General features: G+C 64.3%; 52 protein-coding genes, 2 tRNA genes and 1 pseudogene (1 of these 55 running past the window's edge). 35 read left to right on the forward strand and 20 right to left on the reverse strand.

Translation table 11 applies throughout. The annotated features are described in order from the left end of the window. Positions 1-221: 221 nt before the first annotated feature. Together ABQJ48_RS04440 and ABQJ48_RS04445 are read left to right on the forward strand one after the other, a co-directional pair. Positions 222-1,616 carry a sigma-54 dependent transcriptional regulator gene (locus ABQJ48_RS04440; protein ID WP_367836236.1) on the forward strand — a complete coding sequence of 465 codons (1,395 nt, stop codon included), beginning with the start codon at positions 222-224 and terminating at the stop codon, positions 1,614-1,616. Between the two features lie 330 nt (positions 1,617-1,946). Continuing rightward, positions 1,947-2,918, forward strand: a complete 972-nt coding sequence (locus ABQJ48_RS04445; RefSeq protein WP_367836238.1) for a thymidylate synthase — start codon at positions 1,947-1,949, stop codon at positions 2,916-2,918. Positions 2,919-3,046: 128 nt separating this feature from the next. On the opposite strand, the gene ABQJ48_RS04450 is transcribed toward ABQJ48_RS04445, so the two are convergent. After that, the gene (locus ABQJ48_RS04450; protein WP_367836239.1) at positions 3,047-5,695 is read right to left on the reverse strand and encodes a DUF6600 domain-containing protein; all 2,649 of its coding nucleotides are present in this window, start codon (positions 5,693-5,695) and stop codon (positions 3,047-3,049) included. A 192-nt stretch (positions 5,696-5,887) separates the two neighbouring features. Then, entirely contained in the window at positions 5,888-6,601 is a 714-nt protein-coding gene (locus ABQJ48_RS04455; RefSeq protein WP_367836240.1) for an ArsR/SmtB family transcription factor, read from the reverse strand. Positions 6,602-6,832: 231 nt separating this feature from the next. Between ABQJ48_RS04455 and ABQJ48_RS04460 the strand changes: the two genes are divergently transcribed. Further along, on the forward strand, positions 6,833-6,976 hold the full coding sequence (locus ABQJ48_RS04460) for a hypothetical protein (protein WP_367836241.1): 144 nt from the start codon (positions 6,833-6,835) through the stop codon (positions 6,974-6,976). Between the two features lie 180 nt (positions 6,977-7,156). After that, the gene (locus tag ABQJ48_RS04465) at positions 7,157-7,663 is read left to right on the forward strand and encodes an acyl-CoA thioesterase (RefSeq protein ID WP_367836243.1); all 507 of its coding nucleotides are present in this window, start codon (positions 7,157-7,159) and stop codon (positions 7,661-7,663) included. Between the two features lie 166 nt (positions 7,664-7,829). On the opposite strand, the gene fumC is transcribed toward ABQJ48_RS04465, so the two are convergent. The 4 genes from fumC to ABQJ48_RS04485 form a co-directional block, all read right to left on the reverse strand. Next, positions 7,830-9,230, reverse strand: a complete 1,401-nt coding sequence (gene fumC, locus ABQJ48_RS04470) for a class II fumarate hydratase (protein ID WP_367836244.1) — start codon at positions 9,228-9,230, stop codon at positions 7,830-7,832. A gap of 15 nt (positions 9,231-9,245) precedes the next feature. Further along, positions 9,246-10,856, reverse strand: coding sequence for a phospholipase D family protein (locus tag ABQJ48_RS04475; protein WP_473094098.1), 1,611 nt, complete (start codon positions 10,854-10,856; stop codon positions 9,246-9,248). A gap of 296 nt (positions 10,857-11,152) precedes the next feature. Further along, positions 11,153-12,565 carry an MATE family efflux transporter gene (locus ABQJ48_RS04480; protein WP_367836530.1) on the reverse strand — a complete coding sequence of 471 codons (1,413 nt, stop codon included), beginning with the start codon at positions 12,563-12,565 and terminating at the stop codon, positions 11,153-11,155. A gap of 301 nt (positions 12,566-12,866) precedes the next feature. Beyond that, positions 12,867-13,088: an RNA-binding S4 domain-containing protein gene (locus tag ABQJ48_RS04485; protein ID WP_042321998.1), complete on the reverse strand. Its 222-nt coding sequence runs from the start codon at positions 13,086-13,088 to the stop codon at positions 12,867-12,869. 312 nt (positions 13,089-13,400) lie between these two features. Between ABQJ48_RS04485 and ABQJ48_RS04490 the strand changes: the two genes are divergently transcribed. Together ABQJ48_RS04490 and ABQJ48_RS04495 are read left to right on the forward strand one after the other, a co-directional pair. Continuing rightward, complete coding sequence (locus ABQJ48_RS04490) at positions 13,401-13,856, forward strand: hypothetical protein (protein WP_367836245.1); 456 nt, start codon at positions 13,401-13,403, stop codon at positions 13,854-13,856. A gap of 116 nt (positions 13,857-13,972) precedes the next feature. Next, entirely contained in the window at positions 13,973-16,156 is a 2,184-nt protein-coding gene (locus ABQJ48_RS04495; protein WP_367836246.1) for an ATP-dependent helicase, read from the forward strand. Positions 16,157-16,250: 94 nt separating this feature from the next. Here ABQJ48_RS04495 and ABQJ48_RS04500 read toward each other — a convergent pair whose 3' ends face one another. Further along, positions 16,251-17,018, reverse strand: a complete 768-nt coding sequence (locus tag ABQJ48_RS04500; RefSeq protein ID WP_367836247.1) for a DUF4088 family protein — start codon at positions 17,016-17,018, stop codon at positions 16,251-16,253. Between the two features lie 277 nt (positions 17,019-17,295). Here ABQJ48_RS04500 and ABQJ48_RS04505 point away from each other — a divergent pair, with 277 nt between their 5' ends. Then, on the forward strand, positions 17,296-17,424 hold the full coding sequence (locus tag ABQJ48_RS04505) for a hypothetical protein (protein WP_367836248.1): 129 nt from the start codon (positions 17,296-17,298) through the stop codon (positions 17,422-17,424). Between the two features lie 8 nt (positions 17,425-17,432). Here ABQJ48_RS04505 and ABQJ48_RS04510 read toward each other — a convergent pair whose 3' ends face one another. From ABQJ48_RS04510 to fdxA, 6 genes are all read right to left on the reverse strand, one after another. Further along, positions 17,433-17,756, reverse strand: a complete 324-nt coding sequence (locus tag ABQJ48_RS04510; RefSeq protein ID WP_367836250.1) for an AzlD domain-containing protein — start codon at positions 17,754-17,756, stop codon at positions 17,433-17,435. Continuing rightward, complete coding sequence (locus ABQJ48_RS04515; protein ID WP_367836252.1) at positions 17,753-18,487, reverse strand: AzlC family ABC transporter permease; 735 nt, start codon at positions 18,485-18,487, stop codon at positions 17,753-17,755. Before ABQJ48_RS04515 ends, ABQJ48_RS04510 begins: the two co-directional genes overlap by 4 nt. 114 nt (positions 18,488-18,601) lie before the next feature. Continuing rightward, positions 18,602-19,078 carry a CreA family protein gene (locus tag ABQJ48_RS04520; protein ID WP_367836253.1) on the reverse strand — a complete coding sequence of 159 codons (477 nt, stop codon included), beginning with the start codon at positions 19,076-19,078 and terminating at the stop codon, positions 18,602-18,604. 266 nt (positions 19,079-19,344) lie between these two features. Continuing rightward, positions 19,345-19,420 (reverse strand) — tRNA-Asn (locus ABQJ48_RS04525). 62 nt (positions 19,421-19,482) lie between these two features. Next, positions 19,483-19,558 (reverse strand) — tRNA-Asn (locus tag ABQJ48_RS04530). Between the two features lie 114 nt (positions 19,559-19,672). Continuing rightward, complete coding sequence (gene fdxA / locus ABQJ48_RS04535; RefSeq protein WP_367836254.1) at positions 19,673-19,996, reverse strand: ferredoxin FdxA; 324 nt, start codon at positions 19,994-19,996, stop codon at positions 19,673-19,675. Positions 19,997-20,297: 301 nt separating this feature from the next. Here fdxA and pncB point away from each other — a divergent pair, with 301 nt between their 5' ends. The 5 genes from pncB to ABQJ48_RS04560 all read left to right on the forward strand — a co-directional run bounded on the left by pncB (position 20,298) and on the right by ABQJ48_RS04560 (position 26,314). Then, complete coding sequence (pncB, locus tag ABQJ48_RS04540) at positions 20,298-21,494, forward strand: nicotinate phosphoribosyltransferase (RefSeq protein ID WP_367836255.1); 1,197 nt, start codon at positions 20,298-20,300, stop codon at positions 21,492-21,494. Between the two features lie 165 nt (positions 21,495-21,659). Further along, on the forward strand, positions 21,660-22,322 hold the full coding sequence (locus ABQJ48_RS04545; protein WP_367836257.1) for a LutC/YkgG family protein: 663 nt from the start codon (positions 21,660-21,662) through the stop codon (positions 22,320-22,322). 72 nt (positions 22,323-22,394) lie between these two features. Then, on the forward strand, positions 22,395-23,825 hold the full coding sequence (locus tag ABQJ48_RS04550; RefSeq protein WP_367836258.1) for a sodium:proton antiporter: 1,431 nt from the start codon (positions 22,395-22,397) through the stop codon (positions 23,823-23,825). Positions 23,826-23,879: 54 nt separating this feature from the next. After that, entirely contained in the window at positions 23,880-24,869 is a 990-nt protein-coding gene (locus ABQJ48_RS04555; RefSeq protein ID WP_367836260.1) for a 2-hydroxyacid dehydrogenase, read from the forward strand. Further along, on the forward strand, positions 24,866-26,314 hold the full coding sequence (locus tag ABQJ48_RS04560) for a DNA recombination protein RmuC (RefSeq protein ID WP_367836261.1): 1,449 nt from the start codon (positions 24,866-24,868) through the stop codon (positions 26,312-26,314). The genes ABQJ48_RS04555 and ABQJ48_RS04560 overlap by 4 nt, the downstream gene beginning before the upstream one ends. 191 nt (positions 26,315-26,505) lie before the next feature. Here the strand turns inward: ABQJ48_RS04560 and ABQJ48_RS04565 are convergent, their stop codons facing one another. The 5 genes from ABQJ48_RS04565 to ABQJ48_RS04585 form a co-directional block, all read right to left on the reverse strand. Next, positions 26,506-26,781 (reverse strand): hypothetical protein, encoded by a 276-nt coding sequence (locus ABQJ48_RS04565; protein WP_074764961.1) that lies wholly within the window; start codon positions 26,779-26,781, stop codon positions 26,506-26,508. A 68-nt stretch (positions 26,782-26,849) separates the two neighbouring features. After that, positions 26,850-28,151 carry a molybdopterin molybdotransferase MoeA gene (gene moeA / locus ABQJ48_RS04570; RefSeq protein ID WP_367836262.1) on the reverse strand — a complete coding sequence of 434 codons (1,302 nt, stop codon included), beginning with the start codon at positions 28,149-28,151 and terminating at the stop codon, positions 26,850-26,852. Between the two features lie 60 nt (positions 28,152-28,211). Continuing rightward, the gene (gene mobA, locus ABQJ48_RS04575) at positions 28,212-28,838 is read right to left on the reverse strand and encodes a molybdenum cofactor guanylyltransferase MobA (protein ID WP_367836264.1); all 627 of its coding nucleotides are present in this window, start codon (positions 28,836-28,838) and stop codon (positions 28,212-28,214) included. Positions 28,839-28,849: 11 nt separating this feature from the next. Next, positions 28,850-29,959, reverse strand: a complete 1,110-nt coding sequence (moaA, locus tag ABQJ48_RS04580; RefSeq protein ID WP_367836265.1) for a GTP 3',8-cyclase MoaA — start codon at positions 29,957-29,959, stop codon at positions 28,850-28,852. Positions 29,960-30,153: 194 nt separating this feature from the next. Further along, positions 30,154-33,564, reverse strand: a complete 3,411-nt coding sequence (locus ABQJ48_RS04585) for an Rne/Rng family ribonuclease (protein ID WP_367836267.1) — start codon at positions 33,562-33,564, stop codon at positions 30,154-30,156. 728 nt (positions 33,565-34,292) lie between these two features. Here ABQJ48_RS04585 and ABQJ48_RS04590 point away from each other — a divergent pair. The 4 genes and pseudogenes from ABQJ48_RS04590 to ABQJ48_RS04605 all read left to right on the forward strand — a co-directional run bounded on the left by ABQJ48_RS04590 (position 34,293) and on the right by ABQJ48_RS04605 (position 37,351). Beyond that, positions 34,293-35,318 (forward strand): RluA family pseudouridine synthase, encoded by a 1,026-nt coding sequence (locus ABQJ48_RS04590; RefSeq protein WP_367836531.1) that lies wholly within the window; start codon positions 34,293-34,295, stop codon positions 35,316-35,318. After that, a complete protein-coding gene (locus ABQJ48_RS04595) occupies positions 35,311-35,970 on the forward strand; it encodes an HAD-IA family hydrolase (protein WP_367836269.1) in 660 nt (219 codons plus the stop codon). The genes ABQJ48_RS04590 and ABQJ48_RS04595 overlap by 8 nt, the downstream gene beginning before the upstream one ends. A 16-nt stretch (positions 35,971-35,986) precedes the next feature. After that, a pseudogene (locus ABQJ48_RS04600) lies at positions 35,987-36,319 on the forward strand (Rieske (2Fe-2S) protein); the annotation flags it as partial. A 27-nt stretch (positions 36,320-36,346) separates the two neighbouring features. Then, entirely contained in the window at positions 36,347-37,351 is a 1,005-nt protein-coding gene (locus ABQJ48_RS04605) for a S49 family peptidase (protein ID WP_367836270.1), read from the forward strand. 41 nt (positions 37,352-37,392) lie between these two features. Here ABQJ48_RS04605 and ABQJ48_RS04610 read toward each other — a convergent pair whose 3' ends face one another. Together ABQJ48_RS04610 and ABQJ48_RS04615 are read right to left on the reverse strand one after the other, a co-directional pair. Next, on the reverse strand, positions 37,393-38,112 hold the full coding sequence (locus ABQJ48_RS04610; RefSeq protein WP_367836272.1) for an SAM-dependent methyltransferase: 720 nt from the start codon (positions 38,110-38,112) through the stop codon (positions 37,393-37,395). Further along, positions 38,109-38,723, reverse strand: coding sequence for a Maf-like protein (locus ABQJ48_RS04615; protein WP_367836273.1), 615 nt, complete (start codon positions 38,721-38,723; stop codon positions 38,109-38,111). The genes ABQJ48_RS04610 and ABQJ48_RS04615 overlap by 4 nt, the downstream gene beginning before the upstream one ends. Positions 38,724-38,989: 266 nt before the next feature. On the opposite strand from ABQJ48_RS04615, the gene ABQJ48_RS04620 reads away from it, so the two are divergent. The 19 genes from ABQJ48_RS04620 to recO all read left to right on the forward strand — a co-directional run. Continuing rightward, positions 38,990-39,634 (forward strand): YceD family protein, encoded by a 645-nt coding sequence (locus ABQJ48_RS04620; RefSeq protein ID WP_367836274.1) that lies wholly within the window; start codon positions 38,990-38,992, stop codon positions 39,632-39,634. A 101-nt stretch (positions 39,635-39,735) separates the two neighbouring features. Beyond that, positions 39,736-39,915, forward strand: a complete 180-nt coding sequence (gene rpmF, locus ABQJ48_RS04625; RefSeq protein WP_006051932.1) for a 50S ribosomal protein L32 — start codon at positions 39,736-39,738, stop codon at positions 39,913-39,915. Positions 39,916-40,087: 172 nt separating this feature from the next. Beyond that, on the forward strand, positions 40,088-41,194 hold the full coding sequence (gene plsX, locus ABQJ48_RS04630) for a phosphate acyltransferase PlsX (protein WP_367836279.1): 1,107 nt from the start codon (positions 40,088-40,090) through the stop codon (positions 41,192-41,194). Further along, positions 41,194-42,183: a beta-ketoacyl-ACP synthase III gene (locus ABQJ48_RS04635; RefSeq protein WP_367836280.1), complete on the forward strand. Its 990-nt coding sequence runs from the start codon at positions 41,194-41,196 to the stop codon at positions 42,181-42,183. Before plsX ends, ABQJ48_RS04635 begins: the two co-directional genes overlap by 1 nt. A gap of 102 nt (positions 42,184-42,285) precedes the next feature. Continuing rightward, positions 42,286-43,221: an ACP S-malonyltransferase gene (gene fabD, locus ABQJ48_RS04640; RefSeq protein WP_367836282.1), complete on the forward strand. Its 936-nt coding sequence runs from the start codon at positions 42,286-42,288 to the stop codon at positions 43,219-43,221. 101 nt (positions 43,222-43,322) lie between these two features. Next, positions 43,323-44,069: a 3-oxoacyl-ACP reductase FabG gene (gene fabG, locus ABQJ48_RS04645; RefSeq protein WP_367836283.1), complete on the forward strand. Its 747-nt coding sequence runs from the start codon at positions 43,323-43,325 to the stop codon at positions 44,067-44,069. 153 nt (positions 44,070-44,222) lie between these two features. Beyond that, positions 44,223-44,462 carry an acyl carrier protein gene (acpP, locus tag ABQJ48_RS04650; RefSeq protein WP_004197638.1) on the forward strand — a complete coding sequence of 80 codons (240 nt, stop codon included), beginning with the start codon at positions 44,223-44,225 and terminating at the stop codon, positions 44,460-44,462. Positions 44,463-44,682: 220 nt separating this feature from the next. Further along, positions 44,683-45,921, forward strand: coding sequence for a beta-ketoacyl-ACP synthase II (gene fabF, locus ABQJ48_RS04655; RefSeq protein WP_367836309.1), 1,239 nt, complete (start codon positions 44,683-44,685; stop codon positions 45,919-45,921). A gap of 116 nt (positions 45,922-46,037) precedes the next feature. After that, positions 46,038-46,421, forward strand: a complete 384-nt coding sequence (locus ABQJ48_RS04660; RefSeq protein ID WP_367836310.1) for a protein YgfX — start codon at positions 46,038-46,040, stop codon at positions 46,419-46,421. Positions 46,422-46,522: 101 nt separating this feature from the next. Continuing rightward, positions 46,523-47,122: an RNA polymerase sigma factor RpoE gene (gene rpoE, locus ABQJ48_RS04665; protein ID WP_006051939.1), complete on the forward strand. Its 600-nt coding sequence runs from the start codon at positions 46,523-46,525 to the stop codon at positions 47,120-47,122. Between the two features lie 83 nt (positions 47,123-47,205). Further along, positions 47,206-47,835 carry a sigma-E factor negative regulatory protein gene (locus ABQJ48_RS04670; protein ID WP_367836311.1) on the forward strand — a complete coding sequence of 210 codons (630 nt, stop codon included), beginning with the start codon at positions 47,206-47,208 and terminating at the stop codon, positions 47,833-47,835. A gap of 4 nt (positions 47,836-47,839) precedes the next feature. After that, complete coding sequence (locus tag ABQJ48_RS04675; RefSeq protein ID WP_367836533.1) at positions 47,840-48,883, forward strand: MucB/RseB C-terminal domain-containing protein; 1,044 nt, start codon at positions 47,840-47,842, stop codon at positions 48,881-48,883. Between the two features lie 35 nt (positions 48,884-48,918). Further along, the gene (locus tag ABQJ48_RS04680) at positions 48,919-50,427 is read left to right on the forward strand and encodes a DegQ family serine endoprotease (RefSeq protein ID WP_367836312.1); all 1,509 of its coding nucleotides are present in this window, start codon (positions 48,919-48,921) and stop codon (positions 50,425-50,427) included. Further along, a complete protein-coding gene (locus tag ABQJ48_RS04685) occupies positions 50,424-50,693 on the forward strand; it encodes a glutaredoxin family protein (RefSeq protein ID WP_367836314.1) in 270 nt (89 codons plus the stop codon). The genes ABQJ48_RS04680 and ABQJ48_RS04685 overlap by 4 nt, the downstream gene beginning before the upstream one ends. 198 nt (positions 50,694-50,891) lie before the next feature. After that, the gene (gene lepA, locus ABQJ48_RS04690) at positions 50,892-52,685 is read left to right on the forward strand and encodes a translation elongation factor 4 (RefSeq protein WP_367836315.1); all 1,794 of its coding nucleotides are present in this window, start codon (positions 50,892-50,894) and stop codon (positions 52,683-52,685) included. An 18-nt stretch (positions 52,686-52,703) separates the two neighbouring features. Continuing rightward, positions 52,704-53,597 (forward strand): signal peptidase I, encoded by an 894-nt coding sequence (gene lepB / locus ABQJ48_RS04695; protein ID WP_367836316.1) that lies wholly within the window; start codon positions 52,704-52,706, stop codon positions 53,595-53,597. A 173-nt stretch (positions 53,598-53,770) separates the two neighbouring features. After that, positions 53,771-54,991 (forward strand): ribonuclease III, encoded by a 1,221-nt coding sequence (rnc, locus tag ABQJ48_RS04700; protein ID WP_367836317.1) that lies wholly within the window; start codon positions 53,771-53,773, stop codon positions 54,989-54,991. Between the two features lie 55 nt (positions 54,992-55,046). Then, positions 55,047-55,946, forward strand: coding sequence for a GTPase Era (gene era, locus ABQJ48_RS04705; protein WP_367836318.1), 900 nt, complete (start codon positions 55,047-55,049; stop codon positions 55,944-55,946). Further along, positions 55,933-56,049 carry the beginning of a DNA repair protein RecO gene (gene recO / locus ABQJ48_RS04710; protein WP_367836319.1) on the forward strand. 780 nt of this gene lie beyond the right edge of the window, so the window shows 117 of its 897 coding nt (coding positions 1-117); it begins with the start codon at positions 55,933-55,935; its stop codon lies off the right edge, out of view. Before era ends, recO begins: the two co-directional genes overlap by 14 nt.

Here is a 56,049-nt window from a genome sequence, read left to right on the forward strand (position 1 = left end):
GGCGGACGTATAGTAAGCTCTCGAAAAGAGCCTTAGCCTTAAAAGGCCGCCACAGGCCCGTTTCAAACACACACGCCGCTTTGTTGGGGATCAGCTGTCCGCACGGAATGGAATGGCCGTTCGGGTTTGCTATTCGCGAATCCCGAATGGGCCAGCGTGTCTGAATTGCAGCTCAGGTGCGTGCGTTATCCTAAACGTTCGTTGACGAGAGGATCTGAATAATGGAACCCGCCACGCGGCAACTGATTTACGTTTCACGCGACCCGAGCGCGGACTTGAATACACGATTTCATCAGCGCGGCTGGCACGTCGAAGTCGTGGGCTCGGCGCGCGACGTGCGCCGAGCCGTTCGCGCCGGAGCGGCCGCAGGCGGCCTGCTCGATCTTTCCAGCGATTTCCAGCCGCACGAGATTGCGGCTTTCGAGTCATGCCTGACCATGCCGAATGTCGGCTGGGTGGCAGCCACGATGGCCGGCCAGTTGCGCGACGCGGCGTTGCGTCGGCTCGTGCGCGACTATTGTTTCGACTATGTGACGGTGCCGTATTCGGGCGACCGCATCGTCGATTCCGTCGGGCACGCGTACGGCATGATCTCGCTGGGCGAGCCGGCTTCAAACGATGGCTCGCAAGGCGCCGAAGGCGAAATGGTCGGCTCGTGTGACGCGATGCTCGCGCTGTTCCGTTCTATCCGCAAGGTGGCGATGACCGACGCGCCGGTGTTTATCTCGGGCGAATCGGGCACCGGCAAGGAACTGACGGCAGTCGCAATCCACGAGCGTTCGGCGCGGCGCAATGCGCCTTTCGTGCCGATCAACTGCGGCGCGATCCCGCCGCATCTGCTGCAATCGGAACTGTTCGGGTATGAGCGGGGCGCGTTCACCGGTGCCAATCAGCGCAAGATCGGCCGGGTGGAAGCAGCCAACGGCGGCACGTTGTTTCTCGACGAAATCGGCGATCTGCCGCTCGAGAGCCAGGCGAGCCTGTTGCGTTTTTTGCAGGAGCGCAAGGTCGAGCGCCTCGGCGGTCACGGCGCGATCGACGTGGACGTGCGGATCATTTCTGCAACGCACGTCGACATGACGGCCGCGATGATCGAAGGACGCTTTCGTTCCGACCTGTATCACCGGCTGTGCGTGCTGCAGATCGACGAGCCGCCGCTGCGCGCGCGCGGCAAGGACATTGAGTTGCTTGCGCGCCACATGCTGGAACGTTTCAAGAAGGACGCTAGCCGCCGCTTGCGCGGCTTTGCGCCCGATGCGATCGCGGCGTTGCACAACTACGGCTGGCCGGGCAATGTGCGCGAGCTCATCAACCGCGTGCGGCGCGCCATCGTCATGTCCGAGGGCCGCGCCATCACGGCGCGTGATCTGGAACTCGCCGAGTATGTCGAGATCGTACCCGTGTCCCTTGCGCAGGCGCGCGAGGCGGCCGAGCGTCAAGCGATCGAACTGGCGCTCTTGCGCCATCGCGGGCGGCTCGGCGACGCGGCGCAGGAACTCGGTATCTCTCGCGTGACCTTGTATCGGCTGTTGTGCTCGCATGGGATGCGGCATATGGAAAACGAGCCGTTGTCGACGCCGCATGGCGGTTTGCCGGCATCGGTACCGCATCTTTGAGTGCGCTGCCGGTGCCCGATGAGGCGCCTGCCGCCGGCGCTTGCCGGACTCCTCGTTAGCTCTTCGAGACGGGTCCGTGCTGCGGATGCCCACGCCGTGTGGGCGCTCGCTTACGCTTGACACGAGTCTCTGCTGCACGGCCGCTGTCGCCACGCTTGGCCGTCTGTCAGTCACGATGCCGCCCCGGTTCGGGGCGGCTTTCCCACCGATAGCCTCTTCGCAACTGACCCGACCGGACGTCGGCCGGCTGCGCTTGCTAAAATCGCGATTTCCGCTCAATCCCCGTGGCGCGCATCGAGAGTCTGTGTGTGCTGCGTCGAAGGAACCCGCATGAAACAATACCTGGACCTCGTTCGCACGATTCTCGATACCGGCACCTGGCAGGAGAACCGCACCGGCATCCGCACCATCAGCATGCCGGGCGCGATGTTGCGCTTCGATCTCCAGCAGGGCTTTCCCGCTGTCACGACAAAAAAGCTCGCGTTCAAATCGGCCGTGGGCGAACTGGTCGGATTCCTGCGCGCGTCGCGCAGTGCCGCGGATTTCCGCGACCTCGGCTGCAAAGTGTGGGACGCGAACGCCAATCAGAATCCGCAATGGCTGGCCAATCCGTACCGACAGGGCCCCGACGATCTCGGCGACGTGTACGGCGTGCAGTGGCGTCAGTGGCCGGCGTACAAGGTGCTCGACGCCGACGCGAGCGCGCAGCTTGCCGACGCCAGCGCGCGCGGCTTCCGGGTGGTGACCGGATTCGAAGAGCAGGGCCGCCCCAAAGTGCTGCTCTACAAGGCCATCGATCAGTTGCGCCAGTGCCTGGATACGATCATGCAGAACCCCGCCGACCGGCGCATTCTGTTCCATGCCTGGAACCCGGCGTTGCTGGACCAGATCGCGCTGCCGGCTTGCCATCTGCTGTATCAGTTTCTGCCGAACGTCGCGCGCCGCGAAATCTCGCTGTGTCTCTACATACGCAGCAACGACGTCGGGCTCGGCACGCCGTTCAACCTGACCGAAGGGGCGGCATTGCTGCATCTGGTTGGACGCCTGACGGGCTACACGCCGCGCTGGTTCACGTATTTCATCGGCGATGCGCACATCTACGAGAACCAGCTCGGCATGTTGCAGCAGCAGCTCACGCGGGAGCCTTATGAGAGCCCGACTCTGGCGATTTCGGATCGGGTGCCGGAGTACGCTAAAACTGGCGTCTATGAACCCGAGTGGCTCGAGAAGATCGAGCCGACGGATTTCACGCTGGTCGGTTATCGGCACCACGAGCCGTTGACCGCACCTATGGCGATTTGACTGGCGCGTCGGCGGCCGGCTTCGGTCGTCCAATGGAAAACCGCGGTGCGAGTCGCGGTTTTTTTTGCGGTGCGTTTAGCGTGCAGCGTCAGGTGCGGCGAGCGGGAGGACCTGACGGGCGGCCGCGCTCAACCTTTATGACGTTCGTCGCGGTTGCCACTGCCAGAATGTTGCTCGGCGTGTTGCTGCTGCGGTTGCGCACGCGGCTGTTGCACCGGCTGCGGCCGCGGTTCGGGGCGCGGTTGCTGGATCGGCTGCGGCCGGGGTTCGGGGCGCGGCTGCTGGATCGGCTGTGGCCGGGGTTCGGGGCGCGGCTGCTGGATCGGCTGCGGACGCGGTTCGGGGCGCGGTTGCTGGATCGGCTGTAGCCGGGGTTCGGGGCGCGGTTGCTGGATCGGCTGCGTCCGCGGTTCCAGTCGCGGTTGCGGGATCTGCGCAGCATTTGGTTCGGGTCGGAACTGCGGCACCTGCTGCACCTGCTGCGGCCGCGACTCAGGACGAGGCGGCGGCTGCTGCATCTGCATCTGCTGCGGATGTCCGTCCGGACGTGCCATCTGCATCGGCTGCGGATGAAACTCCTGACGCGGCTCGCGAACCTGCGCTTCAGCCTGCCGCTGCGGCTGAAACGCCTGGCCACGCGCCTGCGGCTGCGGCGCCGGGCTTTCCACCGGACGCGGCACTGCCTGATGTTGCAGCAGCGCATTTGCCTGCCCGCTCGGGCCAGGCTGCTGGGCGAAACCCGGTCGTCCCGACTGCGCTATCGGAGCGCCACGCTGCTGCGCCATCGGCGTATGCGGCTGCGTCCACACCGGCTCGTGGCCGCCGCCGGCACCGGGCTGCCGAGCCGCTTGCTCGGGCATTCCCATCCCACGCTGTTGCGCATTTGCCTCCACATTGCCGCCACCCGCCTGTGGCGGCCGCGGCACACGGTTGGTCGGAGGCGCTATTGCGCCGGGCTGCTGCGGGCGCTGCTGGTTGACCATCTGCGACGGCATTCCCGGTCGACCTTGGGGCTCCCGTGGATGCGGCACGCGCGCGGCGCCGGCAACTTCGCCGGGCCGCAGCCCCGTCGGTTGCGCACCGTTGGGCGCGCCCTGGATCGGCGCACCGGCCGCCATGCCCGGCGGCCGCCCAGCGATATGCGACTGCACGACCCGCACGTTCGGCGTCGGCAGCGCGCCTGGTGCGCCCGCCACCCGCGCGGGCACCGACGTCCGCACGACCGGCTCGCCGCCGCCCGGCACCCGTCCCCCCGTCTGTGCGAAACGCTGTGCGAGGTTGTCGTGATAAGCGGCCGGCGTGGCGGGACTGCGCGTGGCCACGACCGGACGCGCGATCACGCCCGCAGGCGGCCGATAGTTCGCATTACGAAGACCCGGGCCGAAGCTTTCCCGCACCGGCGCGATGCCCAGCCCGCCCGGGTTGAACCGGGCGTTATGCCATTGGCGCGGATCGACCTTTTGTGCGAAGCGTGCGACCGGCTGTCCATGCACGAACGCCGTCGCCGGCACCGCGGTCAGGGCGCCGTGCGCGCGATAGTTGACGTACGTGTTATGGATGTTGACGTTGCGCTCATGCTGGTTCCGGTTGACGCGCTCGTAGTAGCGCTCACTCCAGCGATCGCGGCCGCGCCAATGCGGATGCCACGGCTCGCCGGGGCCGAGCGGGAACCATACGACGCCGGCCGCCACGATGCCGCCGACCGCCAGATTCACGCCCCAATCGGGCGCGCCAACGCCTTCGTCGTCGCCGACGAAGGCGACGAGAGCCGGCGCATAGACGGGCGGCGCGTCGTCTGCCATGGGTCCCGGGACCCACGCCCAGGTGTCGTCCAACTGCACCCAGCGGCCGTAGTGATACGGCGCGAAGCCCCATGGCTGGTCGTCGACCCAGGTCCAGCCCCAGGGGGCCTGCCAGATCCAATGGCCGTCATGGTAGGGCGCCCAGTCGGCGGGCGCGGCGCGCGGCACCCATACCTCGCCGTATTGCGGGCTGGTGCGCCACGTGCCGTTGGCGTCGAGATCCTGATAGCCGGGTACGTCGCGCGACACGTACTGTGCCGACACCGAGCGGTCCTCCGCGGCATCGCGGCTGACGGCCCATTGATCGAGGCTGTCGAGGCCGGGTACCTGGCTGTCGGCGAGTCGTTGCAGATTGGTGCCGCCGAAGCGGATCTGTCGGCCCGCCGCGACCGGCACCTGGCCGCTTTCGCCGTATGCGGTCGCGCTGCCGCTGCGCACGGTGACAGTGGTGCTGCTGCCGTCCGGCGCGACATCGACACGGTAGTCGCCGGGTCCGTTCACGCCGAGCGCGACGTTCGGCGTGTCCATCTCGTATGAGGTGCCCGGCGGCAATTCGCGCACGCGAGTCGACAAGGTGCCCTGCGCGACTTTGAGCTGGACGATGTTGTCATCCAGGTTGAGCACGTCGAGACTGGTGGACGGCCCGAGCCGCACCGCTGTCGAGCCAATGTGCAGTTCGGAGCGCGCGTCCTGGTCGTTCCAAAGCTGGTCGCCGGTGGTGAGCGGGCGGTTGATCTGCGCGTAGGACCAGTCGGGGGCGCCGGCGGGCTCCGTGGTCACGGTGCCGGCGGTGTAGTTGAGCCGGGCGATGCGCCCCGGCGGATCGAGGTTCGGGCTGGTCGCGGCGCTATCAGGCGTGGCCGGCATGTCCTGCGCCAACGTCGCTTGCGCGCCACCCAGCAGGACGGCTGCGGCGATCAAAGTGCAGCCGGCCAAGCGGCGCGTCGCAAGGCTGCGGGCGGTGACGGTACTCATGACTTATCTCCAGCGGATGCAGCGCTGTGCTCGGTCCGTAAGTCACTCTACCCGCGGCGTTTGTTTCAAGGCCCCCAGTTTTGTAAGGCCTTCGCATCGGCGTGTAACAAAAAATCTCGCGTCGGGCCAGCTGCCGTTTTTGACCCGCTGAATACCCAGTCTTGCTGGCCGAGGCCAGCCTCGGCACACCACTCAAGCGGTCAGAAACGCCTCGAAATGACGGCGGCCCGCCGGCGTGACGCGCAAGACGCGCGGCCGCGCGGCCCGTTCGACCCAGCCGTGCGCCGACCACGCATCGAGCAACGCCGCGCCGAGCGCGCCGCCAAGATGCGGACGCCGCTCGCTCCAGTCGGGACACGTGCAGGCAAAGCGGCGGCGGCGGCTTTTTTCCGCGGACAGGTCGATGCCCCATTCGGCGAAGCGCGCGGCGCCGTCGACGGTCGTCTCGACCGTAGTGCCGTCCAGGGTCAGCAGACCGCGGTCGACCAGCCGCTCGAACACCTGCACCGACAACTCGCCCGCCATGTGGTCATAACAGGTGCGGGCGTAGCGCATGTCGAGCGGCACGGTGCGCGCCGGACGCGGTGTCGCGCGCTGCGGCGCGCTGACCTGCGCGACGTTGGCGAGCGCTTCGATCGACGCGGCAATGTCGGCGGATGCAATCCGGAAGTAGCGGTGCCGGCCGCGCGCTTCGAGCGCGAGCAGGCCGCCGTCGGTGAGGCGCGCCAGATGCGCGCTGGCGGCCGACGGCGAAAGTCCGGCGATCATCGTCAGTTCGCCGGCGGGGCGGGCGCTGCCGTCCATCAGCGCCCACAGCATCGCGGCGCGGCCGGGATCGGCGAGCAGCGCGCCGATCCGGCTGAGCCCTGGGAAATGGTTCGGTTCGTCGGTGAAGGTGGCAGGCATCGGCGTCTCCGGGGCGGCGCGTAAAGCGCCATAGGGTCCACTGTAACGGGCTGAGCGATTCGATGTTTCAGCGTCGCGTGAACAATCGGATGCTGCGGCCAGGAAGTTCGGGGGGCGCGGCAGCGTGAGGCAAGCGTCGGCCTGACTGCCGCGCGGCGCCAGCCGGGGTCGCGGCCTCGCGACGGGCCGCCAGGCTAGAATTGAAGCCTGTCTTCGCAGGAACACGGTGTCATGAAAACTTTTCTTGCCGTCCTCGCCACGGCGCTGCTGTTCTCCGCGTGCGCGCAAGGCGGCGCCGGGGCCGGATCCAGCGCGGGCACCGGCAGCATCGACATGTACGGGACCATCGACGAAGGAATCACCTTTCACAAGTAAGCGCACGGTCCGCGCGAGTGCGGCATGGCCCACGCGGAAGCTTCATCGAAAGCTGGTCGGCGAAAGCACTCGCCCGCGGGTCATAACGGAGCGCTGCAAGCCGCCCGAAGCTGTCGCGCCTTCAATTTTGCGCTCGGTATAATCGCCTCCTTTCGATCCATCCGATTGACCGGAGTCAAGATGAGCACCCCTCCCGTAGCGCCGCTGGACCGTTCGGAAACCACTTTCCGCTTTCTTGCCGAGCCGAGCTCGGTCAATTTCGGCGGCAAGGTGCACGGCGGTGCGCTGATGAAGTGGATCGACGAGACCGCTTATGCGTGTTCGGCGGTTTGGTCGGGACGCTATTGCGTGACGGTCAGCGTGGGCAATATCCGCTTTCGCCGGCCGATCCTGGTCGGCAACCTGGTCGAGTTGCGCGCGCGGATCGTGGCGACGGGCCGCACCAGCATGCACATTCACGTATCGGTGCACGCGGGCGATCCGAAGGGCGGAGAGCTGTTGCAAACCACCGATTGCCTCGTCGTGATGGTTGCCGTCAACGAGAACGGCCATCCGGTGCCGGTGCCTGCTTTCGTGCCGCAGACCGATGAGCAGAACCGCCTCGCCAGGTATGCGATGGACGTGAAGGAAGCGCTCGACGCTATCGTCGAACTGAAGCCGGACGAAGTGGCGCAGGGCAAAATTTAAGCGGCGTGCCCGGGGGCCGTTAGGAGCCCAAACAAGAAGCCGCAAGGGCTGCGCGAACCGTAGCGTTCGCGCAGCCGATGGCTAACAACAGCGGTTGTAGCGAGCGCCCGGCACGGCGCGTCAGAAATCGGGCCGTTGCGCTAGCAGCGCGACGACTCACCCATGATCATCCCGCCGAATTCCCAACCATATTTTCCGGCCGTACCCATTCGTCGAACTGCTGTTCGGTGACGAAGCCGAGCGCGAGTGCCGACGCCTTGAGCGTGGTGCCTTCCTTATGGGCCTTCTTCGCGATCTGCGCGGCCTTGTCGTAGCCGATGTGCGGATTGAGCGCCGTCACCAGCATCAACGATTCGTTCAGCAAAGTATCGATGCGTTCGCGATTGGGCTCGATGCCCACCGCGCAGTTGTCGTTGAAACTGCGCGCGCCGTCGGCGAGCAGCCGAACCGATTGCAGCACGTTGTGCGCGATCATCGGCCGGAACACGTTCAACTCGAAGTTGCCGCTCGCGCCGCCGATATTCACCGCGACGTCGTTGCCGAACACCTGCGAGCACAGCATCGTCAGCGCTTCGGACTGGGTCGGGTTGACCTTGCCCGGCATGATGGAGCTGCCTGGCTCATTCTCCGGAATCGACAGTTCGCCCAGGCCGCAACGCGGGCCGCTTGCAAGCCAGCGAATGTCGTTGGCGATCTTGTTCAGGCTCGCCGCGACCGTCTTCAACGCGCCGTGCGCGAACACCAGCGCATCGGCCGCGGCCATCACCTCGAATTTGTTGGGCGCCGACACGAACGGCAGGCCAGTCAGCTTGCCGATGGCGGCCGCGACCTTGTCCGCGAACTGCGGATGCGCATTCAGACCCGTGCCGACCGCAGTGCCGCCTTGCGCGAGTTCGTACAGATGCGGCAGCGCCGATTCGACATGACGAATGCCGTGCTCGAGCTGCGCGACGTAGCCCGAAAACTCCTGCCCGAGCGTAAGCGGCGTGGCATCCTGCAAGTGCGTGCGGCCAATCTTCACGATGTCGGCAAACGCTCTCGCCTTGCCGTCGAGCGTGTCGCGCAGGGTCGCGAGCGCCGGCAACAAATGCTTCACGATCGCGTAGGCGGCGGCCACGTGCATCGCGGTCGGGAACACATCGTTGGACGACTGGCCGCGATTCACGTCGTCGTTCGGATGGACCTTGCGCGCTTCGCCGCGCTCGCCGCCGAGCAGCTCGCTCGCGCGATTCGCGATCACCTCGTTCAGGTTCATGTTGGTCTGCGTGCCGGAGCCGGTCTGCCAGACGGCGAGCGGAAACTCCTGCGGATGCTTGCCGTCGATGATCTCGTCGGCGGCCTGCATGATCGCGCGGGCCTTGTTTTCGTCGAGCACGCCCAGGCCCTGGTTGACCTCGGCGGCGGCGCGCTTGATGACGGCCAGCGCGGTGATCAGCTCGGGCGACTGTTTCTCGGTCGAAATACGGAAGTTCTGCAGCGAGCGCTGCGTTTGCGCGCCCCATAGACGCGCGTTCGGCACGGCGATTTCACCGAACGTGTCACGCTCCATTCGTACGTCTTCGGTCATGTTTCGCTCCGCTTCTCAAAGTTCTGCGTTGACTGGCAATAAGGAGAATAGTCCCGTTAGCAGGTTCCGGTATAACCCTGCTTGTGGATCGAAAATGTAGGTGCGGGGCACGCCGTCCTCCACGTCGCGCCACACGAGCGGCGAGAGCGGCGCGCCGATCGAGCGCAGATAGGCGAGCTGGCCGTCGTCGGCGAGCGTGATGCGATAGCTTTGCTCGGGCGACGTGCCGTGCTCGAAGATTCGCGCGACCTGGTCCGCGAGTTCGGGGCTGTGGATGACCAGCGCGAGTTCGGTGTTCAGATTGGCCGAGCGCGGGTCGAGGTTCATCGAGCCGATCACGAGGATCTGGTGGTCGATCACATAGGTTTTCGCATGCAGGCTCGCGCGCGAACGCGAGCCTGCGATCCCCACGGGCGGCGTTTCCTGGTGCGGCTTGAACTCGTACAGCTCGACGCCTTCTCGCAGCAGCGGCACCCGATACGGACTGTAGCCCGCCTGCACCGCAACCGCGTCGGTCGCGGCGAGCGAGTTGGTCAGCACGGCGATGCGCACGCCTCGCCTCGTCAGCTCGCCGGCCGCTTTCACACCGGCATCGTGCGGGACGAAGTACGGCGACACGATCAGAAAGTCGTGGCGCGCGTCATGCATCAATTCGCGCAGTCGCTGCAACGGTGGACTGACGTAGTCCGGCGACGGATGCTCGATCTTCTCGGGCCCGTCTGCCTTGAATTCCGCGGGCGCCCAGACGAGACCGAGTTGCTCGCTGGCGATCTGCGAGGCGAGCGGCGTCGCGTTCAGCGGTTTTGCGTTGTATGGCTCCGCGTTGGCGCGCCAATGAGCGCGCAAGTCCTCGCGCGTTTGGTCGAGTTCCCTCGCGTCGAACTTCTGTTTGTTCAGCACCCGCAGCGGGTATGCGAGGCTGCTGTTCCAGTAGTCGTCGAAACTGGCCGAGACGTCGGCGGTGATCGGACCGGCCGCCAGCACGTCGATGTCGCGGAACTGCAGTGTTTCGCTCGCGCTGAAATACTCGTCGCCGAGATTGCGGCCGCCGACGATCGCCAGCTGGTTGTCCGCGATCATCGCCTTGTTGTGCATGCGGCGCGCAAAGTGGCCGATCTGCGTGAACAGGTTGGCCGTGCGTTCGAACATGCCTTCCTGCGCGCTGCCGAACGGATTGAACACGCGGATCTCGATGTTGTCGTGCGAGTTCAGGCCCGCCATGATGCGGTCGATGTCCTTGAAGTTCAGGTCGTCGACCAGCATGCGCACCCGCACGCCGTGATCGGCTGCGTACAGCGCGGCGCCTAGCAGTAGCTTGCCGGTGGTGTCCTCGTTGGCAATGTAGTACTGCATGTCGAGGGTTTGAGTCGCCGCGCGCGCGAGCGCGATGCGCATCTGCAATGCATCTGTGCCGTTCGCCAGCACACGGAAACCCGACTGCCCCGGATGCGCCGCTTCGAGCGGCGCGAGCGCGGTGCGCAACGGGGTGCTCGCGCTGGCGGGCAGCGCATGCGTGACCGAACGGTCGAACGCGGTGGCGGGCGGCTTGCTCGCGCAGGCGCTCAGCAGTGCCGCCGCGCAGCACAGCAGGAAAACCTGTCTGGTCGTCCCCCAGGGGGACTTCATGTCAACTGTGCTGAATGCGCGCTTACGTTGCAGTGATTCTGGTTTTTGTTCGTGATGCCCCGGCACCATGTCATCCCCTTTTTGTTTGCAAGCTTTTCATGACGGCAACGCAGATGCCTGCTCACGCTGTCGAGAAAAACCATTCTAAGGGGAATCGTGATGTGCGGTTTTCGGGCTGCCGCGAGGGCCTGCTTTTCCTTTCCTGGACCGAGGCCGCAGTCGATGCAATGCGCTGATGTGAAGCGTTGCCACGAGCAACCGGCAACGCACGAGCCTAACCGGCAACCCGCCCTCGCTTACCCCGAACCAACAGGCGGCGTCACGGCTGCCGTTGGCACGCGCCGCAAGCTCAGCTTATGGAACCGCAGCGTCATCAGAAGCGCGACGCTTGCGAGGCCCGCCGCGAGACCCCACCACAAACCGCGCGCGCCGAGGCCAAAGTGAAACGCGAGCGTATAGCCGGTCGGAAAACCGATCACCCAATAACCGAACGCCGCCGCGATCATCGGCACGCGCGTGTCCTTCAGGCCGCGCAGGCAGCCCGAACCGACCGTCTGCATGCCGTCGACGATCTGGAAAATCGCCGCCACGCCCAGCAGCGAACTCGCCAGCGCGACGGTCGGCGCATTGGCCGGGTCGCCGAGATGCAGATAGAGGCCGACGATCCAGCGAGGCGCGGCGATCAGCACGAGCCCCGACAGCGTCATGAAGCCGACGCCCAGCGCGAGCGCGACGAAGCCCGCATGACGCGCGGCAAGCGGCTGACCTGCGCCGGCCCAGAAGCCGACCCGGACGTTGGCCGCCTGGCCGATCGCGAGCGGCACCATGAAGGCCACCGACGCGACGTTCAGCGCGATCTGATGCGCGGCCAGCTGCGACTCGCCGAGCAGGCCGACCATCAGGCCGGTGGCGAGAAACAGCGTCGACTCGACGCCATAGGTGATCGCCACCGGCCAGCCGATGCCGAACAGCTCGCCCATCAACGGCACATTGGGCCGCGTCGCGACGACGAAATGCCGAAAGCGCGGGCGCAGATGCAGCAGCGCCATCAGCACGAGCGCGGTTAGCCAGACGGTGATCGAGGTCGCGGCAGCCGAGCCCAGAAAGCCAAGCCGGGGCAGCCCATAAGCGCCGTGAATGAGCCCGTAGTTCAGGAACGCGTTCACGCCGACGCTTGCGATCGACACCCACAGCAGGCGTTTCGCCGCACCGATCGCCGGCAGGAACGAGCGCATCAGGCCGACGCCGATCAGGCTGGCGGGCGCGCCCCAGCGCAGTACCGCCGCATATTCGCCGACGTTGTGTGCGAGCAGCCCGGGCTCGCCGAAAGCGAGCAGGATCCGCGATGCAAACGACAGCAGGATGAACGCCGGCACCGACAGTAGCACCGCCATCACGAGGCCGCTCCAGTAGATATGCGGCACGCGGCCATCGTCCTGGGCGCCGCGCGCGTGCGACACGCTGACGCTGACAGAGGTCAGCACGCCTTGCAGCAGCGTCACCACGACGAAGAACAGGTTGGCGCCGAGCCCGCCGGCGGCGAGCGCATCGGGGCCGAGGGAGCCGAGCAGGATGGTGTCGGTGACGCTCATCGCCATTTGGGAGAGCTGGGCGATCGCGAGCGGCGCGGCGAGCCGGGCGGTGTCGGCCGCGTGGCGGGAGAAGGTTGGCGGCCGGGTGGCCACCCGGGTGAAGCCCGATTGGGTCATGAAGCGCTTGCGGCGGAAGGTGGCGGAAGTGGCGGCAGTGTCACGAGGCAGGCGTGCGGCGCGCGTTCCTCGCTTCATACGCTCGCGGCCGCGCGTCCAGGAGCCCAGATGGAAAGGGCGGGGCGTTCGCGAGTCGTTCTTGCTGGCCAATGGATTCCAACGGGTTCGTCTGTCAAAACCGACAGCTTATTGCGTCGTCCCGGCAATGTCGATCAGAGACGCACGATTTTGGTGCGCGCAGTGACGCGAATGTTCGGACTCACCGCGCTGCGGCCCCCCGGCGGATGCCCAGAACACGGCGTCAGTGCGCCTCGTGGACCGCAATGCGCGTATCGCCGAGCAGTACGACCTGGCCCGCGCGGATCTTGCAGGTCTTGCGCGTTTCGACTCGGCCGTCGACGGTCACCGCTCCGTCCGCGACCATCATTTTTGCCGAGCCGCCGCTGTCCGCGAGCCCCGTGATCTTCAACAGGTTGTGCAGTTCGACGTAGTCGCCCGTGAGCGTGAAATCGAGGTTGGGCATCGCGTTTGGACCTTCAGGCAAAGGGTTCGCATCATAAGCCACAAGCTTGCACTGGATGAAGAGCGGCGTGTGCACGACGCCCGCGCAAGCAAATGCAAGCAGTTGTTAGCCGATCATCGGAAAGTGAAACGTTGCGTAACGTGGGTCGTACAACGCGAAGTTCGCTCGTAGAGTCAAAAAACGTAGCACGACCTGCTGGTTCCCGAGCAAGGCGTCAGGAGCCGCAAATCGCGCGAGGTACTCGGGACGTCCCTGCCGAAAGAACAACCGGACACGACACCCATCTCACAACAACTTTCCAGAGGATTAACCATGACCCAGATTCGTTCGCTTCTGAGCGGTACCGCTCTCACGGCTTTTGCCGCTACCGCGGCAGTCGCGCAGACTGCGCAACCGGCCACCGGAGTCGCTGGCCACGCTCAGATACAGGCGCCGGGGGCCGATGTCGCCCCGGCGGCTCAGGGCGTGCAGCCGGTGACACCGGTGACGCCGGCGCCGACCCGCCTGACGGCGTCAGGTTCGACCGATCCGCTGGTGCAAAAGCGTGACGCCAACGCGAAGGCGAATGCCGAATATCGTGCGGCGAAGAAGGCGTCGAAGGCGGAATTGAACGAGCAGCAAAAGGCCGCCAAGGGGCAGTACAAGGAGCAGGTGCGCGACGCGAAGATCAATCAGAAGGCCGATAAGCAGGCCGCCAACAACGAAATGAAGATGAACATGGAAGGGCAGGCTGCGGCTCAGGCCGATGGCGCAGATGTCAAGCATTGAGCCAGCGCAGGCGCGAAGCACGGCGCGGCGGTGAAGGTTCGCTGTCGCGTCGTGCTTTGGGATGGTCTGAATGCAGGAGCCGGCATTAAAAAGGGTCGCTTGTCGCCGATGGTTGTATGGATATACAGTATGCGTCGCCATCCTCCGTCCACTCAAACGTCCAGGCCACCGTGCTCTCCGTCGCCGAATCTCCGCCGCCGTCCGATACCGCCGCCTGGCTGGCGAAACTCAATGTCGCCCAGCGGGAAGCCGTCGAACACGGCGCCAATACCCCCAATGCACCCCCCGGCGCACTGCTCGTGATCGCGGGCGCCGGCTCCGGTAAGACCAGCACGCTCGCGCATCGGGTCGCCAATCTCGTCGTGAAGGGCGTCGACCCGCGCCGCATCCTGCTGCTCACTTTCTCGCGCCGCGCGGCCCTCGAAATGACCCGCCGCGTCACGCGCATCGCCGGCGCGGCGCTTGGCGCGCGCGCTTCGCTTGCGCAAGGACTGACGTGGTCAGGCACGTTTCACAGCGTCGGCGCGCGGCTCTTGCGGGAGTACGCCGATCTGATCGGGCTCGCGCCGTCGTTCACGATCAACGACCGCGAAGACTCCGCGGACCTGATGAATCTGATGCGGCACGAGCTCGGGCTTTCCGCGAAGGAACGGCGCTTTCCGGCCAAGGGCACCTGCTTTGCGATCTATTCGCGCGTCGTGAACACGGGCGCCTCGCTCGGGCAGGTGCTCGACGACGCTTTCCCGTGGTGCCGCGAATGGGAAGCCGACCTGCGCATGCTGTTCGCCGCGTATGTGGACGCAAAGCAGAAGCAGAGCGTGCTCGACTACGACGATCTGCTGCTCTACTGGTCGCACATGGCCGCCGAGCCTGCGATCGCGGCCGACCTTTCGGCGCGCTTCGACCACGTGATGGTCGACGAGTATCAGGACACCAATCGCCTGCAGGCGTCGATCCTGCTCGCGCTGAAGCCGGACGGGCGCGGCCTCACCGTGGTCGGCGACGACGCGCAGTCCATCTACTCGTTTCGCGGCGCGACCGTGCGCAATATTCTCGATTTTCCCGCGCAGTTCGACCCGGCCGCGCGGCAGGTCACGCTGGAGCGCAACTACCGGTCCACTGCGCCGATCCTGGCCGCGTCGAACGCGGTCATCGAATTGGCCAGCGAGCGCTACACGAAGAACCTGTGGACCGACAAGGCGTCGGCGCAACGCCCGCGTCTCGTCACGGTCGCCGACGAAGCCGATCAGGCTCGCTACATCGTCGAACAGGTGCTCGAAGCACGGGAGCAGGGGATGAAGCTCAAGTCGCAAGCGGTGCTGTTTCGCGCCGCGCACCACAGCGCCGCGCTGGAGATCGAATTGACCCGGCGCAACATTCCGTTCGTCAAGTTCGGCGGGTTGAAGTTTCTCGATTCGGTGCACGTGAAGGACGTACTCGCGGTGCTGCGCTGGGCGGAGAATCCGCGCGACCGGGTCGCCGGTTTTCGGGTCGTGCAGTTGCTGCCGGGCGTGGGGCCGGCCACCGCGGCGAAGGTGCTCGACGACATCGTCGCGCGCGCAGGCAGCGGCAATCCCGTCGACACGGCGGCGCGCGCACTTGCCGCGTTTGCCGCGCCCGCGCGCACGCAGGAAGACTGGCATCCGTTCGTCAAGCTGATGTCGAGCGTGTACGGTCGGCAGACGCCGTGGCCCGCCGAGTTCGAGACGGTGCGGCGCTGGTACGAGCCGCATCTCGAACGCAATCACGAGGACGCCGCGATCCGTCATGCGGACCTGTTGCAAATGGAAAGCATCGCGGGCACGTATGCGTCGCGCGAGCGCTTTCTGACCGAGTTGACGCTCGATCCGCCCGATGCCACCAGCGACCAGTCCGGCGTGCCGCTGATCGACGAAGACTACCTGATCCTGTCGACGATCCATTCGGCAAAGGGGCAGGAGTGGCGCAACGTGTTCGTGCTGAACGGGGTCGACGGCTGCATCCCATCCGATCTCGGCACCGGCAGCGAAGATGAAATCGACGAGGAGCGGCGCCTGTTGTACGTGGCGATGACGCGGGCGAAAGAGGACCTGCACATCGTCGTGCCGCAGCGCTTTTACGTGCACAACCAGACGCATCTGGGCGATCGTCATGTGTGGGCATCGCGCACGCGCTTCATTCCCGCGCATTTGATGCCGCTGTTCGACGCGTATGCGTGGCCGCGCGTGCCGGCGCCGAGCGCGCCGACGACAGCCGGGCTGGCGGCGGCCGCGAAGGCTAAGGTCGAGATTGGTGCAAAGCTTCGGAAGATGTGGGATTGACGGGCGGCGTGCGTTGGCTGGGAGCGGGCGGAAGTGCGCAACCGCAACACCGCGGTTCTGCCGATGTTGGGTACCTAAGCCTCAAGCTGTGCAATCAGCGTGACTGTCGTTGCTGTTGCTGCGGCGCCGGACGGGGCGGCACGAAGAAGTTGCGCAGCCATGCCGCAAGGCGTGAGAACACGTCATCGGGCTCTTCGACGAATATCTCCGGTTTGAGCAGGCGCAGATACTCCATGATCTGCTGCGCTTCCTGTTTCTGGAATGAGCCATGCGAGATGCCGAGCCGCAGCAGCCCGCGCAGTTCGCCGAGCTTCTCGCGCGCGGTGCTGCCCACGCTGGTTTCGCACGCGACCTTGGCTTCGTAGACCCGCTGGCGCAACGATTCCACCAGCCGCCATGCCGGCGTCTGCATGACTTCCTCCAGCGCCTGGATGTCTTGCGCCGCGCTCCTGATCTGCGCGGCCAGCGGGTCGACCAACGCGGCGTCGCCTTCGGCTTCCTTGACGATCGCCGCCGCCCAGTCGCGGCATTGCTTGGTCAACTCTTCCGGCGTCCATTCCGAGCGCGCCGCGAAGCCGAAACCGAACTCGCCCGCCTGCCGCATCAGGATCGCGACGACATCCGGAAATTCCTTGTCGAGCGTGCGCTTGGCCCATGCGTACTGGCCGCCCTGCAGCATCCGTTGGACCGCGTGTTCGGTCAGCGGCACCATGTTGTCGAGCAGCTTGGCGCGCAAGAAGTCCTCGAACGACGGCGTCGCGAACTGCGGGTCCAGCTTCAGCGAAACCCGCAAAAACGCGTCGAAATCCTTGCGCAGCGACGCAATGGTCTCGTCCTTGAGCGTGAGGGTGATTTGACCCATGTCTTATCCCGTTTGGTGCTGCCGCACGGCCTTGTCGCGTCGCCCGGCCGCACGCGGACGTTGGGCGGCGCGAGCTCGGATGCCGACGCGGTTGATTCCTGCCTGTTGCCGCCTCATCCACGGGATGAATCCCGATGCGCGGACCTCGACTTGTTATCGGCGGATTGCAGGGCAAACTTGAGAGCGTGCGGGTCGCGGGGGATGCATCTGGAGGCGGCTGTCGTGCGCGGTGCGTCGAAGGTGACGGGGACGGACGGCGTCGAGCTCGAGGGCAACGTTGCGCGAACAGATCGTGGATTTCGGGCACAGCCAGAGCCAGAGCAGTTTCCGCCAGGCGCTACCGGTGGCGCGCAGTATCGGCCTCGGCGCGGGGCCTGTGGCCGACAGTCTGATCGATCCGTGCTGATCGCGTGCCTACTTCAACACGACGCATTGCCAGACCAAAAACACCGTCAGGCCAACCGCGATCGTCACTAACGGCCGCCGCGTCAGCGCACTGACGACGATGGCGGCGAGCGCGCCGACCAGCTGCGGGTTGCGCCAGGTTAGTTCGGCGCCGGCGCCGTGCGGCGAAACCGCCATTGGCACGATGATCGCCGTCAGCACGGTAACCGGCACGAAACCGAGCGCGGTGCGCACGAGCGGCGGGAATACGAGCCGCTCCCCCAGCACGAACACGGCCGCGCGGATCAGCCACGTGATGAGCGCCATACCGAGGATGAGAACGACGTAGTTCATCGGGTGGCCTCCGGGGTTTCGCGCGAATCGCGCTGAGTGAGGCGCGAGATCGACAGCAGCACGCCGATCGCCACGCCCGCGAACACCGCGGCGAGCAGGCCTAGCTTGTACGGCCAGGCCTGCCAGAGAAAGGCGAGCGTCCCGGCGGTCGCGGCGGCCGCAATGTAGCGCAGCGCGACGAGTTGCGGCACGACGATGGCGATGAAGGTGGCGACCATCGCGAAATCGAGTCCGAGCGATTGCAGGCCGGGGAACGCCGCACCGAACAGCAGGCCGGCGATCGTCCAGAGCTGCCAGTTCAGGTACATCGCGAGGCCGGCACCGAAAAAATAGTGCGGACCGACCGTGCCCGGTTCGCGACGCCTGTAGTGTTCCCACGCGACCGCGAAGACTTCGTCGGTGAGCAGCGCGCCGAGTGCGCAGCGCCAGCGGGCCGACAGATGCGCGACGTGCGGCGCGAGCGTCGCGCTGTACAGCACGTGACGCAGATTGACGACGAGCGTCGTCGCCCAGATCACGGCGAAACTCGCATGGCCGGCGATCAGGCCCAGCGCGATGAATTGCGCGGAGCCGGCGAACACGACGAGCGACATCAACTGGCCGTGCCACAGATGCAGCGGGCCGGATGCGACGAGCGTGCCGAAAATGACGCCGAACGGTGCAGCGCCGACCATCATCGGGATGATGTCGCGTGCGCCGGCGGCGAATTCCTTGATGTGGCCTGGGCTCATGGTCTGGCTTGAGGTGAGTGGATCAATCCAGCCTCCTTGATTCGGCAAGCTTAGCGGGGATTGGGGGGGGCGCCGGCGCACTCCTGGAGCGAAGCGTCTCGCCGTAGCCGGCGACTACTTGACCGGGATGATCGTGCCGGCCGGCATCGGCACGGCGCTGACGCTGTTTTTCGCGCTGCCGCTCACGACCCGGTCGCTATAAGTCAGATACACGAGCGCGTTGCGCTTGGCGTCGACCACGCGCACCACGTGCAGCGACTTGAAAATCAGCGACATGCTGACGGAGAACACATCGGCCTGCTGCTTCACCGGGCCCGTGAAGTGAACCGCGCCGACCTGGCGACAGGCGATCGACGCTTCGGTAGGGTCCTCGGCGATGCCCAGCGTGCCCTTGATGCCGCCGGTGCGCGCGCGCGACACATAGCAGGTCACGCCTTGAACGATCGGATCGTCATAGGCCTCGACGACCACGCGGTCCGAACCCGTGACGTGAAAATTGGTGTTGACGCTGGCGATTTCTTCGCCGTGCACGGACGGCAGTAGCACAGTGGTGGCGACTGCAAGCGCGATGCGCAATGAGGTTGATTTCATGGATTGCCGCGAAGAGCGTCTGGATTGGGCGCGAGACGCGCTGGGAAATCGCCATCGTATAACGGCATGCCCGGCAGAGGGTGGCGCTGCTCGTATGAGCCAGAGACGCGCGTTGGCGCGCAGCGCGTTCGATAATACCTACCGAGCGCAGAAACGTCTGCGTTGAGCCAACCACGCCACGATCGGCCATCGCGAAGAATGCGGCGCGCGGAACTGCTGGCGCAAAAAGAAAAAGGCCCGCACGAATGCGGGCCTTCCGAATTTTTTGGCTCCTCGACCTGGGCTCGAACCAGGGACCTACGGATTAACAGTCCGGCGCTCTACCGACTGAGCTATCGAGGAACAGCAGTACAACTTGATCTACATAAAAAAACCCGTCTTGGTTAACGGGCTTTTGCAATTCTTGGCTCCTCGACCTGGGCTCGAACCAGGGACCTACGGATTAACAGTCCGGCGCTCTACCGACTGAGCTATCGAGGAACAGAACAACAACAGCAGAGAAGCGAAATTGTAGGGGCAGCTTTTATGCCTGTCAATACCCTGCGTTTATCCCAATTTTGTCCGATTGCGACGACGTTTGACAGGCGCAAGCGCTCAGCGCGCGAGCAGCGCGAGCTTTTCCTTCACGTCCTTGAATTCTTCGGCTTCCGGCAGCGGCGCCTTGGTCTTGGTGATGCTCGGCCAGTTCTTGGCCAGATCGGCATTCAGTTCGATGAAGTCCTGCTGGTCGCCCGGCACGTCTTCTTCGGCGTAAATGGCGTTCACCGGGCACTCGGCTACGCACACGGCGCAGTCGATGCATTCGTCGGGGTCGATCGCGAGGAAGTTGGGACCTTCGCGAAAGCAATCTACCGGGCACACATCCACGCAGTCGGTATAGCGGCACTTGATGCAGCTTTCGGTCACAACGTGAGTCATTCAGGCAGCTCCTGCATGCGGAATCAGGGAAGGCGCAATCGCCAAAAGCGTTATTGTAACGTAACGTCAAGTGGCACATACAGCGTCGCCTAACGCCTCTTATATGTTTTCGTGATTAGTTTATGGCGCGCGGCGACGGAGTTTCGTCCGGGCACGCAGTACCCGTGCGTCGGCGCGCTGACGCCTGCCGCGTTCGGGTAACATGCGACAGGCCGGCGCGTAGGGGCGCCGCACACGCGCGGGTGAGTCGGGCCTTTGAGTCGGGCCTTTTCGTTTCTTCAGCGGTCCAGTTCGCACCATCATGATCATTACTTCGCTGCTCGATACCGATCTGTACAAGTTCACGATGATGCAAGTGGTCTTGCATCATTTCCCCGCTGCGAACGTGGAATACCGTTTCCGCTGCCGCACGCCGAATGTCGATCTGGTGCCGTATATCGGCGAGATTCGCGACGAAGTGCGCGAGCTCTGCGAACTGCGCTTCACCGACGACGAACTCGAGTACTTGCGGCGCATGCGCTTCATCAAGGGCGACTTCATCGAGTTTCTCGCGCTGTTTCATCTGAACGAGAAATACATATCCATCGAACCGTCGCCTAAGGGCAATGGCGAAATCGACATCGAGATCAAGGGGCCTTGGCTGCATACGATCCTGTTCGAGATCCCGATGCTCGCCATCGTCAACGAAGTCTACTTCCGCAACACGCAGCAAACCCCCGACTACAGCGAAGGGCGCGGCCGCCTCGTCGAGAAGATGCAATTGCTGGGCGCGCGTTCCGAATTCGCCGACTGCAAGATCGCCGACTACGGCACGCGCCGCCGCTTCTCCAAGCAATGGCACGAGGAAGTGATTCTCACGCTGAAAGACGGTCTGGGCGAGCAGTTCGCCGGCACCAGCAACGTCTTCTACGCGATGAAGCACAGCCTCACGCCGCTCGGCACAATGGCGCATGAATACCTGCAGGCGTGCCAGGCGCTCGGCCCGCGGCTGCGCGATTCGCAGATCTTCGGCTTCGAGATGTGGGCCAAGGAATATCGCGGCGACCTGGGTATCGCGCTGTCCGACGTGTACGGCATGCAGGCTTTCCTGCGCGACTTCGACATGTACTTCTGCAAGCTGTTCGACGGCGCGCGCCACGATTCCGGCGATCCGTTCGACTGGGGCGAGCGCCTGCTCAGGCACTACGAGGCAAACCGCTGCGACCCGCGCACCAAGGTCCTGGTGTTCTCCGACGCGCTCGACATTCCGAAGGTCCTGCAACTCTATGAGCGCTTTCGCGGCCGCTGCAAGCTGGCCTTCGGCGTCGGCACGAACCTGACCAACGACCTGGGCTACAACCCGCTGCAGATCGTCATCAAGATGGTTCGCTGCAATGGTCAGCCGGTGGCGAAGCTGTCCGATTCGCCGGGCAAGAACATGTGCGAGGACAGGGCCTATCTCGCCTACTTGCGCCAGGTGTTCGGCATCGCCCAGCCCGAAGACGAAGCGGCACAGTAACCCGCTTCGCGCACCACTCCGGGTTCATGTAACGGCTCGCGTGACCATCACTTTGAACGCGCGGGCGCCGCCTCGCAATGGGCCGTTTGGCCAGGGTGTTCGCGCGCAGGGCGGCCGGTATAATCCTCGTCACTTCGCACGGCTGTCGACATGAGGATTTCGCATATGGACACATCGATTGCCCGCCGCAACATCCTCGCGCGCATTCGCGCGGCGCAAGGGCGCGAGCCTGAGCCGTCCACGGCCGAGCGCGAGGTCGCGGCGGATTATCTGGCGCGCCATCCCGCCGGTCCGCGCCCGGAGATGCCGGCCGACCTGGGCGCGCGCTTCATTGAAGAAGCGCAAAGAATGGCGAGCACGGTCGACATCGTTCAGACGCTCGCCGAGGTGCCGGCCGCCGCGCACCGCTATCTCACGCAGCATGGCTTGCCCCTGCAGGCCATCGCGTGGCAAACGTTGCAAGACCTCCAGTGGGCCGAGGCCGGACTTTCAGTCGAATTTCGCAAGCCGCAAGACGGCGACGTGGTCGGTCTCACCGGCTGTTTCTGCGCCACCGCCGAGACCGGCACCCTCGTGCTGCTGTCCGGGCCGCAAACCTACGCATCAGCCGGCCTCCTGCCGGAAACGCACATTGCCATCGTGCCGGCTTCGCGCATCGTCGCCGGACATGAGGAAGCGTTCGCGCTGATGCGCAAAGAGCGCGGCGAACTGCCCCGCGCCGTCAATTTCGTCTCCGGGCCTTCGCGCACCGGCGATATCGAACAGACCATCGTGCTCGGCGCACATGGCCCGTATCGGGTGCATGTGATCGTCGTGCAGGGTGCCTGAGCGAGTACGGTGGCCGCTCTGCCACGCGCGCCTGGCCACTCGCAATGCTCGCTAAAAAAGGAATTCAGGAATATGAATCGTCATCCCGCGTGGGCGAGGATGTCGCTCGCCGGCGCATTGATGCTGGCCGCGTGGTCGCAACCGGCGTGCGCGTCGACCCTCGACGGCGCGCGTCTCTCGGCGCTATGGGGGCTGCCGTTCGCGGGCGTGCTGCTGTCGATCGCGGTATTGCCGCTGGTCGCGCCCGCGTTCTGGCATCACCATTTTGGCAAGATCGCGGCTGCGTGGGCACTCGCCTTTCTGGTGCCATTCGCGCTCAGCTTCGGCGTGCACGAGGCGTTCTCCGAACTGGCGTATGCAATGCTTGCCGAGTACGTTCCGTTTATCGTGCTGCTGACGGCGCTGTACACGGTCGCGGGCGGCATCTGCGTGCGCGGCAATCTGCACGGCACGCCGCGCGTGAACACGGCGATTCTCGCGTTCGGCACGTTGATCGCCAGCGTGATGGGCACGACCGGTGCGGCGATGCTGCTGATCCGTCCGCTGCTGCGCGCCAACGACAATCGCCGGCACACGGTCCATGTGGTCGTATTCTTCATTTTTCTGGTGGCAAACGTGGGCGGTTCGCTCTCGCCGTTGGGCGACCCGCCGCTCTTTCTGGGCTTCCTCGAAGGCGTCAGCTTTTTTTGGACCACGATGCACCTGGCGCTGCCGATGCTGTTCGTCAGCACCGCGCTGCTGGCCGGTTTCTATGCGCTCGACTCGTATTACTTTCATCAGCGTGAAGAGGAGCGCTCGCCCTTTCTCGATCCGACGCCCGAGGGCGCGCCGCGCGGCATCGACGGCAAGATCAATTTTCTGCTGCTGGCGGCCGTGATTGCACTCGTGCTGATGAGCGGGCTGTGGCGGCCTGCGGTGAGGTTCGACGTGTTCGGCACGCACGTCGCGTTACAGAATGCGGTGCGCGACGTCGCGCTCATTGCGGTCACGGTGCTCTCGCTCGTGTTGACGCCGCGAGCGGCGCGTGCGGGCAATGACTTCAACTGGGCGCCGATTCAGGAAGTGGCGAAACTGTTCGCCGGCATCTTCGTGACCATCGCGCCGGTGATCATGATCCTGCGCGCCGGCGAGGCGGGCGCGTTCGCGGGCATCGTCCATCTGGTCAACGATCCCGCCGGCCAACCGCGCGACATCATGTACTTCTGGGCGACCGGCCTGTTGTCTTCCTTTCTCGACAACGCGCCGACCTATCTGGTGTTCTTCAACCTGGCCGGCGGCGATGCGCAGACCTTGATGACCACCGGCGCGACGACGCTCGCCGCCATTTCGGCGGGCGCGGTGTTCATGGGCGCGAACACGTATATCGGCAACGCGCCGAACTTCATGGTGAAAGCAATTGCACAGTCGGGCGGCGTTCGCATGCCGGGTTTTTTCGCCTTCATGGGCTGGTCCGGCGTCGTGCTGCTGCCGCTCTTCGCGCTCACTGGCTGGCTGTTTTTCTAAGGCTGATTTCCGCGCCGGCGCAACTGCGATCGACGCGCTATACGGAGAATTGCAATGCAGAAGATCCTCGTCGCCCGCTCGATCTTTCCCGATGTGATCGACCGGCTCAAACAGTATTTCGACGTCGACTGCAATCAGGGCGACGTGCTGCCCGCCGACGAACTGAAACGCCGTCTCGCAGACAAGGACGGCGCGCTGACCGCGGGCGAGCCGATCGACGCCAGCGTTCTGGCAGCCGCGCCGCGTCTGCGCGCGGTGGCGAACATGGCGGTGGGCTATAACAACTTCGACATGGCTGCGTTCAACGCCGCCAACGTGCTCGGCACCAACACGCCGGACGTGCTGAACGAGTCGACCGCCGACTTCGGCTGGGCGCTGATGATGGCCGCGGCGCGCCGCATCGCCGAATCGGAGCACTGGCTGCGCGCGGGTAAATGGCAGAAGTGGAGCTACGACGGCTTTCTGGGCAACGATCTGTACGGCTCCACGCTCGGCGTGATCGGCATGGGCCGGATCGGCCAGGCGCTTGCGCGTCGCGCGAAGGGCTTCAACATGCCGGTGCTCTATCACAACCGCTCGCGCGTGGCGCCGCAGATCGAGGCCGAGCTGAATGCGCAACATGTGTCGAAGCAGGACCTGTTGCGCCGCGCCGATCATGTCGTGCTGGTCGTGCCGTACTCCACGCAAAGCCATCACACGATCGGCGCGGCCGAACTCGCGCTGATGAAACCGACCGCAACGCTCACCAACATCGCCCGCGGCGGCATCGTCGACGACGCGGCGCTGGCCCACGCGCTGCGCACCAAGCAGATCGCGGCGGCCGGTCTGGACGTGTTCGAAGGCGAGCCGCATCTGAACCCCGAGCTGCTGAATGTGCCGAACGTCGTGCTCACGCCGCATATTGCGAGCGCGACCGAGGCTACGCGCCGCGCAATGGCGAACCTCGCTGCGGACAACCTGATCGCCGCGCTGGGCGAAGGGCCGCGCGCCGGCCAGCCGCCGAATCCGATCAACCCGCAGGTGATCGGCAAGGCCCGTTCATGATGACGCTTCTCGTGGCGGCGGTCGCGGTGCTGGCGGTCGCATTGGTGATCACGGTGGCGCTACTGGTGCGGGCTCAGACCCGCGCGGACGACCGGGAGCAGTTCGAACTACTGAACGAACGCATCGATGTCGCCGCGCACACGCAAGCACACGCGTATGAGCGCCTCGAACGGCAGCTGCGCAACGACATCGCCGAGACCGCGCGCGTGTCGCGCGCCGAGCAGAGCGGCGGCTTCGCGCACTTTCAACAGACGCTCGCCGCGCAGTTCAGCAGCATGACCACGGTGCAAAGCGGCAAGATCGACGGTTTCGCGCAGCAACTGGACGCGGTGCGTCACAGTCTGCACGCGCAAGCCCAGCAGGCGCGCGATGAACAGGCCCGCACGCTGAAACAGTTCGGCGACACGCTGAGCCTGCAGTTAGGACACCTCACCGAGGCGAACGACCGGCGCTTCGCCGAAGTGCGCGCGACCATCGAACAGCGGTTGAAGGATATCGAGGCGAACAACTCGGCCAAGCTCGAAGAAATGCGCCGCACCGTCGACGAAAAACTGCACGCCACGCTCGAACAGCGTCTGGGCGAATCGTTCAAGCTGGTGTCCGACCGGCTCGAACAGGTGCATAGCGGCCTGGGCGAGATGCGAACGCTGGCGGCCGGCGTCGGCGATCTGAAGAAGGTGCTCACCAACGTCAAGACGCGTGGCACGTGGGGCGAAGTGCAGCTCGAAGCGTTGCTCGAACAATTGCTCACGGCCGATCAATACGCGAAGAACGTCGCCACGGTGCCCAAAAGCACGGAGCGTGTCGAGTTCGCGATTCGCTTGCCGGGACGCGCGGAGCAGGGCACGGCGGCCTCGCCCGTGTGGCTGCCGATCGACGCCAAATTCCCGCGCGAAGACTACGAGCGTCTGATCGAAGCGCAGGAGCGAGTCGATCCGGTCGCGGTCGAAGAAGCGTCCCGCGCGCTGGAAGCGCGGATTCGCGCGGAGGCGCGTGCGATAGCCGAGAAGTATGTGGCGCCGCCGTACACCACCGACTTCGCGCTGCTGTTTCTGCCAACCGAAGGCCTGTATGCGGAAGTGCTGCGCCGGCCCGGGCTCACGGATCTGCTGCAACGCGACTATCGCGTGACGATCGCGGGACCGACCACGCTGACCGCGTTGCTCAACAGTTTGCAAATGGGCTTTCGCACGCTCGCAATCGAAAAGCGTTCGAGCGAAGTGTGGCAGGTGCTCGGCGCGGTGAAAACGGAGTTCGGCAAATTCGGCGATGTGCTGGCGAAGACCAAGGCGCAGCTGGAAACCGTCACGCGTTCGATCGAAGCGGCGGAAACCCGCACGCGCGCGATGAGCCGCAAGCTGCGTGACGTCGAGGCTTTGCCGGGGGAGGCGGCGAGCGGTCTGCTCGGCGATGCGCTGTCGAGCGTGGACCCCGACGAGCAATGAGCTTGCAGCCGATGTGTCGCGCGTCTTGCGCCAGCAGCGCTCGCATCGACGGCCGCGCGCGGCGGCGCGCGTCGAGCCAGGCCGCTTGCGTCGCAACAAGGACGTGCGTGGGACCCCCGGACTGCGCCCGTTCCTGGATCAGCGAAGCCGGCGCCGCTCCGCCAGCGCGGCGGCGCCAACCGCCAAGGGCGTTATGCCTCTTCCGGCGCGTCCGTCAGATGAATTTCGATGCCGCCGAAGCGCGAGGCCACCCAGTTGTATGCATGGCAGGCGATCCATAGCAGCACGAAGCCGAGAATCGCGTTCAGCAGCAGCGCACTGAATACCGTGCTCAGTTCCACCGAGCCGTAGCGTATGAACGCGACCAGTACGCCCAGCAGCACGATCGGCACCGAGAAAGTCAGATACACGAGAATAAGTGCTTTAGCCGTCTGTCCAGGCGCAATGAACGATATCTGTTTTTTCATGTGGTCCAACCCGTCTGTCGTTGTCGTAGTAGTAATGCGACAGCTCTAAGCGGCTGTCGATGCAAGCGTTATACGAGACCGTCGAAAAGCATGATCGCGACGCGTTCTCCCTCGCCGATTGCGCCTTCGTCGTGTCCGAGCACGATAAAGCAATTGGCTTCGCTCATCGAACTCAGCACGCCCGAGCTTTGCGAGCCGGTCGGCGTGACGTGCCACTGCCCGTGCCGGTCCTGCTGCGCGACGCCGCGCTGGAATTCGGTGCGGCCGGCGCGTTTGTGGATGGCCTGGCGGCTCGTCGCGTGGATCGTCGGCAGCGGGCCGGGCGTTGCTCCCGACATCAGCAGCAGCACTTCTCGCACGATCTGATAGAACGCCACCATCACGGCAACCGGGTTACCCGGCAAGCCGAAGAATATTGCCGGCTGCCCCGCGCCCGGCCGCGCGCCGGACCAGATGCGGCCAAACGCCAGAGGTCGCCCCGGGCGCATCGCCAGACTCCAGAACGCGACGTCGCCGAAGCTTTGCAGCAGTTGCCTCGTGAAATCCGCCTCGCCCACCGATACGCCGCCGGAGGTCAACACCACGTCGGCGCTCGCCGCGGCGCTGCGCAACGCGGCATCCAGCGCGGCGGGCTCGTCGCACACCACGCCGAGATCCAGCGCGTCGACGTTCAGGCGCCGCAGCATGGCAAACAGCGTGTAGCGGTTGCTGTCGTACACGCAGCCTGCATCGAGCGGCTCGCCGAGCGAGCGCAATTCGTCGCCGGTGGAAAAGAACGCGACCCGCAAGCGCCGCCGCACGTTCACTTCGCCAATCCCGAGCGATGCCAGCAGCCCGAGGTCCGTTGCCTGCACGATGCGGCCAGCCCGCAGGGCGGCATGCCCGCGCGCGAGATCTTCGCCCGCGAGGCGGCGGTTCGCGCCGGCCGCTACGGCGTTTGCCGCAAAGCGGATCGAACCAGCATCCGCGCTGCGCTCGACCAGTTCCTGCGGCACGACCGTGTCGCAGTCCGCGGGCATGCACGCGCCGGTCATCACGCGCACGCATTGGTCGGCGTTGACGCGACCCGCGAACGGATGACCGGCCAATGCCTTGCCGATCACCGTCAGCGCGATGCCCGAGCCTCCCGTTGCCAGCGCCGCGCGGTTGAACGCGTAGCCGTCCATCGCGGAATTGTCATGCGAAGGAACGTCGATCGGCGACACGATGTCGGCCGCCAGCACTCGGCCGAGCGCATCCCGCAACGCCACGCGTTCCACGGCCGTCACCGGTGCCGCCCACTGGCGAACAATCGCCTGGGCGGCCGAAACGGGGAGCGCGTGAGGGTCGTATTGCGCGACGCAGCGGGAAAATTCGTTAAGCGTGGTCATGAAGGGCTGGGCGTCGCGACCGGGGACGGCCGCGGGGGCTGCCGTGCGGCCGGCCGGACATCAACCGGGGCCTCGATTGCGTTCGAGGTCGGCGAGTTCTTGTAACGAGTTGGCATTGTAAAACGCTCGCTCGTCGGTAAAGACGACTTCCACCGTGCTGTGGCGTGCGTACCACGCGCGGACTTTTCGCTCGCCTGCGGCCAGGAACGCGGCGAGATCGTCCGCGAGACCGGTGCGCAGCAGCGCGAAGACGGGATGAAGGGAGGTGTTGCCGTTGGCGGCGACGGTGACGGCGGTGGCGATGTCGGCCTGGTTCCCGTCCAGCGCGTGCGCGAGGCGCGCGGCGAGATCGGCGGGAAGCCAGGGGGAGTCGCACGGTGCGCTCAGGAGATACGGCGTCGCGCTCGCGCGCAGCCCGGCGAGCAGGCCCGCTAGCGGTCCCGGGAAACCGGGCAGCGTATCGGCCACGATGGCGGCGCCGAATGGCGCACCGAGCGCGGCATAGGTGTCGGGATGGCGGTTGGCGCTGATCAGCAGCGCGCCGGTTTGGGGCGCGAGGCGCCGCAGCACGTGCACGGCGAGCGGCTCGCCGTGCAGCGTCTGCAGGCCCTTGTCGAGCCCGCCCATGCGCATGCCGCGACCGCCGGCGAGCAGCAGGCCGGTGATCTGTTCACGCGGGATTGGCATGCGCCGGCCGCTCAGCCGCCGATGTACGACATTTCGACCCGGCGACCAGCGTGCTCGCCCGAGTCGGCCGTGTGGCTACCGCGCAGTTGCGAATAGCGGTCGCCGCGGCCTTGCCAGATTTCCGCGATGACTGTGGCGATCTCGGCATCGCTCGCGCCGTTGCGCAGCAACGCGCGCAGGTCATGTCCGGCCGATGCGAACAGGCACAAGTACAGCTTGCCTTCGGTCGACAGGCGTGCGCGCGTACACGTGCCGCAAAACGCGCGGGTGACACTCGAAATCACGCCGATTTCCCCGCCACCGTCCGCGTAACCCCAGCGCTGCGCGGTCTCCGCAGCGCTGTGCGCTTCGAGCGGCACCAGCGGGAAGTGCTCGGCGATACGCGCGACGACGTCCGCCGACGGCAACACTTCTGCCATGTTCCAGCCGTTGGACGTGCCCACGTCCATGTATTCGATAAAGCGCAGCACCGTGCCCGAGCCTTTGAAGTGCCGCGCCATCGGCAATATTTCGCCGTCGTTGGTGCCGCGCTTGACGACCATGTTGACCTTGAGCGGCGCGAGCCCCACCGCCTGCGCCGCGGCGATGCCGTCCAGCACGTCGGCGACCGCGAAGTCGGCGTCGTTCATGCGGCGAAACAGGGTGTCGTCGAGCGCGTCGAGACTGACGGTGACGCGCGTCAGCCCAGCATCTTTCAGGCTACGGGCCTTGCGCTCCAGCAAGGAGCCGTTGGTGGTCAGCGTCAGATCGAGAGGGCGGCCGGCCGGGGTGTTCAATTGCGCGAGCCGCTCAATCAGGAATTCGAGGTTTTTGCGCAATAGCGGCTCGCCACCCGTCAGCCGAATCTTTTCGACGCCATGTGCGATGGCCAGCCGTGCCAGGCGTTCGATTTCCTCGAAGCTCAACAATGCGCTATGCGGGAGGAACGCGTAGTCCTTGTCGAAGACGGCGCGCGGCATGCAGTAGACACAGCGAAAATTGCAGCGGTCCGTCACCGAAATGCGCAGGTCCCGTAGTGGACGCGACAGCGTGTCGTGCAGTACGCCACTTGGCGTCTGCATGGGGCCGGCGATAACCGGCGCCGCGCTGAGGTCGGCAACTGGGATGATGCGTCGGGACATGAGGTGCGTCTTCCGGGTGCTTCTCTAATGGAACAGCCAAGTCTTCATTCTATCGGAAATGTTTTTGATGCAGCCGGCTCCCGGCCTTCCCGGGTCCCGAAGCGGCATCGCGCGGTGCGCCCGGCTTGCCGTTTCTGTCCGTACAAGAAAAAAGCCCGCCGATGAGGGCGGGCTTTCTGGGTGCGACGGGCAGCTTACTGCGGGTGCTTGCCGGTTTCCACCTGTTGCATTGGCGCGCTCTCGACGGGCGGCAGCGGTTTGCGCTCACGCACCGGGCGGGCCGGCTTGACGGTCTGCGCAGCGGCTTCCTGCGCGGCACGCCATTTCTCGGTGTCGGTGTTCACCCACACGAGACCTGCCTGCTCCAGCACCGGCTTCAGGGCTTCCGCCGACACCGCGCCGCCGCGCGGCTGTGCCGGCTGCTGCGCTGCGGCCACTGGCGCAGGCTCGACGGCAGCTTGCTGCGCTGCGGTTTCGGCGTGGACCGGCTGCACTTCGACCGTTTCGGCTTGCGGCGCCGGCGTGTGCGCCGGTGCTTCGATCACCGCCGCCGGAGCCACGCTCTCGCCAGCAGGCGAAGCGGTCGGCGCTTGCGCTGCTGCGGCTTCGCGATGCCCTTGTGCCGGCGCTTCGACAGGCGCGAGCGGTTCGATCACACGAGCGGTCTCGCTGGCGCCCGGAGTGGCTTCTGCCACCGGCGCTTCGGCAACCGGCGCTTGCGCGACCGGCGTTTCCACGACAGGCGCATGTGCGACCGGGGTTTCGACGACAGGCGCGTGTGCGACCCGGGTTTCGACGACAGGCGCGTGTGCAACGGCCGCTTGTGCGACCGGCGCTTCCACGACCGGTTCCGCCGCTGCAGGCTCAACCGCGGCCGGCGTGACCGGCGCCTGGTCGAACGGCACGGTCGTTTCCGTTTTTGCAGCCAGCTCGGCGGCCAGAGCGGGGGTTTCGGTTGCTGCGTGCAACTCCGTCACGACGGCGGTTTCCGTTGCAACAGCCGCGACCACGACTTCCACCGGCGTCACCTGGTCCGCTTCGCGGACTTCCGCTTGATGCTCGACCGGCTGTTGAGCCGCGCGCAACGGTGCGTCGTCGCTGACGCTAAGGTTCTCGCCTTCGGCTTCCGCGACATCTGCTGCGAGGTTGCCGTTGAGGTCCTCTTCACGCTCGCGACGGCCACCGCGACGGCCACGGCGACGACGACGGCGCTCCTCACCGTCACGTGCTACCGCTTCCTGATCGACCGGTGCGCCGCTTTCGCCCAGCGCGACCTGGCTGCGCGCCAGTTCGTCTGCCGGTTGGGCTTCGGCTTGCGTCGTCAGGGCATCGGTAGTTTCGGTTTGCGGCTTGCGTCGTTCGCCGCGCTCGCCCCGTTCGCGGCGCTCACCGCGTTCCGGACGTTCACCGCGCTCTGCGCGCGCCGGGCCTTCCACGGTTTCGGCGCGCTCGGCAGCGCGACTGTCGCGTTCACGGTTTTCGCGACCTTCACGTGGTTCGCGACCCTCACGCGGCTCGCGTGCTTCACGCGGTTCACGGCCCTCGCGGGCCTCACGCGGCTCACGCGCTTCACGATTACCGCGCGGCTCGCGAGCCTCGCGGGGTTCACGACCTTCGCGTGCTTCACGCACGTCGCGACCTTCACGCGGTTCGCGCTCTTCGCGACGCTGCGACGGCTGCTGGCCCTGAGCCTGACGGCCACCGCTCGTGCCTTCGCCGCGAGCCGCCGCGTCGCGGCCAGGCGCGCCGCCACGGCGGTTGCGATTGCGCTCGCCGCCGCGTTCGCCGGTGCGCTCGCCGCGCTCCGCACGCTCGCCGCGTTGTGCACGCACCTGTTTCTCGGTTGCTGCCGGCACGACAGGCGCCGGTACGGCCGGCTGCATGCCGAACAGATTCTTCAGCCAGCCGATGAAACCGCCGCTCGCCGACGGCACCGCGACCGGAGCCGGGGCCTCCACCGGGCGCACCGGCGCGCTCGGCGCCGGCTTTTCAGGCGTGATGCCCTTGACCGCCGCTTCCTGCTTCGGCTTCACTTCCTCGGTGCGCTTGCTGTAACCGGTTTCGGATTCCAGTTCGTGGGCCGCTTCTTCGGCCATCTTCCATGAAGCGCGCGGCTCGTCGAGGCGCGCGTCGTCGTGACGCAGGCGCTCGAGCTTGTAATGCGGCGTATCGAGGTGCTTGTTCGGAATCAGTACGACATTGACCTTGAAACGCGACTCGATCTTGTTGATTTCGGCACGCTTTTCATTCAACAGGAAGGCGGTCACTTCGACCGGCACCTGGCAATGGATCGCCGCGGTGTTTTCCTTCATCGCTTCTTCCTGAATGATCCGCAACACTTGCAGCGCGGACGATTCGGTGTCGCGGATGTGGCCCGTGCCGTTACAGCGCGGGCAAGTCACATGGCTGCCTTCCGACAAGGCCGGGCGCAGACGCTGCCGCGACAGTTCCATCAGGCCGAAGCGCGAGATCTTGCCCATCTGGACGCGTGCGCGGTCGTGCTTGAGCGCGTCTTTCAGGCGCTGCTCGACTTCGCGCTGGCTCTTGGCCGACTCCATGTCGATAAAGTCGATCACGATCAGGCCGCCCAGATCGCGCAGGCGCAGCTGGCGGGCGACTTCGTCGGCGGCTTCGAGGTTGGTGCGCGCGGCCGTTTCCTCGATGTCCGCGCCCTTGGTGGCGCGCGCCGAATTCACGTCGATCGCGACCAGCGCTTCAGTGTGGTCGATCACGATCGCACCGCCCGAAGGCAGCGGCACCGTGCGCGAGTACGCCGTTTCGATCTGGTGTTCGATCTGGAAACGCGAGAAGAGCGGCACGTCGTCGTGGTAGCGCTTGACCTTGCCGACGTTGTCCGGCATCACGATGTCCATGAAGGCGCGGGCCTGGTCATGGATTTCGGTGGTGTCGATCAGGATTTCGCCGATATCCGGCTGGAAATAGTCGCGAATCGCGCGGATCACGAGGCTCGATTCGAGATAGATCAGCATCGGCTGGCCGCTCGAACCGCTCTGCGACGCGGCTTCGATCGCGCGCCACAGCTGCATCAGGTAGTTCAGGTCCCACTGCAGTTCTTCGGCGCTGCGGCCAATGCCGGCCGTGCGCGCGATGATGCTCATGCCTTCGGGCAATTGCAGTTGCGCCATGGTTTCGCGCAGTTCCTGACGGTCGTCGCCTTCGATCCGGCGCGACACGCCACCGCCGCGCGGGTTGTTCGGCATCAGGACGAGATACCGGCCGGCGAGCGAGATGAACGTGGTCAGCGCCGCGCCCTTGTTGCCGCGCTCTTCTTTTTCGACCTGAACGATCAGTTCCTGCCCTTCCTTCAGCGCGTCCTGAATGCGCGCGGAGCGCATGTCGACGCCGTCGCGGAAGTACTGGCGCGCGACTTCCTTGAACGGCAGGAAGCCGTGGCGGTCTTCGCCGTAGTTGACGAAACAGGCTTCGAGCGACGGCTCGATACGGGTAATGATGCCTTTGTAAATATTGCCTTTGCGCTGTTCGCGGCCGGCGGTTTCGATGTCGATATCGATGAGTTTTTGCCCATCGACGATGGCGACGCGCAGTTCTTCCTGCTGCGTCGCATTGAACAACATGCGTTTCATTGAACGACTCCAGAGCGGCTCAGGCTGCCCCTGCTGCGCGGGTGTCAGCCGCGAAAGCGAAGAGGCACGCGCATGCCGCGCTTTATAGTGTTTTCACGAACACGCTGGAGCGGGAAATCTGGCGGGAGAATTGCCTGAGAGGGCCCGGCCCATTGACGAATGGGCGCGGTGCCGCAGGGCACATGCGAACACGGCTTCAAATAACGACCCGACACGCCGCGGGTTCTGCCGGCAGACCCTCGTCAGCCTTTGGCCCTCTCGCCGGTGCGCCAACTGGGCGCGTGACCGGAAGGTCGAAGGTTGCGGTCGTGCCGCAGCGGGAAGTTCGCGCAGGCGGCGCGTCTTTTCCTGCTGGGGGTGTCTCGCCTCATTTTGACGTCGCCATGTCTTGTACTTTCTACAAGACGCCTCGGGCGCACGCCGTATTTTCGCAACCCGCAGCTTCGTCAAGCAGGGCGTCACACCGCCCGATACCGAAGCTGAAGGTTAAATTCTTTTTTACCAAAATTCCGTTACCGTGGAAGCCGACCTTGACCGAACGCGCCTGTGGGCGCCGTCCCTGCCGGGTACTGACTTCGTGCGTGCAACTCGTTGCATCTCAAATTGAGGGTGAGCAACCAGACCCCGGCGCAAGTAAAATAGACGTTTATCGCTTGCACCTGCGCAGTCCGCCCGAATTCCGGTCACTGCGCCGGCCGCCGCAGACTGCTGGGCAAATTATATTCAGAATGAAAGAGTTAGGCAAAAAATCCCAGAAATCGGTCGCAAGCGACCAGGTCTCGGTCCTGGAGATCGACGACAGCGCGGCCGGACAGCGCATCGACAATTTCTTGTTGCGCGTCTGTAAGGGCGTGCCCAAGAGCCACATTTACCGCATTCTGCGCAGCGGCGAAGTGCGCGTAAATAAGGGCCGGATAGATGCGCAGTACCGTCTTGCACTCGGCGACCTGGTGCGCGTGCCGCCCATTCGCGTCGCGCAACCGAATGAAGCGGCAGCCTACGCGAGCGTACCGAGCGCGAACTTCCCGATCATTTTCGAAGACGATCACCTGCTCGTCATCGACAAGCCGGCCGGCGTTGCGGTCCATGGCGGCAGCGGCGTCGCGTTCGGCGTCATCGAGCAGATGCGAGAAGCGCGGCCGCAGGCGAAATTCCTCGAACTGGTGCATCGGCTGGATCGCGAGACGTCCGGTATCCTGATGCTCGCCAAGAAACGTGCGGCGCTCGTGAATCTGCACGAGCAGATCCGCGAGAACCAGATGGACAAGCGCTACTATGCTTGCGTGCACGGCGAGTGGGCGAGCGACTGGGGCCGCCGCCGCGCGGTCAAGGTGCCGCTGCACAAGTACCTGACGGCGGACGGCGAGCGCCGCGTGCGCGTGCAGGACGACGGGCTGGCTTCGCACACCGTTTTCAATCTGATCGACAGCTGGCCCGAGTACGCGCTGCTCGAGGCGGAGCTGAAGACAGGCCGCACGCATCAGATTCGCGTCCATTTGCAGCATCTGGAACTGCCGATCGTGGGCGATGCCAAATACGGCGACTTCGCGCTGAACAAGGCGCTGGCGCGTGCCAACGCCAAACCGGGTCTGAAACGCATGTTTCTGCACGCGTACCGGCTCAAACTGACGCATCCGGCCACCGGCGCGCCGCTGCAATTCGAGGCGCCAATGCCCGCCGAATGCCGCAGCTTCATCGCGCAGCTCAACGAACGACGAAATGGGTCAACCCCGGAGACGACACCGCATGGCTAGAGAGCAATTTGACCTGATCGTTTTCGACTGGGACGGCACGCTGATGGATTCGACGGCACACATCACCCGCAGCATCCAGGCGGCCTGCCGCGATCTCGGCTTGCCGGTTCCCGCCGACGAAGCCGCGAGCTACGTGATCGGTCTGGGCCTGCGCGAAGCGCTGCAGCTCGCCGCGCCCACCCTAGATCCGGCCGACTATCCGCGACTCTCCGAGCGTTACCGCTTCCATTACCTGGTAAAGGATCAGACCACCGAACTGTTCGCCGGGGTGCGCGAGATGCTGCGCGATTTGCGCGATGAGGGCTATCTGCTCGCTGTGGCGACGGGCAAGAGCCGCGTCGGGTTGAACCGCGCGCTCGACCAGGCACGCCTGACGAGCCTGTTCGACGGCACGCGCTGTGCCGACGAGACCTTCTCGAAACCGCATCCCGCGATGCTGCACGAGCTGACGCGCGAACTGGGGCAGGATCCGGTGCGCACGGTGATGGTCGGCGACACCACGCACGACCTGCAGATGGCGATCAACGCGGGCGTTGCGGGCATCGGCGTGACTTACGGCGCGCATCCGGCCGGCTCGCTGAGCGCACTTGCGCCCAAATTCGTCGCATCTAGCGTCAGCGCGCTATCCGGCTGGCTGCGAGAGAACGCATGAGCGCGGACCCGGCCGCGGACGTGGGGCCGGCCGCGCCGCGCAGCTTGCCGGCGGCGATGTCGTGGTGTTTTTCGTTCGCTACGAGGGCCGGGCCTACGGTTACCTGAACCGCTGCGCGCACGTGCCGATGGAACTGGATTGGGCCGAGGGACAGTTCTTCGAGTCGTCCGGTTTATACTTGATGTGCGCTACACACGGCGCGATCTACGCGCCCGATACCGGCAAATGTGTCGGGGGCCCCTGCCGCGGCGGCAGATTGCGTCCGGTCCACGTCGAGGAGCGCGACACGCCGGAGGGCCGGGCCGTGTTCTGGTTGCCTGACGGCGAACTGCGTCCTGCCGCGCCCTGACTCTTCCCATCCCTTTGCACAGCACGCATGTCCGACAATTTGACTCCTGAGCCGAAGGACCCAGCCATGACCGGCCGTGCGCGCACGTCCTCCGACGAACCCGGTTGGGAGAGGGCGGCGCTCGAACGCATCGCGCTAGCGGCAATCACCGAGCAGCGCTCGGCGCGGCGCTGGAAGATTTTCTTCCGCTTTGTATTCCTGATCGTGCTGATGCTGCTGGTATGGCTGGCGCTCACTTTTTCCGGCGACCGGGTCGCCGTCACGGGCCGCCACACAGCCATGGTGACACTGGACGGCGAAATTTCCGCGGACACCAATGCGAACGCCGAAGACGTCAACACGGCCTTGGACAGCGCGTTCGACGACTCGGGCACGGCCGGCGTGATCCTGCGCTGCAACAGCCCCGGCGGCAGTCCTGTGCAGGCTGGCATCATCTATAACGAAATCCGGCGCTTGCGCAGCAAATACCCGTCGATCCCGCTGTATGCCGTGGTGGGGGACATGTGCGCGTCGGGCGGCTACTACGCCGCCGCGGCGGCGGAAAAGATTTACGTGGACAAGGCGAGCATCGTTGGTTCGATCGGTGTGCTGATGGACAGCTTCGGCTTCACCGGCCTGATGGACAAACTGGGGATTCAGCGTCGGCTGCACACGTCGGGTGAAAACAAGGGTTTTTTCGATCCGTTCTCACCCGAAACGCCGAAGATGGACCAACACGCGCAGGACATGCTGGATCAGATCCACGCGCAATTCATCGACGCGGTGCGTCAGGGCCGCGGCAAGCGTCTGCATGAAACACCCGACATGTTCTCCGGGCTATTCTGGACCGGGCAGAAAAGCGTGCAGTTGGGTCTCGCCGATGGGTTCGGCGACACCGACTACGTGGCGCGTGAACTGTTCAAGGCGCCAGACATCGTCGATTACACCGTGAAAGAGAGCATCACGGATCGCGTCGCGCGCAAATTCGGCGCGGCCGTTGGCAGCGGTGCCGTTCATGCGATGGCGCTGGGCGGGAAGTTCGGTTTGCGGTGAGCGGGGCGTTATCCGTCTGACGGACTCAAGCAGGTCTGCCGTTAGAACGCCAGCATCAGGAAAATAGCGGGCCGTTTATGCAGGTCGATTGGCGGCTTCTTCTTCCAGTCGGCCACACTATGACTGGCGATGGTTTCCGTCGGCAGCGTCAGGTCGACTGCAACGCACAGGCGCGTCGATGGCGCGCACGTCCCCAGCAACGTATCGAGCAGCGGGCGATTTCGGTAAGGCGTCTCGATAAAAATCTGCGTCTGCCTGGCTTTGCGCGACTGCTGTTCCAGGTCCCGCAGACGGGCCGCGCGTTCGGCGGGATCGACCGGCAAGTAGCCGTGAAACGCGAAGCTCTGCCCGTTGAGCCCCGAAGCCATCAAGGCCAGCAGAATCGAACTCGGCCCGACCAACGGCACGACTTTCACGCCGCGCTCGTGCGCGCGGCGCACGAGCAACGCACCGGGGTCCGCGACCGCCGGACAGCCGGCCTCCGAGACGAGCCCAGCGTCGGTGCCTGCAACGAGCGGCGCCAGCAGCTTGTCGATGTCGACCGCCGGCGTATTGACGTTCAGTTCCCGGATCTCGATTTCCTGGATCGGCCGCTCGGCGCCGACTTTCTTCAGGAATGCACGGGTGCTTTTGGCGTTTTCGCCGATGTAATAGTGCAGTGATGCGGCGCGCGCCCGCACCGGGGCGGGCAGGACGGCGTCGAGCGTGGCGGCGTCGCCTTCGCCGAGGGTGTTCGGTATCAGGTAGAGCGTGCCGCTCATGATGTCCCCAGAAGTGGATAACCGGCTGTCAGCAACATGCGCGACAGTGCGATCAACGGCAGGCCGACAAGCGCGGTGGGATCGTCGGAATGGATGGCTTCGAGCAGCGCGATGCCAAGCCCTTCGGACTTGGCGCTGCCTGCGACGTCGTACGGCGTTTCGGCGCGCAGATAGGCCTCCAGCGCGGAGTCGGGCAAGTGGCGAAACTGTACGCGCGTCAGCACGTCGACGGTTTGCGCTGTGCCGGACGCGCTGTCAAACAGACATAGCGCGCTATGGAACAGCACTTCGCGGCCGCGCATCGCCCGCAGTTGGGCCAGCGCATTTTCGTGCGAACCGGGTTTGCCGATCTGCAGGCCGTCGTAAGTGGCAACCTGGTCGGAGCCGATCACCAGTGCGGTGTCCGCATCGATGGCGCTCGCGACGGCGCGGGCTTTGGCTTCGGCAAGCCGCAATGCGGTGACTACGGGGGTTTCGCCGGCGAGCGGCGTTTCATCGACCGCGGGTACGACGACATCGAACGGCACGCGCAGGCGTTGGAGCAACTCGCGCCGATACGGCGAACTCGACGCCAGAACGAGGCGTGGCGGGCGTTTGGAGGAATCTGGCATGGTCAACCGACGGCTAGGGAGGCGGGGCGAACGCGGCTGCGGGGAACTCGCGCGCGTACGGGCTTAAGTGTTTGACTCAAAAAGACAAAACGGATATGATCTCGGGCTTTTCATCGGTATGCTGGCGCTATGCGGGTCATGGCGAGTTCGATCGAACTTACCCGAGCGAACGTACTCGGGCGTGCCGCCGCAGGCTTCGCGGGCTGTCTGCACACCGATCAACCTGGCGGTTTATCCCGGCGAAATCTGCCGAGGCAGGAGCGCACATGACTCAACATCCTGGCAACCCTGCAGGTCTGCCCGACCCGCATGAGCTCGATCTGTTCGAATTTGCGCGGAGTGGGCGCCAGGCCGCGGGTGTAGTACGCGTCTCGCAACTGCCGCGCATGTTAAACGAAGTCCCGGCGGAAGCGCCAGAGCGCGACACTGCGTTCACCTGGCAAGCCGAAGGGGCGACGCAGCCGGAACTGCAGGACGACGGCACCGAGGGTCCCCAGCCTTATTTGAGGATGGCGATTCACGGCGCTGCATGGCTTGAATGTCAGCGGTGCATGAAGCCGTATTCGCAGGCGTTCAACGTCGATGCAACTTACCGGATCGTCGCCACTGAGGCGCAAGCCGAAGAGTTTCCGCTCGACGAGGATGAAGTCGAGGTGATCGTGGGCTCGCGCCAGTTCGATCTGATCGACTTGATCGAAGAAGAGTTGCTGCTTTCCTTGCCGCTCGTGCCCAAGCACGACGTGTGTCCGGAAGTGCACGAGAGCCTTGTCTCGGGTGTGGCTGGAGCCGAAGGCGAGGGCGATGAAGCCGCAGCGGACGAATCCGGTGAAGGCGACGAGCCCGAGCGGCCCAATCCGTTCGCGGCGCTCGAACGTCTCAAGCGCGGTGAGCCGGGCGACGAGAAGCACTGAACAGTTGCATGGGAGCGCGATGCGGGCGCATTGGCCGTTTGGCCGATGGCGGCGACCGGGTCGGGCTGTGTTAGAATTCGGAAAATTTTTAGGAGTTACTCATGGCAGTCCAACAAAACAAGAAGTCGCCGTCCAAGCGCGGCATGCACCGTTCGCACGATTTCCTGACGGCAGCGCCGTTGGCCGTGGAACCGAGCACGGGTGAAGTGCATCTGCGTCATCACGTTAGCCCGAACGGCTACTATCGCGGCAAGAAAGTCGTCAAGACGAAGAACGACTAATCGTTTCGCTGCGTTGCGCCGTTCGGCGTTTCGCGTGACGATCGGCTCGCTTGACATTTTCCCGGCTCGGCAAAAAGGCGGCATTCAACTGCCGCTTTTTTGTGTCGATCGCAGTTGGCGCTTTAGCGCTTACTGGTATCCCATGCAGGGCGCCTGAAATTCGTCGCACTCCATGACAGTAAAGCTCACGATAGATTGCATGGGAGGCGACCACGGCCCGTCCGTGACCGTTCCCGCTGCCGTCAACTTCGTCCGTTCGCATCCCGACGCACAGCTGTTGCTCGTCGGCATTGAGAGTGCGATTCGTGCGCATCTGAAGAAGTTGAGGGCTCAGGACCTGCCGGCGCTGACCGTCGTCCCCGCTACGGAGATCGTTGCGATGGACGATCCGGTCGAGGTCGCGCTGCGCAAGAAAAAAGATTCGTCGATGCGCGTGGCGTTGAACCGCGTCAAGGAAGGCGAGGCGCAAGCCTGCATTTCGGCCGGCAACACCGGCGCGCTGATGGCCGTCTCGCGATACGTGCTGAAGACGCTGTCGGGCATCGAGCGCCCGGCTATTGCGTCGGCGCTGCCCAATCCCAATGGCTATACGATGATGCTCGACCTGGGCGCCAACGTCGACTGCGAGCCGCAGCACCTGCTGCAGTTCGCGGAGATGGGGCACGCGCTCGTGTCCGCGCTGGAAGGTCGCGAGCGACCCACCATCGGGCTGCTGAACATCGGCGAAGAAGTCATCAAGGGCAATGACACCATCAAACGCGCCGGCGAACTGCTGCGCGCGAGTACACTGAATTTTCACGGCAACGTCGAAGGTAACGACATCTTCAAAGGCACGGTCGACGTGATCGTCTGCGACGGTTTCGTCGGCAATGTCGCGCTGAAGACGTCGGAAGGTCTAGCGCAGATGCTGTCCAACATCATCAAGGAAGAGTTTGGCCGATCATGGCTCACCAAGGTGATGGCGGTGCTCGCGTTGCCGGTATTGATGCGTTTCAAGAAGCGTGTCGATCATCGGCAGTACAACGGTGCCGCGCTGCTCGGCCTACGCGGACTGGTGATCAAGAGCCATGGTTCGGCGGACGCCTATGCGTTTGAGTGGGCTATCAAACGCGGGTATGATGCCGTCAAAAACGGCGTGCTGGAGCGCCTTGCGCGAGCAATGGAAGAGAACGCGGGTTCTCTGGAACAGGCGGCGCGCGACGCAAGCGGTGCGGGTCACGCAAGCCCGATCGCAGGCCAGCCGGCCGAGCCCTACGCTGCGCAATCCTCGAAGGCATAATGGCTCAATCGACAATTTATTCCCGCGTGCTCGGTACCGGCAGCTATCTGCCGCCTGGGCGCGTCACCAACCAGGATCTGGCCGAACGTCTGGCCACGCGAGGCGTCGAGACGAGCGACGAGTGGATCGTGGCGCGCACGGGCATTCACGCACGCCACTTTGCCGAGCCTGATGTCACGACGAGCGATCTCGCTTTAATCGCGGCGCAGCGCGCGATCGAAGCGGCGGATATCGACCCCCAATCCATCGATCTGATCATCGTCGCAACGTCCACGCCGGACTTCGTGTTTCCGAGCACCGCCTGCCTGTTGCAGAACAAACTCGGCATCAGGAACCATGGCGCCGCGTTCGACGTGCAGGCCGTCTGTTCTGGATTCGCCTACGCGGTCGCGACGGCGGACAGCTTCATTCGTAGCGGCCAGCATCGCACGGCGCTCGTGATCGGCGCGGAAACCTTCTCGCGCATTCTCGATTTCAACGACCGCACTACCTGCGTGCTGTTCGGCGACGGCGCCGGCGCGGTGATCCTGCAGGCGTCCGAAGAACCGGGCGTGCTCTCGAACGCATTGCACGCCGACGGTAGCCATTCGAATATTCTCTGCACGCCGGGCAACGTGAACGGCGGCGTGGTGGCCGGCAGCGCGTTTCTGCATATGGACGGGCAGGCGGTGTTCAAGCTCGCCGTCAACGTGCTCGAAAAAGTCGCGGTCGAGGCGCTCGAGAAAGCCAATCTGACTGCGCAGCAGATCGACTGGCTGATTCCGCATCAAGCCAACATCCGCATCATGCAAAGCACCTGCCGCAAGCTCGGCTTGCCGCAGGAGCGCATGGTCGTCACGGTGGGCGAGCACGGCAATACGTCGGCTGCGTCCATTCCGCTCGCATTCGACGTCGCCGTACGCGACGGCCGCATCAAGCGCGGCCAGAACGTGCTGATCGAAGGCGTCGGCGGCGGCTTCACGTGGGGCGCGTCCGTCATCCGTTACTGAGCGCCGTAAGCATCGAGCGGCGCTGCGCGCGTCGCCCGCGCGCTGGCGTGCTGCGGGCGACGCGCGCCACCCACATCTGACTAAATCGATTTTGGGGACGATATGAAATTTGCGTTCGTTTTTCCTGGACAGGGCTCGCAATCGGTCGGCATGCTCAACGCATTCTCCGATCACGCGATTGTGCGCGAGACGGTTCAGGAAGCGTCCGACGCGCTGAAGCAGGACCTCGGCAAGCTGATCGCCGAAGGCCCGCTCGAAGATCTGAATCTCACTACCAATACCCAGCCGGTCATGCTGAGCGCAGCCTATGCGATTTATCGCGCGTGGCTGCAGGCAGGCGGCCCGAAGCCGGCGATCGTCGCAGGCCATAGCCTTGGCGAATACACGGCGCTCGTCGCGGCGGGCTCGCTCGCATTTCGCGATGCGCTCCCGCTCGTGCGTTTTCGCGCGCAGGCAATGCAGACGGCGGTGCCGGTCGGTCAAGGCGCCATGGCCGCGATTCTCGGTCTTGACGACGAGACGGTATGCGCCGTTTGCGCAGAAGCGTCGGTGGCCGGTATCGTTGAAGCGGTGAATTTCAATGCGCCGGCGCAAGTCGTGATCGCGGGCCACAAGACCGCCGTCGACAAGGCTTGCGAGCTCGCCAAAGCGAAGGGCGCCAAGCGCGCATTGCCGCTGCCGGTCTCGGCGCCGTTCCACTCGTCGCTGCTCAAGCCGGCGTCGGATCAACTGCGCGAGTATCTGGCGAGCGTCGATGTGCAAGTGCCGGCGATTCCGGTCATCAACAACGTCGACGTCGCGGTGGTCGACGATCCGGCCAGCATCAAGGACGCGCTGGTGCGCCAGGCGGCCGGAGCGGTGCGCTGGGTCGAGAGCGTTCAGGCGATGGCCGCGCAAGGCGTCTCGCACGTGATCGAGTGCGGTCCTGGCAAGGTCCTTGCGGGTTTGACCAAGCGCATCGACGGCAAGCTGGTCGGCGCGTCCGTGTTCGATCCGGCGTCGCTCGAAGAAACGCTCAAGCTCGTGACGGCAGGCTGAAGCCAACGGGTACCGCCAGCGCCGGAAACGGGCGCTGAACGGTCGCCTCGCGCAACGGCATCAGCAATCAATCAGCCCCCCGAAGGGCATTCGGACCAAAGATGGAAAAGACTCTCGACAAGCAGATCGCAATCGTGACGGGCGCCTCGCGCGGCATCGGCCGCGCCATCGCGATGGAACTGGCGCGCCGGGGCGCGACAGTAATCGGCACCGCGACCAGCGAAAGCGGCGCTGCGGCGATCACTGAAGCGTTTAACGCAGCTGGCGTCAACGGTCGCGGCGCAGTGCTCGACGTGAACGATGCGGCCGCGGCGGACGCGCTGATCGACGGCACGGTAAAGGAATTCGGCGCGCTGCATGTGCTGGTGAACAATGCCGGCATTACGCAGGACCAGCTCGCCATGCGTATGAAGGACGACGATTGGGACGCGGTGATCGACACCAATTTGAGGTCGGTGTTTCGCTTGTCGCGCGCGGTTCTGCGTCCGATGATGAAGGCGCGCGGTGGCCGTATCATCAACATCACTTCTGTAGTGGGCTCTTCGGGCAATGCCGGCCAGACCAACTACGCGGCGGCCAAAGCAGGCGTCGCGGGCATGACGCGCGCGCTCGCGCGCGAGATCGGCAGCCGCGGCATCACGGTGAATTGCGTGGCGCCGGGCTTCATCGATACGGACATGACCAAGAGCTTGCCGCAAGAGCAGCAAACCGCACTGAAAACGCAGATTCCGCTGGGCCGTCTCGGCAGCCCGGAAGATGTCGCCCATGCCGTCGCATTCCTTGCGTCGCCGCAAGCGGGTTACATCACCGGCACCACCTTGCACGTGAACGGCGGAATGTACATGTAGTCACCAAAGTCGGTTACTATCCGCGCCTTGACGCGTTTGCAAAAGCGTAGGGCGCATGCCTTGACAGGAACCCGATGCGCTCCTTTTTTGCCGGGTCAAACCTGATAAAATGCGCGCACCCGTATTTTTGAACTTCTTTCCCTTGGAGGGGTAATGGACAATATCGAACAGCGCGTCAAGAAGATCGTCGCAGAACAACTGGGCGTTGCAGAAGCTGAAATCAAGAACGAAGCTTCGTTCGTCAACGACCTCGGCGCCGACTCGCTCGACACCGTTGAGCTCGTGATGGCCCTGGAAGACGAATTCGGCATGGAAATTCCGGATGAAGAAGCCGAGAAGATCACCACCGTTCAGCAAGCGATCGACTACGCTCGCGCTAACGTCAAGGCCTAAGGTCATTCGCGCCTGCATTGCTGCGTTGGCGGCGTATGACACTCTGTGGTGTCGGTTGTCGACGACGGCGGGGTTGGCGCTTTTTGCCGTGCGGGAGCAAGCCATGTTGACAGCGCAACTTTTCGCGCGATTGCCGACTTAACAGCCACAGGGGCACACAGGGCAGATTCCTGTCGCCGCTGTGGCTTTTGCTTTTGTCATCTATGAAAAAGGGGTTACCGTGAGCCGCCGTCGTGTTGTTGTTACAGGCCTGGGGCTGATTTCGCCTGTTGGCAATAATGTTGCCGACGGCTGGGCCAATCTGGTCGCCGGCAAGTCGGGTATTGCCAATATCACCAAGTTCGACGCATCGAACTTTTCGACTCGCTTCGCCGGCGAGGTGAAGGGCTTCAATATCGAGGACTACATCCCCGGTAAGGAAGCGCGCCATATGGACACGTTCATCCATTACGGCGTGGCTGCAGGCATCCAGGCGATGCAGGACAGCGGTCTCGAAGTCACCGACGAGAACTCCGAGCGTATCGGCGTCGTGGTCGGGTCGGGCATCGGCGGTTTGCCGATGATCGAAGTGACGCAAACCGAGTTGCTCAATCGCGGTCCGCGCCGCATCTCGCCGTTCTTCGTGCCGGCCTCGATCATCAACATGATCTCCGGTCATCTGTCGATCAAGTTTGGCATCAAGGGTCCGAACCTCGCGATCGTCACCGCCTGTACCACGGGTTTGCATTGCATCGGCGAGGCTTCGCGCCTGATCGAATACGGCGACGCCGACGTGATGATCGCCGGCGGTGCCGAATCGACGGTGTCGCCGCTGGGTATCGGTGGCTTTGCGGCGGCGCGTGCGCTGTCGCAACGCAATGACGATCCGGCCACCGCGAGCCGTCCGTGGGACAAGGATCGCGACGGTTTCGTGCTGGGCGAGGGCGCCGGTGTGATGGTGCTCGAAGAGTACGAGCATGCGAAGGCGCGCGGCGCGAAGATTTACGCGGAAGTCGGCGGCTACGGGATGAGCGGCGACGCCTATCACATGACCGCGCCGCTGGAAGATGGCGACGGCGCGCGCCGATGCATGCTGGCCGCGTTGAAGAACGCGGGCATCAATGGCGATCAGGTGAATTATCTGAATGCACACGGCACGTCCACGCCGCTCGGCGACCTGGCCGAAACGACCGGAATCAAGCGCGCTTTCGGCGATCACGCGAAAGACATGGTCGTGAACTCCACGAAGTCGATGACGGGTCACCTGTTGGGCGGCGCCGGCGGTCTGGAGTCGGTGTTCACGGCACTGGCTGTGCATCATCAGGTGTCGCCGCCGACGATCAACATCTTCAATCAGGATCCGGCCTGCGATCTCGATTACTGCGCGAACACCGCGCGGGAGATGAAGATCGACGTCGCGCTGAAGAATTCGTTCGGGTTCGGCGGCACGAACGGCACGCTGGTCTTCAAGCGCGTTTGATCGCCTGATAGCGGGTGACGCGCCACTCGATCACGCCGGCTTTGCCGGCGCTCCCCCTTCAGCCCGAAACGCCCGAAAGAGCGACGCAGCGAATTGCGCTGCGTCGCTCTTTCGTCATGCGTGCCGTATTGCTGATGTTCATGCTGACGGCCACCTTGGCCGCTTACAGCTGCTTCGCTTCGCACATGGGTGTGTGGCAGGCATTGCCGCCGACGTTCGCCGTCGGCGCGCTGCTGATGCTTGGCGCAAGAGCGCACGAGCGGGCGCAACCCGCGGCGCTGAGAATCGGGCAGGACGAGCTGTCGGTGTGGGGCCGGGCCGGCACCCTGGAGATGCAGGGACGTATCACCGGCTGCTCGCAATGGAGCGGCCGCCTGCTGGTTTTCACGCTCCAGCCGCAAGCCGGGCGTGCCCGTACCTTGCTGCTTACCGCCGACGCGCTTCCCGCAGCCGTTTTCCGGCAACTGTCGGTGCTGGGCCGACGCACCGCCGGCGCCTGACTGTAAAGACTGTAACCGCTATTACCGGCGTAACGTGCATCAATGTTGAGGACGCTACAATGGTGCCCCGTCATGCGCCCTATAGTTAACGGATTTATCAGGTGAGCGAAAAAGAAATTGACCAGGTGCTGGTCGAACGCGTCCAGAAGGGCGACAAGGCCGCGTTCGAGCTTCTGGTCTCCAAGTACCACCGCAAAATTCTCCGGCTGATCTCGCGCCTTGTGCGCGACCCCGCCGAGGTGGAAGATGTCGCGCAGGACGCCTTCATCAAGGCGTACCGGGCGTTGCCGCAATTTCGCGGGGAATCGGCGTTTTATACGTGGTTGTACCGGATTGCGGTCAATACGGCAAAGAACTACCTTGCCACGCAAGGCCGGCGCGCGCCGACCTCGACCGAAGCAGATGCTGAAGAAGCTGAAACTTTCTCCGATGCCGACCAACTAAGGGATATCAACACGCCTGAGTCGATGTTGATGAGCAAGCAGATCGCCGAGACGGTCAATGCTGCGATGGCGGTTTTGCCGGAAGAGTTGCGCACCGCCATTACTCTTCGTGAAATTGAAGGTTTGAGCTACGAGGAAATCGCTGAGATGATGGGTTGCCCGATCGGCACCGTCAGATCACGGATTTTCCGCGCTCGCGAAGCCATTGCGGCAAAATTGCGTCCGTTGCTTGACACACCTGAAGGCAAGCGCTGGTAAACGCCAGCCGGCCGACCGGGAGCACGGGTGCAATATCTGGATTAGTGGTGTCACTACGGGGTATTCGTAACATGGGGAGCATCATGGGGTCGGTCTCGATGCAATCGCAAGACGGGTCGCGCGGCGAGCGTCTGTCCGCCTTTGTCGACGGTGAGCTGTTCGGCGAAGAGCATCCGAATCTGGACAAATTTCTTTCTGGGCTGAACGGTGAAGATCGTGCGGCGTGGTCGCGCTATCACCTGATCGGCGACGCGTTGCGCTCCGACGACCTGGCAGTCAGTGCTGCAACCAGCAGCGCATTCATGTCCGGTTTCGCCGCACGATTGCAAAACGAGCCGCATATGCTGGCGCCCGCGGCAATCCCGCTTGCACGGCGCTTGCTCTCGCTGCGTCGGCGCGTCATGCCCGCTGTTGCCGTGGCTGCCGCGGCTGCCACGTTGACTTGGATCGTCGTGCCGCAACTGCAACACGTGCCTGGCGGCTCGGTCGCGCAGATGGCGTCGCTGCAGACGCGGGAGGATGCGGTGCAGCGGGTCGCAATGGCGTCGGTGCCGATGTCAACGGCCCAGCCGGTCGGGCAGGACGCGAACATCATCCGCGACGCAAGTCTCGATCAATATCTCGAAGCGCATCAGCAATTCGCGCAACAACCGGTCATGGCGAGCTCGATGCCGATGATCCGCGCCGCCTCAGTCTCTACGCAAGGCCAATAGTTTGATGCAGACTCTGCGGTTGAATAAAACGACTATCTGGGGGCGGCTGCCGGCATTTCTGTTCTGCGCAGCCGTATTGTTGTCCGCTACGCCGCGGGTCTTTTCACAAACCGCCGATCCGCTGGTCGCCCGTCACACGGCTGCGGATCTGCTCGATCGCATCCATCAGGCGGCCCAACAGCAGAACTACGAGGGCGCGTTCGTCTATCAGCGCGGTAACTTCGTGCAGACCTCCAGGATCGCTCACTACGCGACCCGTACGGACGGCGAGTTCGAACTTCTCGAAAGCCTCGACGGCAAGCCGCGCAAAATGCTGCGTCATAACGACGACCTCTACACGTTCGTGCCTGAGCGGCGTCTGCTGGTGGTCGAGAGGCGTCAGAACAAGGACGCGTTCCCGGCTCTGCTTGCCGTGAGCGGCGAACAGGTCCTGTCCGTCTATGAACCGAAACTGCTCGGCGAGGACCGCGTGGCGGGCGTCGACTGTCAGGTCATCGAGCTCGATCCGAAAGACGGCTACCGGTTTGCCTATAAGCTTTGGGCCGACAAGAAGACGGGCCTGTTGCTGCGCGCGCAGACGCTCGACCCGAGCGGCCAGGTGCTCGAACAGTTGTCGTTTTCGCAGATCCGCATCGGTGTGCCGGTCGACAAAGCCGGTATCGTCAACGGCATTCGTAATACGGCAGGATGGACCGTCGTGCGCCCGCCCGTCGAACCGGTCGACATGGCCGCGCAAGGCTGGCAGATCGCGCCGACGGTGCCCGGCTTTCACATGATTCGCCAACTGCGCCGGCCGATGGCCGCGCGCGACGCGGGTCAGCCGACCATTCCGGTGGACCAGGCGGTGTTCTCGGACGGCCTTGCGGCGATTTCGGTTTTCGTCGAGCCGGTCGAGAACAATACGCGCAAAGAGGGCTCGGGCAGCAGCGGCGCTACGCACGTGCTTGTGAAGCGGCGCGGCGACTTCTGGATTACCCTGCTGGGTGAAGTCCCTCAGAGCACATTACAGCAATTCGCGGCTGCCATAGAATACAAAGCTCCGAAGTAATCCTTCGAATCCTGAATCCCTTGGCTTGCTACGATATGACGACTCTCTCGGTGCGCAAATTCCTCGCGGCCGCGCTGGTAGCGGCGTGTTTGCCGCTCGCGCCGCATACGGCGTCGGCGGCTCCCGCCGCCAATCTGCCCGACTTCACTGACCTGGTCGACAAAGTCGGTCCGGCTGTCGTCAACATTCGCACCACCACGCGCGTGTCCAACAACGGTGCCCGCGGCGGCCTGCCACCGGGTATGGACGACGGCGACATGTCGGAATTTTTCCGCCGCTTCTTCGGCATTCCGTTGCCACAGTCTCCGCAGTCGCCCGGTTCGCCGCGCGGCGGCGACAACGGCGGCAACGGTGGCAGCCAGGATGCGCCCGATAGCAACGATGCTGAACAGAATAGCGGTGTCGGCTCGGGCTTCATCATCTCCGCAGATGGGTACGTGATGACGAACGCGCACGTCGTCGACGAGGCCGACACGATCTACGTCACGTTGACCGACAAGCGCGAATTCAAGGCGAAGCTGATTGGCGTGGACGATCGCACTGACGTCGCGGTCGTGAAGATCAGCGCCGCCAACCTTCCGACCATCACTATCGGCGATTCGAACAAGGTGCGCGTGGGCGAATGGGTGGTGGCGATCGGCTCGCCGTTCGGGCTCGAGAATACGGTGACGGCCGGCATCGTCAGCGCGAAGGGGCGCGACACCGGCGATTATCTGCCGTTCATTCAGACCGACGTCGCCGTCAATCCGGGCAACTCCGGCGGGCCGCTGATCAACATGCAGGGCGAGGTGATCGGCATCAACTCGCAGATCTACAGCCGCACCGGCGGCTTTATGGGCATCTCGTTCGCGATTCCGATCGACGAGGCCATGCGCGTGGCCGATCAACTGAAGAGCTCCGGCAAGGTGGTGCGCGGCCGTATCGCGGTGGCGATCGGCGAAGTCACCAAAGACGTCGCCGACTCGCTCGGACTGCCAAAGGCGCAAGGCGCGCTGGTGAGCAGCGTCGAACCGGGCGGTCCGGCCGACAAGGCCGGCGTGCAGCCGGGCGACATCATCCTCAAGTTCAACGGCCATCCGGTCGACACGGCGACCGACTTGCCACGCATGGTCGGCGACACCAAGCCCGGCACCCGGTCGACTATCACGGTCTGGCGCAAGGGGCAAACGCATGAATTGCCCGTCACGATCGCCGAGATGCAGCCGGACAAGACGACCAAGGCAGATCTGAAGAAGCCGCAGCCGCCGAAACAGCGCGCGACGAACGCGCTGGGCCTCGCCGTCAGCGACATCCCCGCCGATCAGTTGAAGGCGTTGAAGCTTCGCAACGGCGTGCAGGTGGATGCGGCGGACGGTCCGGCGGCGCGTGTGGGGCTGCAAAAGGGCGACATTATTCTGCGCGTGGGCGATGCGGACGTCTCGAGTGCAAAGCAGTTCGACGAACTGATCTCGCACCTCGACTCTTCGAAGATGGTTGCGCTGCTGGTTCGTCGCGGCGAGAACACGCAGTTCGTGCCGCTTCGCCCCCGTACCGTGCAGAAATGAAGAAGGTGGCGCCACTCACGCTGTTCGGGCGCGCGTGGTGCCACCTCTGTGAAGACATGCTTGCCGCGCTTGCGCCGTTGCTGGCGGAATTCGGCGCGCAGGTCGATGTAGTCGATATCGACGCGGACCCAGTGCTGGAAGCCCGTTACAACGAGCTGGTGCCCGTTCTGGTCTGCGACGGCGTCGAGTTATGCCACTATCACCTCGACCTGGCGCGGGTCCGTGCCGCGCTGGCCGCACGTTCCGAGGCCGCTTGCTTCGATTGACCGGAAGCTTGCCGCAGCGCGCCAGACGGGCGCTGTACCCACCGCATTTCACGCATTTCCAGAGCCGTCTTTTCTCCCGGCCTTCGCAAGATGCGCCGGGCGATAGCCTTTTCGGCTAAAATAGATAGGTTTTTCACCTACTTACAAGGCGTGCTCCGCTATTGTCCGAGCGCGCCTTTTTTGCTTGATCGGCACTGAATGGATCATATTCGTAATTTCTCGATCATTGCGCACATCGACCATGGCAAGTCGACGCTCGCCGATCGCATCATCCAGATCTGCGGCGGCCTGTCCGACCGCGAGATGGAAGCCCAGGTGCTCGACTCGATGGACCTCGAGCGCGAGCGCGGCATCACCATCAAGGCACAAACCGCCGCTCTGACGTATCGCGCCCGCGACGGGCAAATTTACAACCTCAACATGATCGACACGCCGGGCCACGTCGACTTCTCGTATGAAGTCAGCCGCTCGCTGTCCGCCTGTGAAGGCGCGCTGCTGGTCGTCGACGCGAGCCAGGGCGTGGAGGCGCAAACCGTCGCCAATTGCTATACGGCGATCGAACTCGGCGTCGACGTGATTCCTGTACTCAACAAGATCGATCTACCGGCGGCGAATCCCGAAAGCGCGATCGCCGAGATCGAAGACGTGATCGGCATCGACGCGACCGATGCAACGCGTTGTAGCGCGAAAACCGGCCTGGGCGTCGAGGACGTGCTCGAAGCGCTGATCGCGAAAGTGCCACCGCCCAAGGGCGATCAGGAAGCGCCGCTGCAGGCACTGATCATCGACTCGTGGTTCGACAACTACGTCGGCGTCGTGATGCTGGTGCGTATCGTCAACGGCACGCTACGCCCGAAGGACAAGATCCGCATGATGGCGACCGGCGCACAGTACCCGGTCGAGCACATCGGCGTATTCACGCCCAAGTCGAAAAATCTCGAATCGTTGTCGGCGGGGCAGGTGGGCTTCATCATCGCCGGTATCAAGGAGCTGGCCGCCGCCAAGGTGGGCGATACCGTCACGCTGGTGAACCGTCCGGCTGCCGAGCCGCTGCCCGGCTTCAAGGAAGTGAAGCCGCAGGTGTTCGCCGGTCTCTATCCGGTCGAAGCCAACCAGTACGACGCGCTGCGCGACTCGCTGGAAAAGCTCAAGCTGAACGACGCGTCGCTCCAATACGAGCCGGAGGTTTCGCAGGCGCTCGGCTTCGGGTTCCGTTGCGGGTTCCTTGGTTTGCTGCATATGGAGATCGTGCAGGAACGTCTCGAACGCGAGTTCGACATGGACCTGATCACCACCGCTCCCACCGTGGTCTATGAAGTGCTGCAGCGCGACGGCACCACCATCATGGTCGAGAATCCGGCCAAGATGCCGGAACCGTCCAAGATCGAAGAAGTGCGCGAGCCGATTGTCACCGTCAATCTCTACATGCCGCAAGACTACGTCGGCTCGGTGATCACGCTCTGTACGCAAAAGCGCGGCAATCAGATCAACATGCAGTACCACGGCCGCCAGGTGCAACTCACGTATGAAATCCCGATGGGCGAAGTGGTGCTCGACTTCTTCGATCGCCTGAAGTCGATTTCGCGCGGCTACGCGTCGATGGATTACGAGTTCAAGGAATATCGCGCCTCCGACGTGGTGAAGGTCGACATGTTGATCAACGGCGACAAGGTCGATGCGCTATCGGTCATCGTGCACCGTTCACAGAGCCAGTATCGCGGCCGCGAAGTGGCCGCGAAAATGCGCGAACTGATTCCGCGCCAGATGTACGACGTGGCGATTCAGGCCACCATCGGTTCGAACATCATTGCACGCGAGAACATTAAAGCGTTGCGTAAGAACGTGCTGGCAAAATGCTACGGCGGTGATATTTCCCGTAAGAAGAAACTGCTGGAAAAGCAAAAGGCAGGCAAGAAGCGAATGAAGCAGGTGGGCTCGGTCGAGATTCCGCAAGAGGCTTTCCTCGCGATTCTGCGTGTCGAAGACAAATAAGTTCAATAACGGAACGCTATGAATTTTGCGCTGATTCTTTTTGTGCTCGTCATTTTGACGGGCGTTGCATGGGTCGCGGACAAACTGGTTTTCCTGCCGAGAAGGCGCCGGGCGGCGCAAGCCGCAGTCGCCGAATTCGACCGTCAGCAGGAGCGCATCGGCGAGCGCTTTGCCGACGAAAACGCCGCGCAAACGCGCGCGCGTTTGCGCGACGACAAGCTGCGTCAACCGTGGTGGCTCGAGTATTCGGCGAGCTTCTTCCCGGTGATTCTGGTGGTGTTCGTGGTGCGCTCGTTCGTGGTCGAGCCGTTCAAGATTCCTTCGGGGTCGATGGTGCCCACGCTGCTGGTGGGCGACTTCATCCTCGTCAACAAATTCGAATACGGGATCCGTTTGCCGATCACCAATACGAAGATCACCGAAGGCCGCGCGCCGGCGCGTGGCGACGTGGTGGTATTCCGTTACCCGAAAGACGAGTCGGTGGACTACATCAAGCGCGTCATCGGCGTGCCTGGCGATGTGATCGCGTATCAGGACAAGAAGCTCAGCATCAACGGCAAGCCGGTGCCGGAAACGCCGCTGCCCGATTACCTCGACGAAGAACGCCTCGGCTACGCGAAGCAGTTCGAAGAAGATATCGACGGCCGCAAGAACGCGATTCTGAACAATCCGGCCGTGCCGCCGTTCATCGTAGGCGCAGAAGATTTTCCGTATCGGGACAACTGCACCTACAACGCGCGCGGCGTGATCTGCAAGGTGCCGCCGGGCAACTACTTCATGATGGGCGACAACCGCGACAACAGCGCGGATAGCCGCTATTGGGGTTTTGCGCCGGACAGGAATATCGTCGGCCGCGCCTTTTTCATCTGGATGAACTTCAGCGATCTCAAACGTATCGGCCCGTTCCACTGAGTTGGCTGGGTCGATTGCACGACGCGCCGCGCGGTTGACCGCTTTTCCGTCACATCAGTCGCGGCGGGCAGTCACGCTGCTTCAAGAACCCGCGGTAACGTCGCTTCACTCCGCTTTTTTCGCAGGCCGACCCGCGTTTTCGCCGGGTCCGGCGCCCGCGTTATACTCTGCCCATGCCCCTATCTCCGTTGGAAAGCCGTTTGCGCTACGAATTTCGCAATGCGGAATTGTTGCGCCAGGCTTTGACGCACCGTAGTCATAGCGCCACGCATAACGAACGGCTCGAGTTTCTCGGCGACTCGGTTCTCAATTGCGCGGTGGCTGCGCTTTTGTTCCAACGGTTCGGCAAGCTGGACGAGGGTGATCTGTCGCGCGTGCGGGCAAACCTGGTCAAGCAGCAGTCGTTGTATGAGATCGCCCAGGCCCTCAATATTTCTGAAGGCCTGCGGCTCGGTGAGGGCGAACTGCGCAGCGGCGGCTTCCGTCGCCCGTCCATCCTCGCTGACACGCTGGAAGCGGTACTGGGCGCCGTGTTTCTCGACGGCGGCTTCGACGCCGCTCAGACCGTGATCAAACGTCTGTACGTGCCGATTCTCGATCACATCGATCCGCGCACGCTCGGCAAGGACGCCAAGACACTGCTGCAGGAGTATCTGCAGGGGCACAAGATCGCACTGCCCACCTACACCGTCGTTGCTACTCATGGTGCGGCGCACAATCAGCAGTTCGAAGTGGAATGCACGGTCCCGAAGCTGGACGTGAAAGTGTCCGGTTCCGGCGCGAGCCGTCGCGCGGCGGAGCAGGCAGCCGCGAAGAAAGCGCTCGACGAAGTGATGGCCGCGGCCCCCGCGGTCGTCGGAAAGTCCAAGCGCTCGAAAGCCGCGCGTGCCGCGAAAAACGCGCAAGTGGAGATCGTGCCCGGGGTGACCGGCGTGCAGGCTGCGCTGGATTTGCGCAGCCCCGAGCGTAAGCACGAACGCAGTGCGGCACGTGGCGAGCCGCGTGCCGCTGCAGCGGCGGAACTTTCGCCAGAAAGGCCTGCCGCCGAACGTGCCGCGTCGGCCGTCGGTGGCTCGCCGCTCGCCGTGATTCGTGCCGCGCACGTCGAATATAGCGGGCAGGAGAAAGCCGAGCGAGCCGAGAAGGCGGAGAAATCCGCAGCGGACAAGCCGACCGTTCCCGCCAACGATAGATCCGCTGACAAAGCCACCACCGACAAACCGGCCGAAGCTAAAACCGAAGCCGCGCCGCTACGTTCCGCGGAACGGCAGCGCGCCCGCGAGGCCGCACCCGGAGCAGCCGTCGCCGCGCCGCCGGCCATCCCGGCAGCCACCGAACACGAACCCGGCGTAGTCGACGCGGTGCAAACCCGCGTCGCCGATGCGGGCCATTGATTGCCCTCGGTGCGCCATTTTCCGCGCGCCGCTCTGAACTTGCCGTAGCCCGAATATGAACGCTCCCACCCCCACTGGTTTCCGCTGCGGCATGGTCGCGATCGTCGGCCGCCCCAACGTCGGCAAATCCACGCTGATGAACGCGCTGGTCGGCCAGAAAGTCAGCATCACGTCCCGCAAGGCGCAGACCACGCGCCATCGCATCACCGGCATTCACACGCTGGAAGACGCACAGTACATTTTCGTCGACACGCCGGGCTTCCAGACCAAGCACAGCGGCGCGCTGAACCGTTCGCTCAATCGTGCGGTCACGTCCACGCTGACTTCCGTCGACGCAATCCTGTTCGTGATCGAGGCCGGCCGCTTCGGCGCCGACGACCAGAAAGTGCTCGACCTGATCCCGCCGTCGGTGCCGACGCTGCTGATCGCCAATAAGCTCGACCGCGTATCGGACAAGGACTCGCTGTTCCCGTTCATGCAGCAAGTCAGCGCGCTGCGCCAGTTCAATGAGATCGTGCCGTTGTCGGCCAAGCATCCTGACGACATCAAGCGTTTGATGGCGACCGTCAAGCCGTTCCTGCCGGAAGGCGCGCCGATTTACGGCGAAGACGATCTGACCGATCGCAGCGAGCGCTTTCTTGCGGCGGAAATACTGCGCGAAAAGGTGTTCCGCTGGACTGGCGACGAACTGCCCTACACGAGCACCGTGCTGATCGACAAGTTTGAAACTGAAGGACGCCTGCGCCGTATTTTCGCGACCATCATGGTCGAACGCGATACGCACAAAGCGATGATCATCGGCCAGAAGGGCGCCAAGCTCAAGCAGATCAGCACCGAAGCGCGCCTCGACATGGAAAAGCTGTTCGACGGACCCGTCTATCTGGAAACCTTCATCAAGGTGAAGAGCGGCTGGGCGGACAACGAAGCCGGACTTCGCGCGTATGGGTACGAATGACGCATGGATGACGCTGAATTCCGACGCCCCGCCGGACGAGCCCCAGCCGGCGGCGCCGGCGCGCCGCGCCAAAAAAACCTCCGGCAAAAATGCTGCAGGTGGC

The sequence above is a fragment of the Paraburkholderia suaedae genome, assembly GCF_040812055.1.
Lineage (GTDB): Bacteria > Pseudomonadota > Gammaproteobacteria > Burkholderiales > Burkholderiaceae > Paraburkholderia.

Excerpts from the sequence above, each read along its gene's own strand:
- ABQJ48_RS04685 (WP_367836314.1), top strand. The coding sequence starts at position 50,424 with ATGAAGAAGGTGGCGCCACTCACGCTGTTCGGGCGCGCGTGGTGCCAC.
- ABQJ48_RS04450 (WP_367836239.1), bottom strand. The coding sequence starts at position 5,695 with ATGAGTACCGTCACCGCCCGCAGCCTTGCGACGCGCCGCTTGGCCGGC.
- ABQJ48_RS04680 (WP_367836312.1), top strand. The coding sequence starts at position 48,919 with ATGACGACTCTCTCGGTGCGCAAATTCCTCGCGGCCGCGCTGGTAGCG.
- lepA (WP_367836315.1), top strand. The coding sequence starts at position 50,892 with ATGGATCATATTCGTAATTTCTCGATCATTGCGCACATCGACCATGGC.
- ABQJ48_RS04585 (WP_367836267.1), bottom strand. The coding sequence starts at position 33,564 with ATGAAACGCATGTTGTTCAATGCGACGCAGCAGGAAGAACTGCGCGTC.
- ABQJ48_RS04560 (WP_367836261.1), top strand. The coding sequence starts at position 24,866 with ATGATGACGCTTCTCGTGGCGGCGGTCGCGGTGCTGGCGGTCGCATTG.
- pncB (WP_367836255.1), top strand. The coding sequence starts at position 20,298 with ATGATCATTACTTCGCTGCTCGATACCGATCTGTACAAGTTCACGATG.
- rpmF (WP_006051932.1), top strand. The coding sequence starts at position 39,736 with ATGGCAGTCCAACAAAACAAGAAGTCGCCGTCCAAGCGCGGCATGCAC.
- ABQJ48_RS04620 (WP_367836274.1), top strand. The coding sequence starts at position 38,990 with ATGACTCAACATCCTGGCAACCCTGCAGGTCTGCCCGACCCGCATGAG.
- mobA (WP_367836264.1), bottom strand. The coding sequence starts at position 28,838 with ATGCCAATCCCGCGTGAACAGATCACCGGCCTGCTGCTCGCCGGCGGT.
- ABQJ48_RS04545 (WP_367836257.1), top strand. The coding sequence starts at position 21,660 with ATGGACACATCGATTGCCCGCCGCAACATCCTCGCGCGCATTCGCGCG.
- ABQJ48_RS04590 (WP_367836531.1), top strand. The coding sequence starts at position 34,293 with ATGAAAGAGTTAGGCAAAAAATCCCAGAAATCGGTCGCAAGCGACCAG.
- ABQJ48_RS04615 (WP_367836273.1), bottom strand. The coding sequence starts at position 38,723 with ATGCCAGATTCCTCCAAACGCCCGCCACGCCTCGTTCTGGCGTCGAGT.
- ABQJ48_RS04465 (WP_367836243.1), top strand. The coding sequence starts at position 7,157 with ATGAGCACCCCTCCCGTAGCGCCGCTGGACCGTTCGGAAACCACTTTC.
- fumC (WP_367836244.1), bottom strand. The coding sequence starts at position 9,230 with ATGACCGAAGACGTACGAATGGAGCGTGACACGTTCGGTGAAATCGCC.
- fabG (WP_367836283.1), top strand. The coding sequence starts at position 43,323 with ATGGAAAAGACTCTCGACAAGCAGATCGCAATCGTGACGGGCGCCTCG.
- fabD (WP_367836282.1), top strand. The coding sequence starts at position 42,286 with ATGAAATTTGCGTTCGTTTTTCCTGGACAGGGCTCGCAATCGGTCGGC.
- ABQJ48_RS04485 (WP_042321998.1), bottom strand. The coding sequence starts at position 13,088 with ATGCCCAACCTCGATTTCACGCTCACGGGCGACTACGTCGAACTGCAC.
- ABQJ48_RS04510 (WP_367836250.1), bottom strand. The coding sequence starts at position 17,756 with ATGAACTACGTCGTTCTCATCCTCGGTATGGCGCTCATCACGTGGCTG.
- ABQJ48_RS04440 (WP_367836236.1), top strand. The coding sequence starts at position 222 with ATGGAACCCGCCACGCGGCAACTGATTTACGTTTCACGCGACCCGAGC.
- ABQJ48_RS04480 (WP_367836530.1), bottom strand. The coding sequence starts at position 12,565 with ATGACCCAATCGGGCTTCACCCGGGTGGCCACCCGGCCGCCAACCTTC.
- moaA (WP_367836265.1), bottom strand. The coding sequence starts at position 29,959 with ATGTCCCGACGCATCATCCCAGTTGCCGACCTCAGCGCGGCGCCGGTT.
- ABQJ48_RS04670 (WP_367836311.1), top strand. The coding sequence starts at position 47,206 with ATGGGGTCGGTCTCGATGCAATCGCAAGACGGGTCGCGCGGCGAGCGT.
- ABQJ48_RS04455 (WP_367836240.1), bottom strand. The coding sequence starts at position 6,601 with ATGCCTGCCACCTTCACCGACGAACCGAACCATTTCCCAGGGCTCAGC.
- ABQJ48_RS04515 (WP_367836252.1), bottom strand. The coding sequence starts at position 18,487 with ATGAGCCCAGGCCACATCAAGGAATTCGCCGCCGGCGCACGCGACATC.
- ABQJ48_RS04610 (WP_367836272.1), bottom strand. The coding sequence starts at position 38,112 with ATGAGCGGCACGCTCTACCTGATACCGAACACCCTCGGCGAAGGCGAC.
- ABQJ48_RS04555 (WP_367836260.1), top strand. The coding sequence starts at position 23,880 with ATGCAGAAGATCCTCGTCGCCCGCTCGATCTTTCCCGATGTGATCGAC.
- ABQJ48_RS04475 (WP_473094098.1), bottom strand. The coding sequence starts at position 10,856 with ATGAAGTCCCCCTGGGGGACGACCAGACAGGTTTTCCTGCTGTGCTGC.
- fdxA (WP_367836254.1), bottom strand. The coding sequence starts at position 19,996 with ATGACTCACGTTGTGACCGAAAGCTGCATCAAGTGCCGCTATACCGAC.
- acpP (WP_004197638.1), top strand. The coding sequence starts at position 44,223 with ATGGACAATATCGAACAGCGCGTCAAGAAGATCGTCGCAGAACAACTG.
- ABQJ48_RS04605 (WP_367836270.1), top strand. The coding sequence starts at position 36,347 with ATGTCCGACAATTTGACTCCTGAGCCGAAGGACCCAGCCATGACCGGC.
- ABQJ48_RS04495 (WP_367836246.1), top strand. The coding sequence starts at position 13,973 with ATGGATATACAGTATGCGTCGCCATCCTCCGTCCACTCAAACGTCCAG.
- lepB (WP_367836316.1), top strand. The coding sequence starts at position 52,704 with ATGAATTTTGCGCTGATTCTTTTTGTGCTCGTCATTTTGACGGGCGTT.
- ABQJ48_RS04520 (WP_367836253.1), bottom strand. The coding sequence starts at position 19,078 with ATGAAATCAACCTCATTGCGCATCGCGCTTGCAGTCGCCACCACTGTG.
- moeA (WP_367836262.1), bottom strand. The coding sequence starts at position 28,151 with ATGACCACGCTTAACGAATTTTCCCGCTGCGTCGCGCAATACGACCCT.
- ABQJ48_RS04490 (WP_367836245.1), top strand. The coding sequence starts at position 13,401 with ATGACCCAGATTCGTTCGCTTCTGAGCGGTACCGCTCTCACGGCTTTT.
- rnc (WP_367836317.1), top strand. The coding sequence starts at position 53,771 with ATGCCCCTATCTCCGTTGGAAAGCCGTTTGCGCTACGAATTTCGCAAT.
- ABQJ48_RS04675 (WP_367836533.1), top strand. The coding sequence starts at position 47,840 with ATGCAGACTCTGCGGTTGAATAAAACGACTATCTGGGGGCGGCTGCCG.
- ABQJ48_RS04595 (WP_367836269.1), top strand. The coding sequence starts at position 35,311 with ATGGCTAGAGAGCAATTTGACCTGATCGTTTTCGACTGGGACGGCACG.
- ABQJ48_RS04660 (WP_367836310.1), top strand. The coding sequence starts at position 46,038 with ATGCGTGCCGTATTGCTGATGTTCATGCTGACGGCCACCTTGGCCGCT.
- ABQJ48_RS04565 (WP_074764961.1), bottom strand. The coding sequence starts at position 26,781 with ATGAAAAAACAGATATCGTTCATTGCGCCTGGACAGACGGCTAAAGCA.
- plsX (WP_367836279.1), top strand. The coding sequence starts at position 40,088 with ATGACAGTAAAGCTCACGATAGATTGCATGGGAGGCGACCACGGCCCG.
- era (WP_367836318.1), top strand. The coding sequence starts at position 55,047 with ATGAACGCTCCCACCCCCACTGGTTTCCGCTGCGGCATGGTCGCGATC.
- ABQJ48_RS04500 (WP_367836247.1), bottom strand. The coding sequence starts at position 17,018 with ATGGGTCAAATCACCCTCACGCTCAAGGACGAGACCATTGCGTCGCTG.
- ABQJ48_RS04635 (WP_367836280.1), top strand. The coding sequence starts at position 41,194 with ATGGCTCAATCGACAATTTATTCCCGCGTGCTCGGTACCGGCAGCTAT.
- ABQJ48_RS04460 (WP_367836241.1), top strand. The coding sequence starts at position 6,833 with ATGAAAACTTTTCTTGCCGTCCTCGCCACGGCGCTGCTGTTCTCCGCG.
- ABQJ48_RS04550 (WP_367836258.1), top strand. The coding sequence starts at position 22,395 with ATGAATCGTCATCCCGCGTGGGCGAGGATGTCGCTCGCCGGCGCATTG.
- ABQJ48_RS04445 (WP_367836238.1), top strand. The coding sequence starts at position 1,947 with ATGAAACAATACCTGGACCTCGTTCGCACGATTCTCGATACCGGCACC.